Annotated in this window: 60 protein-coding genes and 1 other RNA gene (1 of these 61 only partly in view); 41 read left to right on the top strand and 20 right to left on the bottom strand. The window is 38.5% G+C overall.

Translation table 11 applies throughout. The annotated features are described in order from the left end of the window. The 5 genes from aceI to C502_RS0106735 all read left to right on the top strand — a co-directional run. Positions 1-260: the 3' portion of a chlorhexidine efflux PACE transporter AceI gene (aceI, locus tag C502_RS0106755; protein ID WP_018678069.1), read on the top strand. It extends 169 nt beyond the left edge of the window; only the last 260 of its 429 coding nucleotides appear in the window; its start codon lies beyond the left edge, outside the window; it ends in the stop codon at positions 258-260. A gap of 146 nt (positions 261-406) precedes the next feature. After that, complete coding sequence (locus C502_RS0106750) at positions 407-742, top strand: hypothetical protein (protein WP_018678068.1); 336 nt, start codon at positions 407-409, stop codon at positions 740-742. Positions 743-848: 106 nt separating this feature from the next. Further along, complete coding sequence (gene mfd, locus C502_RS0106745; RefSeq protein ID WP_018678067.1) at positions 849-4,310, top strand: transcription-repair coupling factor; 3,462 nt, start codon at positions 849-851, stop codon at positions 4,308-4,310. A 196-nt stretch (positions 4,311-4,506) separates the two neighbouring features. Further along, complete coding sequence (locus C502_RS0106740; RefSeq protein WP_018678066.1) at positions 4,507-4,941, top strand: HIT domain-containing protein; 435 nt, start codon at positions 4,507-4,509, stop codon at positions 4,939-4,941. 51 nt (positions 4,942-4,992) lie between these two features. Further along, positions 4,993-6,429 carry an adenylate/guanylate cyclase domain-containing protein gene (locus tag C502_RS0106735; RefSeq protein ID WP_023274545.1) on the top strand — a complete coding sequence of 479 codons (1,437 nt, stop codon included), beginning with the start codon at positions 4,993-4,995 and terminating at the stop codon, positions 6,427-6,429. A gap of 32 nt (positions 6,430-6,461) precedes the next feature. Here the strand turns inward: C502_RS0106735 and C502_RS0106730 are convergent, their stop codons facing one another. Beyond that, positions 6,462-6,896: an Rrf2 family transcriptional regulator gene (locus C502_RS0106730; RefSeq protein ID WP_018678064.1), complete on the bottom strand. Its 435-nt coding sequence runs from the start codon at positions 6,894-6,896 to the stop codon at positions 6,462-6,464. A gap of 107 nt (positions 6,897-7,003) precedes the next feature. On the opposite strand from C502_RS0106730, the gene C502_RS0106725 reads away from it, so the two are divergent. After that, a complete protein-coding gene (locus C502_RS0106725) occupies positions 7,004-7,888 on the top strand; it encodes an NAD(P)/FAD-dependent oxidoreductase (RefSeq protein WP_018678063.1) in 885 nt (294 codons plus the stop codon). Between the two features lie 53 nt (positions 7,889-7,941). Here the strand turns inward: C502_RS0106725 and fdx are convergent, their stop codons facing one another. The 8 genes from fdx to C502_RS0106685 all read right to left on the bottom strand — a co-directional run bounded on the left by fdx (position 7,942) and on the right by C502_RS0106685 (position 14,059). Next, on the bottom strand, positions 7,942-8,280 hold the full coding sequence (fdx, locus tag C502_RS0106720; protein ID WP_018678062.1) for an ISC system 2Fe-2S type ferredoxin: 339 nt from the start codon (positions 8,278-8,280) through the stop codon (positions 7,942-7,944). Between the two features lie 17 nt (positions 8,281-8,297). Further along, entirely contained in the window at positions 8,298-10,157 is a 1,860-nt protein-coding gene (gene hscA / locus C502_RS0106715; protein WP_018678061.1) for a Fe-S protein assembly chaperone HscA, read from the bottom strand. Between the two features lie 38 nt (positions 10,158-10,195). Further along, complete coding sequence (gene hscB, locus C502_RS0106710; protein ID WP_018678060.1) at positions 10,196-10,714, bottom strand: Fe-S protein assembly co-chaperone HscB; 519 nt, start codon at positions 10,712-10,714, stop codon at positions 10,196-10,198. An 81-nt stretch (positions 10,715-10,795) separates the two neighbouring features. Beyond that, positions 10,796-11,116 carry an iron-sulfur cluster assembly protein IscA gene (gene iscA, locus C502_RS0106705; RefSeq protein ID WP_018678059.1) on the bottom strand — a complete coding sequence of 107 codons (321 nt, stop codon included), beginning with the start codon at positions 11,114-11,116 and terminating at the stop codon, positions 10,796-10,798. Positions 11,117-11,141: 25 nt separating this feature from the next. Further along, positions 11,142-11,531: a Fe-S cluster assembly scaffold IscU gene (gene iscU / locus C502_RS0106700; RefSeq protein WP_018678058.1), complete on the bottom strand. Its 390-nt coding sequence runs from the start codon at positions 11,529-11,531 to the stop codon at positions 11,142-11,144. A gap of 79 nt (positions 11,532-11,610) precedes the next feature. Beyond that, positions 11,611-12,828: an IscS subfamily cysteine desulfurase gene (locus C502_RS0106695; protein WP_018678057.1), complete on the bottom strand. Its 1,218-nt coding sequence runs from the start codon at positions 12,826-12,828 to the stop codon at positions 11,611-11,613. A gap of 1 nt (position 12,829) precedes the next feature. Then, positions 12,830-13,303: an Rrf2 family transcriptional regulator gene (locus C502_RS0106690; RefSeq protein ID WP_004878735.1), complete on the bottom strand. Its 474-nt coding sequence runs from the start codon at positions 13,301-13,303 to the stop codon at positions 12,830-12,832. 108 nt (positions 13,304-13,411) lie between these two features. Further along, positions 13,412-14,059 carry a hypothetical protein gene (locus tag C502_RS0106685; protein ID WP_018678056.1) on the bottom strand — a complete coding sequence of 216 codons (648 nt, stop codon included), beginning with the start codon at positions 14,057-14,059 and terminating at the stop codon, positions 13,412-13,414. A gap of 209 nt (positions 14,060-14,268) precedes the next feature. Here C502_RS0106685 and C502_RS0106680 point away from each other — a divergent pair, with 209 nt between their 5' ends. From C502_RS0106680 to C502_RS0106670, 3 genes are all read left to right on the top strand, one after another. Continuing rightward, on the top strand, positions 14,269-14,724 hold the full coding sequence (locus C502_RS0106680; protein WP_018678055.1) for a phasin family protein: 456 nt from the start codon (positions 14,269-14,271) through the stop codon (positions 14,722-14,724). 167 nt (positions 14,725-14,891) lie between these two features. Next, the gene (locus C502_RS0106675) at positions 14,892-15,164 is read left to right on the top strand and encodes an HU family DNA-binding protein (RefSeq protein ID WP_004661469.1); all 273 of its coding nucleotides are present in this window, start codon (positions 14,892-14,894) and stop codon (positions 15,162-15,164) included. A gap of 139 nt (positions 15,165-15,303) precedes the next feature. Continuing rightward, positions 15,304-17,175 (top strand): SurA N-terminal domain-containing protein, encoded by a 1,872-nt coding sequence (locus C502_RS0106670; RefSeq protein ID WP_018678054.1) that lies wholly within the window; start codon positions 15,304-15,306, stop codon positions 17,173-17,175. Between the two features lie 71 nt (positions 17,176-17,246). On the opposite strand, the gene C502_RS0106665 is transcribed toward C502_RS0106670, so the two are convergent. Then, entirely contained in the window at positions 17,247-18,110 is an 864-nt protein-coding gene (locus tag C502_RS0106665) for a YbgF trimerization domain-containing protein (RefSeq protein WP_018678053.1), read from the bottom strand. Between the two features lie 317 nt (positions 18,111-18,427). Between C502_RS0106665 and ffs the strand changes: the two genes are divergently transcribed. Continuing rightward, an RNA gene (gene ffs / locus C502_RS18790) (signal recognition particle sRNA small type) lies at positions 18,428-18,524 on the top strand. Between the two features lie 10 nt (positions 18,525-18,534). Here ffs and C502_RS0106660 read toward each other — a convergent pair. From C502_RS0106660 to C502_RS0106645, 4 genes are all read right to left on the bottom strand, one after another. Beyond that, on the bottom strand, positions 18,535-19,014 hold the full coding sequence (locus tag C502_RS0106660; protein WP_018678052.1) for a regulatory protein RecX: 480 nt from the start codon (positions 19,012-19,014) through the stop codon (positions 18,535-18,537). 42 nt (positions 19,015-19,056) lie between these two features. Beyond that, positions 19,057-20,103, bottom strand: a complete 1,047-nt coding sequence (gene recA, locus C502_RS0106655) for a recombinase RecA (protein ID WP_018678051.1) — start codon at positions 20,101-20,103, stop codon at positions 19,057-19,059. A gap of 160 nt (positions 20,104-20,263) precedes the next feature. Continuing rightward, positions 20,264-20,692: an RNA-binding S4 domain-containing protein gene (locus C502_RS0106650; protein WP_018678050.1), complete on the bottom strand. Its 429-nt coding sequence runs from the start codon at positions 20,690-20,692 to the stop codon at positions 20,264-20,266. After that, positions 20,676-21,380, bottom strand: a complete 705-nt coding sequence (locus tag C502_RS0106645) for an HAD-IA family hydrolase (RefSeq protein WP_018678049.1) — start codon at positions 21,378-21,380, stop codon at positions 20,676-20,678. The genes C502_RS0106650 and C502_RS0106645 overlap by 17 nt, the downstream gene beginning before the upstream one ends. 11 nt (positions 21,381-21,391) lie before the next feature. Between C502_RS0106645 and C502_RS0106640 the strand changes: the two genes are divergently transcribed. Together C502_RS0106640 and C502_RS0106635 are read left to right on the top strand one after the other, a co-directional pair. Next, complete coding sequence (locus tag C502_RS0106640) at positions 21,392-22,249, top strand: 3'(2'),5'-bisphosphate nucleotidase CysQ family protein (RefSeq protein WP_018678048.1); 858 nt, start codon at positions 21,392-21,394, stop codon at positions 22,247-22,249. 51 nt (positions 22,250-22,300) lie between these two features. Continuing rightward, a complete protein-coding gene (locus tag C502_RS0106635; protein WP_018678047.1) occupies positions 22,301-23,032 on the top strand; it encodes a histidine phosphatase family protein in 732 nt (243 codons plus the stop codon). A 126-nt stretch (positions 23,033-23,158) separates the two neighbouring features. Here C502_RS0106635 and rpsT read toward each other — a convergent pair whose 3' ends face one another. Further along, the gene (gene rpsT / locus C502_RS0106630) at positions 23,159-23,425 is read right to left on the bottom strand and encodes a 30S ribosomal protein S20 (protein WP_018678046.1); all 267 of its coding nucleotides are present in this window, start codon (positions 23,423-23,425) and stop codon (positions 23,159-23,161) included. 213 nt (positions 23,426-23,638) lie between these two features. On the opposite strand from rpsT, the gene C502_RS0106625 reads away from it, so the two are divergent. The 4 genes from C502_RS0106625 to C502_RS0106610 all read left to right on the top strand — a co-directional run bounded on the left by C502_RS0106625 (position 23,639) and on the right by C502_RS0106610 (position 26,096). Continuing rightward, positions 23,639-24,304, top strand: a complete 666-nt coding sequence (locus C502_RS0106625; RefSeq protein ID WP_018678045.1) for an NAD(P)H-binding protein — start codon at positions 23,639-23,641, stop codon at positions 24,302-24,304. 12 nt (positions 24,305-24,316) lie between these two features. Then, entirely contained in the window at positions 24,317-24,829 is a 513-nt protein-coding gene (gene rraA / locus C502_RS0106620) for a ribonuclease E activity regulator RraA (protein WP_018678044.1), read from the top strand. Between the two features lie 11 nt (positions 24,830-24,840). Beyond that, complete coding sequence (locus C502_RS0106615) at positions 24,841-25,626, top strand: glutathione S-transferase N-terminal domain-containing protein (RefSeq protein ID WP_018678043.1); 786 nt, start codon at positions 24,841-24,843, stop codon at positions 25,624-25,626. 116 nt (positions 25,627-25,742) lie between these two features. Next, on the top strand, positions 25,743-26,096 hold the full coding sequence (locus tag C502_RS0106610; RefSeq protein ID WP_018678042.1) for a hypothetical protein: 354 nt from the start codon (positions 25,743-25,745) through the stop codon (positions 26,094-26,096). Between the two features lie 582 nt (positions 26,097-26,678). On the opposite strand, the gene C502_RS0106600 is transcribed toward C502_RS0106610, so the two are convergent. Beyond that, positions 26,679-28,205: an acetyl-CoA C-acetyltransferase gene (locus C502_RS0106600; RefSeq protein ID WP_018678040.1), complete on the bottom strand. Its 1,527-nt coding sequence runs from the start codon at positions 28,203-28,205 to the stop codon at positions 26,679-26,681. A 225-nt stretch (positions 28,206-28,430) separates the two neighbouring features. Between C502_RS0106600 and C502_RS0106595 the strand changes: the two genes are divergently transcribed. The 3 genes from C502_RS0106595 (at position 28,431) to C502_RS0106585 (ending at position 32,278) form a co-directional block, all read left to right on the top strand. Then, positions 28,431-29,822, top strand: a complete 1,392-nt coding sequence (locus tag C502_RS0106595; protein ID WP_018678039.1) for a 3-oxoacyl-ACP reductase — start codon at positions 28,431-28,433, stop codon at positions 29,820-29,822. Positions 29,823-29,888: 66 nt separating this feature from the next. Continuing rightward, positions 29,889-30,743 (top strand): MaoC family dehydratase, encoded by an 855-nt coding sequence (locus tag C502_RS0106590; RefSeq protein WP_018678038.1) that lies wholly within the window; start codon positions 29,889-29,891, stop codon positions 30,741-30,743. 281 nt (positions 30,744-31,024) lie between these two features. After that, the gene (locus tag C502_RS0106585; RefSeq protein ID WP_018678037.1) at positions 31,025-32,278 is read left to right on the top strand and encodes a serine hydrolase domain-containing protein; all 1,254 of its coding nucleotides are present in this window, start codon (positions 31,025-31,027) and stop codon (positions 32,276-32,278) included. A 140-nt stretch (positions 32,279-32,418) separates the two neighbouring features. On the opposite strand, the gene C502_RS0106580 is transcribed toward C502_RS0106585, so the two are convergent. Then, positions 32,419-33,009 (bottom strand): TetR family transcriptional regulator, encoded by a 591-nt coding sequence (locus tag C502_RS0106580; protein WP_018678036.1) that lies wholly within the window; start codon positions 33,007-33,009, stop codon positions 32,419-32,421. 125 nt (positions 33,010-33,134) lie between these two features. Between C502_RS0106580 and C502_RS0106575 the strand changes: the two genes are divergently transcribed. Then, entirely contained in the window at positions 33,135-34,625 is a 1,491-nt protein-coding gene (locus C502_RS0106575) for an MFS transporter (protein ID WP_018678035.1), read from the top strand. 205 nt (positions 34,626-34,830) lie between these two features. Continuing rightward, positions 34,831-35,208: a hypothetical protein gene (locus tag C502_RS0106570; RefSeq protein WP_018678034.1), complete on the top strand. Its 378-nt coding sequence runs from the start codon at positions 34,831-34,833 to the stop codon at positions 35,206-35,208. Positions 35,209-35,288: 80 nt separating this feature from the next. Here the strand turns inward: C502_RS0106570 and C502_RS0106565 are convergent, their stop codons facing one another. Beyond that, positions 35,289-35,882, bottom strand: a complete 594-nt coding sequence (locus tag C502_RS0106565; protein WP_018678033.1) for a Maf family protein — start codon at positions 35,880-35,882, stop codon at positions 35,289-35,291. Continuing rightward, positions 35,882-36,265, bottom strand: coding sequence for a DUF2237 family protein (locus C502_RS0106560; protein ID WP_004878785.1), 384 nt, complete (start codon positions 36,263-36,265; stop codon positions 35,882-35,884). The genes C502_RS0106565 and C502_RS0106560 overlap by 1 nt, the downstream gene beginning before the upstream one ends. 139 nt (positions 36,266-36,404) lie before the next feature. Between C502_RS0106560 and C502_RS0106550 the strand changes: the two genes are divergently transcribed. Together C502_RS0106550 and C502_RS0106545 are read left to right on the top strand one after the other, a co-directional pair. Continuing rightward, entirely contained in the window at positions 36,405-37,592 is a 1,188-nt protein-coding gene (locus C502_RS0106550) for a phosphoglycerate kinase (RefSeq protein ID WP_018678031.1), read from the top strand. 151 nt (positions 37,593-37,743) lie between these two features. Next, entirely contained in the window at positions 37,744-37,986 is a 243-nt protein-coding gene (locus C502_RS0106545; RefSeq protein WP_018678030.1) for a hypothetical protein, read from the top strand. A gap of 47 nt (positions 37,987-38,033) precedes the next feature. On the opposite strand, the gene C502_RS0106540 is transcribed toward C502_RS0106545, so the two are convergent. After that, a complete protein-coding gene (locus tag C502_RS0106540; RefSeq protein WP_018678029.1) occupies positions 38,034-38,417 on the bottom strand; it encodes a hypothetical protein in 384 nt (127 codons plus the stop codon). A 195-nt stretch (positions 38,418-38,612) separates the two neighbouring features. Here C502_RS0106540 and C502_RS0106535 point away from each other — a divergent pair, with 195 nt between their 5' ends. The 18 genes from C502_RS0106535 to ahpF form a co-directional block, all read left to right on the top strand. Further along, positions 38,613-39,191 carry a nitroreductase family protein gene (locus C502_RS0106535; RefSeq protein WP_018678028.1) on the top strand — a complete coding sequence of 193 codons (579 nt, stop codon included), beginning with the start codon at positions 38,613-38,615 and terminating at the stop codon, positions 39,189-39,191. Positions 39,192-39,241: 50 nt separating this feature from the next. Beyond that, positions 39,242-40,315 carry an NAD(P)H-dependent glycerol-3-phosphate dehydrogenase gene (locus C502_RS0106530; RefSeq protein WP_018678027.1) on the top strand — a complete coding sequence of 358 codons (1,074 nt, stop codon included), beginning with the start codon at positions 39,242-39,244 and terminating at the stop codon, positions 40,313-40,315. A 57-nt stretch (positions 40,316-40,372) separates the two neighbouring features. Further along, positions 40,373-40,828 carry a phosphohistidine phosphatase SixA gene (sixA, locus tag C502_RS0106525; RefSeq protein WP_018678026.1) on the top strand — a complete coding sequence of 152 codons (456 nt, stop codon included), beginning with the start codon at positions 40,373-40,375 and terminating at the stop codon, positions 40,826-40,828. A 38-nt stretch (positions 40,829-40,866) separates the two neighbouring features. After that, positions 40,867-42,006 (top strand): type II secretion system protein GspL, encoded by a 1,140-nt coding sequence (gene gspL, locus C502_RS0106520; RefSeq protein ID WP_023274548.1) that lies wholly within the window; start codon positions 40,867-40,869, stop codon positions 42,004-42,006. Next, entirely contained in the window at positions 42,006-42,485 is a 480-nt protein-coding gene (gspM, locus tag C502_RS0106515; protein ID WP_018678024.1) for a type II secretion system protein GspM, read from the top strand. The genes gspL and gspM overlap by 1 nt, the downstream gene beginning before the upstream one ends. A gap of 327 nt (positions 42,486-42,812) precedes the next feature. Beyond that, complete coding sequence (locus C502_RS0106510) at positions 42,813-43,820, top strand: quinone-dependent dihydroorotate dehydrogenase (RefSeq protein ID WP_023274549.1); 1,008 nt, start codon at positions 42,813-42,815, stop codon at positions 43,818-43,820. A 1-nt stretch (position 43,821) separates the two neighbouring features. Continuing rightward, positions 43,822-44,415, top strand: a complete 594-nt coding sequence (locus C502_RS0106505) for a CvpA family protein (protein ID WP_018678022.1) — start codon at positions 43,822-43,824, stop codon at positions 44,413-44,415. Between the two features lie 40 nt (positions 44,416-44,455). Further along, positions 44,456-45,994: an amidophosphoribosyltransferase gene (gene purF, locus C502_RS0106500; protein WP_018678021.1), complete on the top strand. Its 1,539-nt coding sequence runs from the start codon at positions 44,456-44,458 to the stop codon at positions 45,992-45,994. 94 nt (positions 45,995-46,088) lie between these two features. Then, entirely contained in the window at positions 46,089-47,978 is a 1,890-nt protein-coding gene (locus C502_RS0106495) for a M48 family metalloprotease (RefSeq protein WP_026315761.1), read from the top strand. A 119-nt stretch (positions 47,979-48,097) separates the two neighbouring features. Beyond that, positions 48,098-48,898 (top strand): undecaprenyl-diphosphate phosphatase, encoded by an 801-nt coding sequence (locus C502_RS0106490; protein WP_018678019.1) that lies wholly within the window; start codon positions 48,098-48,100, stop codon positions 48,896-48,898. A 105-nt stretch (positions 48,899-49,003) separates the two neighbouring features. Beyond that, positions 49,004-49,810, top strand: coding sequence for a PaaX family transcriptional regulator C-terminal domain-containing protein (locus C502_RS0106485; RefSeq protein ID WP_023274550.1), 807 nt, complete (start codon positions 49,004-49,006; stop codon positions 49,808-49,810). A gap of 92 nt (positions 49,811-49,902) precedes the next feature. Beyond that, entirely contained in the window at positions 49,903-50,886 is a 984-nt protein-coding gene (locus C502_RS0106480; RefSeq protein ID WP_026315760.1) for a fatty acid desaturase family protein, read from the top strand. Positions 50,887-50,948: 62 nt separating this feature from the next. Further along, on the top strand, positions 50,949-51,371 hold the full coding sequence (locus C502_RS0106475) for a PaaI family thioesterase (RefSeq protein ID WP_018678016.1): 423 nt from the start codon (positions 50,949-50,951) through the stop codon (positions 51,369-51,371). Between the two features lie 144 nt (positions 51,372-51,515). Beyond that, a complete protein-coding gene (locus tag C502_RS0106470; protein ID WP_018678015.1) occupies positions 51,516-52,508 on the top strand; it encodes a putative solute-binding protein in 993 nt (330 codons plus the stop codon). Between the two features lie 175 nt (positions 52,509-52,683). Next, positions 52,684-53,460, top strand: a complete 777-nt coding sequence (locus tag C502_RS0106465; RefSeq protein ID WP_018678014.1) for a hypothetical protein — start codon at positions 52,684-52,686, stop codon at positions 53,458-53,460. Between the two features lie 12 nt (positions 53,461-53,472). Then, positions 53,473-54,597, top strand: a complete 1,125-nt coding sequence (locus C502_RS0106460) for a toxic anion resistance protein (RefSeq protein WP_018678013.1) — start codon at positions 53,473-53,475, stop codon at positions 54,595-54,597. A 27-nt stretch (positions 54,598-54,624) separates the two neighbouring features. Then, complete coding sequence (locus tag C502_RS0106455; protein ID WP_018678012.1) at positions 54,625-55,539, top strand: hypothetical protein; 915 nt, start codon at positions 54,625-54,627, stop codon at positions 55,537-55,539. A 130-nt stretch (positions 55,540-55,669) separates the two neighbouring features. Next, the coding region (gene ahpF / locus C502_RS0106450; protein ID WP_018678011.1) for an alkyl hydroperoxide reductase subunit F at positions 55,670-57,165 on the top strand (1,496 nt) is incomplete at its 3' end.

Genomic DNA, 57,165 nt, shown 5'->3' with positions numbered 1-57,165 from the left:
ATTACTTTGAAAAAGTGGAACATAAATATAAGTGGGAAAGAACGATCCCAGTTCGAATTCTACATGCGGTTGGATTTGAAGGCGGTTTGATGCTCGCAACGATTCCAATTATCGCTTATATGATGAAGATGAGTTTTATAGATGCATTGATTTTAGATTTTGGTTTGACGATGTGTATCTTGGTTTATACATTTATCTTCCAATGGTGTTATGACTTAGTAGAAGAACGTTTCTTTCCTGATGCAAAATTTGCATCTTAAAGTTTGGTTGTGGGAAACATTCTTTTGAATTTTCAAGAGAATGTTTCTTTTTAAGTTTTAAATAGCCTAAGCGTTATTGAAAAAATGATAGTTTTAAATATGGGATCTTATTCGGTAGACTGAATAAATTTAATAGGGAGATAAATATGTTGAACGTAAGTGAAGCAAATGAATGGCTTGCAAATTTCGATCAGGTAGAACTTTTTAAGATCGAATATGATGATTTAAATGCTTGTTATAACTTAACTTTAGTATTCTCTAAAGATTTGATGAATACAAGCTCACAAAAATTGAATGTGATTTTTTACTATGTGTCTAGTCTAAACTTAAATGATAGTTTTCAAAGTAATTTTCAACAATTTATGTCATTAGTGATAGAAAAGGATAGTAACAGATGGGAAAATGTGAACTACGAGGTTCGACAAATTGAGGATGATAACCTGATGTTTAAATGTAAATCTTTTTCTGCCTTTTTGATGTAGCTCAAGATTTTCAAACAGCTTAATATTTTAATTGAGAAAATTTAAATCCGTAAAAAACTCCATGCTAAACTAAGCGCATTGTCTTTTCGATTACATGATTTTCTCTATGTTTCAACAAGAAATTTCTCAATTAAACTTAAAACAATTCAAAGCAGGCGAAAAACGCTGGATTGGTTCCTTACTTGGATCGTCAGCAGCATTATTATTCAAAGAAATTGCCGCGCAAAGTCCAAACCTATACATGATTGTTGCGAGAAATAATCAGCATCTTGCTCAGCTCGAAAGTGAACTCGAATTTTACGGGATAAAACCAACGATTTTTCCTGATTGGGAAATCTTGCCTTACGATCGTTTATCTCCGCATCAAGATATTGTGTCGGAACGTTTGGCGATTTTATCGAATATGCCACAAAAGGGTATTCTGCTGGTTTCTGCAAGTACTTTGGCCCAACGTGTTGCACCGTATTCATGGGTGGTGGGTGAACACTTTGATATTAAAGTTGGACAACGACTTAATTTGGAAGTGCAGAAAAAACAATTGGTTCAGGCAGGTTATCGTTTGGTTGATACTGTTTATGATCATGGGGAGTTTGCTGTTCGTGGTAGCATCATGGACATTTATGCATCTGGACAAGATCAACCCATTCGAATTGACTTATTTGATGACGAAATTGAAAGTTTAAAATTCTTTGATCCTGAAACACAAAGAACTACAGAATCTTTAAAAAACTTCACCGTTTTACCTGCAAAAGAATTTCCACTGAAAGAAGGGCGCTCCACGTTTAGAGATCGCTATGCCGAGAGCTTTCCAACTGCGAATCCTAAGAAAAATCCAATTTATCAAGATGTACTTGAAGGAATCGCAACGCCAGGATTAGAGTTCTATTTACCTTTATTCTTTGAGAAAAAGGTCATGGAAGCGCAAAGTATGCTTATGACGTACTTACCAAAGCATTGCGTTGTCATTACAAATAATGAAGTCGAAGACGAATTAATCAATTTCTGGAAAGAAGTGGTGCGTCGTTATGAAGATCGTCGTCATAACATCGACCAACCAATTCTGCCACCTGAAGATCTTTTTTTAATGCCGAATCATGTGTTACAGGCATTAAATCAATTTCCAAGAATTTTGGCTTCTGCGGAAGTATTTGATGAAAAAGCTGGGGTTCTGAATCTTTCAGCAGAACAACCGCCTAAGCTTGCAGTTGATCCTAAAAAAGAACAGCCATTTGAAGCAGTTAAACATTATATCGACCAAGTTAAACATCCTGTGTTATTGGTCGCGGAAAGTGCAGGTCGGCGTGAGACTTTAAAAGATGCATTGCGTTCAGTTCTAGGTGAAATCACAACAGTTGAAAGTTTTGTCCAATTCCAAAAAGAGAAGTTGCAGGTTGCGATTACCAATGCACCTTTAGATCGAGGTTTGTTGCTGACCAATCAATTATCAGTGATTTCTGAAAATCAGCTCTACGAACATCGTGTGATGCAGCGTCGCCGTAAGCGTCAGCAGGAAGTTTCTGAAGAATTTCTTGTTCGGAGCTTAACCGAACTGAGTATTGGTGCGCCTGTGGTACATATTGATCATGGGGTTGGGCGTTATGCTGGATTAATTACCTTAGAAATTGATCAACAGGATCACGAGTTTTTACAGCTCGATTATGCTGATGGTGCAAAAGTTTATGTGCCTGTCACCAATTTACATCTGATTAGTCGTTATAGTGGTGGCGATCCTGACCTGGCACCTTTGCATAAATTAGGTACAGATACATGGAGTAAAGCCAAGCGTAAAGCCTTAGAACAAATCCATGATGTGGCGGCTGAGTTATTACATATTCAGGCACGCCGTCAATCGAAGCCAGGTTTTGCTTTTGAGCTAGATCATATGGGTTATATGCAATTTTCCAGTGGTTTTGCCTATGAAGAAACCTTAGACCAAGCCAATGCGATTGATGCGACTTTACACGATATGCAACTGGCTAAACCGATGGATCGTTTGGTCTGTGGTGATGTTGGTTTTGGTAAAACTGAAGTGGCAATGCGAGCAGCCTTTGTTGCAGTACAAAATAACAAACAAGTGGCTGTATTAGTGCCGACGACTTTATTGGCACAACAGCATTATGAATCCTTTAAAGATCGTTTTGCTGATACGGCGGTGCGTATTGAAGTACTGTCTCGTTTTGGCAGTAATAAAACGCATCTGAAAACGATTGAAGACTTAGCCGAAGGTAAAGTCGATATCGTGGTGGGAACGCATAAAATTCTGCAAGAAAACATTCAATTCAAAAATCTAGGTTTGATGATTGTCGATGAAGAGCATCGTTTTGGTGTTCGTGACAAAGAGCGTATCAAAGCGCTTCGTGCCGATGTGGATATGCTGACACTCACAGCAACACCTATTCCACGTACCTTGAATATGGCATTTTCAGGAATGCGTGATCTTTCAATTATTGCTACACCACCAGCACGTCGCTTAGCAGTCAAAACTTTTGTTCAAGAACATACAGATGATTCAATCAAAGAAGCGATTTTGCGTGAGTTGTTACGTGGTGGTCAGGTCTACTTATTACATAATGAAGTTGAGACCATTGAACGAGCAGCAGAAACGATTCGCACGTTAGTTCCTGAGGCACGTGTTGCAGTTGCACATGGACAAATGCGCGAACGTGAACTTGAGCAGGTCATGCAGCAGTTCTATCACAAAGAATATAATGTACTTGTTTGTTCAACCATTATTGAAACGGGTATTGATGTACCGAATGCCAATACCATTATCATTGAAAGAGCCGATAAGTTGGGCTTGGCGCAATTACATCAATTACGTGGTCGCGTCGGTCGTTCACATCACCAAGCGTATGCTTATTTACTTGTTCCATCACTTAAACACCTCAAAGGTGATGCTGAAAAACGTTTAGATGCGATTCAGCGTGCCTCGACGTTAGGTGCAGGTTTTATGTTGGCGACTGAAGACTTGGAAATTCGTGGTGCAGGTGAATTACTGGGTGAACAGCAAAGTGGTTCAATGCAGGCGATTGGTTATAGCTTGTATATGGAAATGCTCGAGAAAGCGACCAAAGCCATTCAAAAAGGCAAAACACCAAACTTTGATGCACCTTTGTCATTGACTGCTGAAATCAATCTACATATGCCAGCCTTGATTCCAGATGACTATTTAGGTGATGTGCATCAGCGTTTGTTGTTCTATAAGCGCATTAGTAATACGGATACACAAGAGAAACTCGACAACATCCGTATGGAGTTGATTGATCGCTTTGGTATTCCACCACAGTCGGTCAAACAATTGTTTAGTGTGCATCAATTGCGTTTGAGAGCAGAACAACTCGGGATTACCAAAATTGATGTGAACAGTAATGGTGGCTATATCGAGTTTTCACCAGATACTCCTGTACAAGCGATCAGCATTATTCAGTTAATGCAAAAAAATCCAACCTATTATCGTATGGAAGGAGGACAGCGCTTGAAGGTCACAGTGCAATTGGCTGAGTATGATAAGCGAATTCAGTTTATTGTTGATTTGTTAAATAAATTGCTAAATGAGCTGTATAGTTAGTTGAAAAGTATATTTTTTGCTGACGAATTGAACAGCTTTGATTCCCTTTAAGCAAAGAATTTGCTTTTTGTCAGATGTCGATCTAATAAATGAGGAAAATCATTGTTATTTGTAATCAAACAGGCGACTAATAATATTCACATCAAAACTGATGTGATAGTATGGATCATCATTATTCTGCATCATTTATAAAGATATGTTTAGTTTGCATCCACAACTTGCTCAAGATACATTTTTTGTAGGCGACTTTCCGCTTTCAACATGTCGTTTAATGAATGATATGCAATTTCCATGGTTGATTCTTATACCACGTGTACCAGGAATCACCGAGTTATATGAGCTTAGCCAAGCTGATCAGGAACAGTTCTTACGTGAATCAAGCTGGTTATCGAGCCAATTGGCGCGCGTATTCCGTGCAGACAAAATGAATGTTGCAGCACTCGGTAACGTTGTACCACAACTGCATTTTCATCATGTTGTACGCTATCAAAATGATGTTGCATGGCCTAAACCAGTTTGGGGAACGCCAGCCGTACCTTATAGCAATGATGTACTTGCACATATGCGTCAGACATTAATGCTTGCATTACGTGGTCAAGGCGATATGCCGTTTGACTGGCGTATGGACTGATTTAGAAAATAGAATAAAAAACAGTCTTCTATAACAAGGAGGGAGGATAGGGTGCCACTAGACAGGTTAATAGATAAAGAGCCTAGACAGTTCGCTTATTTTCATCGGTTGATGGGATATTCGATATTGTCACTTATTTTGGTAATTTATACATTTACCGCTTCCAGTGCTAACTATCAACTTTATATCCTCCCTTTCTTGTTGTTTCATTTTCTTATTTGCCCAAAACTAGAAAAATGGCTGCAGTACAAATTTGATAAGAATACTGAAAAAAATGTACTTTTTGGATGTGAAGCCATTATTGTTGCGATTGTTTTGGCGGGTTTACATTTAAGTTTAGTTCCTACATTTACCATTTTATTTGCTTTGCTGTATGTCGGTTTAAATAATAAAATTACTTTACCTGCATCATGTTTAATTGGGTTAATAGGTATTCTTTCTTTTTACTTCTGTACTTTTTTTATCTTTGGTGCAGAGGAATATTTTGAACCGACCAATCCAGAACTAACAGTTGTTAGCCTATTTGGTTTAATGATGTTTATTGTAATTGGTAATTACTATCAACATCGTAGAATCAATATTTTAGGACAACAACGTCAGCACTATCACAATCAAATGACACGTTATATTGCCTTTGCAAATCAGCTCAGTCGTTATGCACCATTACAGTTATGGCAATCGATTATGCGAGGTGAAGCTGAAGCGAAGATTGAATATAAACGCAAAAAATTAACCATCTTTTTCTCTGATATTCAAGGTTTTACCGAACTTTCTGAAAGCCTCATTCCTGATGATTTAGCTTTTTTACTGAATGATTATTTGAGTCATATGACTGAAATTGCCAAGCAGTATGAAGCGACTGTTGATAAGTTTATGGGGGATGCAATCCTTATTTTCTTTGGTGATCCTAATTCTCAAGGTGTTGAACAAGATGCAAAGTCTTGCATGGAAATGGCAATTGCAATGCGTCAACAAATGAAATTGTTACGTGAGCGTTGGAAAAAAATGGGCTATCCAGCGTTACATATACGCATGGGGATTAGTACAGGTTATTGTCACGTAGGAAACTATGGGGCTTCACATCGTATGGCATATACGATTGTAGGACGTGATGTAAACCTAGCTGCTCGTTTGCAATCTGCAGCTGAAGTTGATGAAATTTTGATTGCTGATGACACACATCAACTGATTAAGAATGAGTTTTTATGTGTACCTAAAGTGCCAATTTATTTAAAAGGTATTCAAGGTCCAGTTAAAACTTGGCAGGTGATGGAGAAATTTACAGGTAAGAAATCAGATACGCAAAAATGGTTTGATTTCGATTATAAGGGCTTCCATTTGGTCTTAAATCTGGAAGAAGTGCAGAACTATGAGTATCCAGAATTGGTAGAAATCTTGGAAAATATGGTTCAGCGGATCAAGACCCAGCAAAAAATTACCAATGCACAGGGTATCCCAAAACTGACTTTGGATGATGAAGTCAGATAATCAAAGCAAGCATATATTCTGTACGTTGATCGTTAATGTGCATGAATCTCATATAAATGATCAAATTCAAGTGCTAAAGAGGCCAGTGTTGTTGTCTTAAGCTGTTGTGTCAGAATCTTTTGCGCGTCTTGTATTGCATGATCTAAAGCTGCATTCACTACACGCTCCACCAAACATTCTGGATTTTCTCTTTCATTGCCAATAGCGAAAATAGTCGGTTCACCCACAGCTTGATAAATATCCCACAACGTAATTTTTTCTAAATCTCCTGTTAACTGCCAACCGCCACCTGCGCCTTTCTCTGAGTGTACAAAACCTGCCTTTTTTAGACCTGACATGGTTCGTCTGACCACGACTGGATTAGTGGAAAGCATCTGTGCGATTTCATCAGAGGTAAAAGTCTTATTTTGTCTTGCCATGTGAAGTAGTACATGAAGCATTCGAGATAGTTTACTGTCTGTACGCATTGAATCCACAAACAAAAAAGGAATTAAATTAAATGTAACATCAAAAGTTGCAAATTAAAATAAAAAGTATTAATGTAACTTTTAAAGTTACATTTTGGATTAAAATTATGCAGTACGATGTTGCCATTATTGGTGGAAGTTATGCTGGTCTGTCAGCAGCGATGCCCTTGGCAAGAGCGCGTAGAAAAGTGGCGGTGATTGATGCTGGGCAAAGACGGAATCGCTTTGCAGTGCATTCACATGGATTTTTAACACAGGATGGCAGTAAAGCCAGTGAAATTGTAGAGATTGCCAAGCAGCAGCTTTTAGCTTACCAGACTGTCGATTGGGAGAATGGTCGGGTGAAGCGTGTAGAAAAAGTTGAGGGTGGCTTTGCAATCTGTATTGATGCAACTCGGTCTATCACAGCAAAACGATTGATCATTGCTGCTGGAATCACTGATCAGCTTCCTGAAATTTTGGGTTTAGCTGAGCGTTGGGGCAAAAGCATTTTTCATTGTCCTTATTGTCATGGTTATGAGCTGAATCAAGGCAAGATCGGGATTATTGCCAGTTCTGAGCACGCGGCGCATATGGCAATGATGTTACCTGATTGGGGTGATACCACGCTGTTCTTGAATGATTATCCAGTGGAAGAGGAGTTACTTGATCAATTAGCCACTCGAGGTGTTCGTGTAGAAAAACGATTAATTCAGGAAATTATTGGACACAGTAATGTGTTACTCGCAGATGGTTCTGTTATTCAGTTGGATGGTATTTTTGTCACTAGCAAATGTATACTGGCTCAGGATTGGATTTTCAAGCTCGGTTGTGAAATTGAAAAAAATTCAATGGGGCAAGCAATAAAAACTAATGCAATGAAGGAAACATCGGTGACAGGTGTCTTTGCTTGTGGTGATGTTGCGCGTTTAGGTGGTTCAGTGCCACTCGCAGTTGGTGATGGTATGATGGCAGGCGTTGCCGCACATCGCTCTTTAATTTTTAACACATAATAAAAAAGCTAGAGTGAAACTCTAGCTTTTTTTGTCTCGGAAAATCATGTGACTTAGTGGTTTTCCGAAGCATGGTTGATGGTGTATTTAGGAATTTCGATTTCTAAATCTTCATCAATAATTGCAACTTGGCAAGACAGGCGAGAGTCAGGCTCTAACCCCCATGCGCGGTCAAGCAAGTCTGCTTCTACATCATTCATTTCTTCAAGGCTGTCAAAACCTTTACGCACAACCACATGGCAGGTCGTACATGCCGCTGACATATCGCAAGCATGTTCAATTTTAATACCTTGTTTTAATAAACTTTGGCATAAATTGGCATTTTGTTCGACTTCAAATTCTGCACCTTCTGGGCAAATTTGTGCATGAGGAAGAACTTTAATACGTGGCATATTGATCACCTATACCTTTAGTTTGAGTTTGACCAATCTTCAAGTTTCGTACCTTTTAAGGCATGGTCAATATGTCGATTCATACGAAGTGCCGCAAAGGCATCGCTGTGAATTTTAAGTTGTTGAACAGCATTTTCAATCGCTTCAAGCTCATCGGTTTTAAGGCGAGCTTTTAACGCTTCAGCAGCAAGAATCAAGTCACGTGCCTGTTGCTGAGAAAGTAAGTCAGTATCTGCTTTTAACGCTTGCTCTAATGCTTCTAACTCACGTTGTGCTTCAACTTTGGTCTCTTGCAAATGGCGAAGTTGTTTATCTTCCTCAGCATATTTGAAACCATCAACAAGTAAACGCTCAGTATCCGCTGCCGATAAACCATATGATGGTTTGATATCAATCTGTGCTTGTACACCCGAAGTCGTTTCTTTTGCTGCTACGGTGAGTAGGCCATCTGCATCGACTTGAAAGGTGACTTCAATACGTGCTTGACCTGCAGTCATTGGAGGGATGCCATGTAATACAAAGCGACCCAATGAGCGACAATGCTCAACCAAATCACGCTCACCTTGTACCACATGAATCAACATGGCAGTTTGACCATCTTGATATGTGGTAAATTCTTGGCGACGTGCGACTGGAATTGCAGTATTGCGTGAAATCAAGCGTTCAACTAAGCCACCCATGGTTTCTAGACCAAGAGACAGTGGGGTAACATCAAGCAGTAAAGAACCATCTTGGCTATTGCCGATTAACTGATTCGCAGTAATTGATGCACCAATTGCAACCACTTCGTCTGGATTGATCGTACAGAGTGGTTCACGTTCAAATAATTCGCGCACTGCTTTTTTAACTGCATAAGAGCGAGTCGAACCACCGACTAGAACGACATGTTCAATTTCATCGAGGTTAAGTTTGGCATCACGTAATACACGCTTGCAGACACTCATGGTTTTATCGAGTGCAACTTGAATAATTGATTCAAATGTTGGACGGTCTAAAGTGAGACGATCATCCAATAACTTTAATTCAGCAGTGTCATGGTCAGTTAAATATTCTTTGGCTTGACGTGCAGCGACAACAAATACGGCATATTCTTCATCGCTTAAAGTGTCGATATTGAGCTGTTTTTTCGCCCATTTCACGATTAAACGATCAAGGTCATCACCACCAAGCGCAGTATGTCCACCTGTTGCGAGAACTTCAAATACGCCTTGTGAAAAACGTAAGATTGATACGTCAAACGTCCCACCACCTAGGTCATAAATCACATAGTTACGATCTGTGCTGAGGTTGGTTTCTTGATCTAGTCCATAAGCAACGGCTGCGGCAGTTGGTTCATTTAATAGACGTAGAACATTTAAGCCTGCAAGTTGCGCTGCATCACGTGTCGCTTGACGCTGTGCTTCATCAAAATAAGCAGGAACAGTAATCACTGCACCATTTACAGGGTTATTTAGACTAGCTTCTGCACGATCTTTCAATTGTTTTAAGATTTCAGCCGAAATTTCAACAGGTGTTTTACGACCAGCAGCAGTTTCAAATGCTGGCATTTCATTTTCTGCGCCAACAAGTGTGTAGGGGTGTTGAAACTTGATATCTGCTTGTGAGCGACCCATAAAGCGTTTCACTGAAACGACAGTATTTTTAGGGTCAGTCAGCATAAAGGGTTTGGCTTCATAACCAAACGTCGTTAAATCTTTGGTGTAATGAACAATAGACGGAAGTAAAACACGATCTTTGTCATCTTGTAGAACTTTCGGTTTTCCCGATAGCACTGTCGCCACTAAAGAGTGGGTTGTCCCTAAGTCAATGCCAATCGCAATACGGTGCTGATGTGGAGCAGTAGATTGACCAGGTTCAGCAATTTGCAAAAGTGTCATGCGTGAGATATCCCTTGAAAATAATTGGTAACAGCGGATTAAAAATCATCGTCTAGGTCGAAGCTATCTTCTTCATCCAACATACGATCTTCAGCTTTATCAATATCATTCATGACACGTTGGAAAAAGCGTAGCTTACGAACGGTATCACGTGCTTCAGCCCAGTCTTCATCTGCGTAATCGATTTTGAATTCGCGGACTAAGCTATCAATCCATTGCTGAATTTCAACTTTTAATGTGTGAAGCTGTTCTGTCGAAGTAGCTTCGTCAAGTTGTTCACGCATTTCGAGTGCAGATTGCAAGAACTCAAAATCACTAATCGATTGATCAAGATGATGGTCTTGTTTTTTGAGGGCAAGCAGGTAAGCAGCACGACTATCAACTTGTGATAATACTTTATAAGCTTGATTGATTTCGCTTGACTTGATCAAAGCTTGATCTTTGTCACTGGCTTTATCTGGGTGATATTGCTGTTGCAAACTTAAAAACTGTTTTTTTAAAGTCGCTAAATCTATATCGAGTGCTTCGGGTAGTTGGAACAACTCAAAATGATTCATGGGAGATGAATTCCGCTATTGATAAATATGTGAAAACAGTGCGGAACACACTGTTTTGACAAGAAAAAAGGGTGGTTGTCGTTAAACGGTAAATGATTCACCGCAACCACATTCACCTTTTTGATTTGGATTGTTAAACTCAAAGCCTTCATTGAGACCATTTTTAACATAATCCATCTCTAAACCAGCGAGATAAACTAAGCTTTTAGGGTCAACGAAGACTTTAACGCCGAGTTGTTCAAATACTTGGTCATGCGTGTCGATATCATCAACAAACTCAAGTACATAAGCCAATCCAGAACAACCCGAAGTTTTCACACCAATACGAATGCCTTCACCCTTACCTCGATTTTGCAGGTAATTGCTGATGTGAGTCGCAGCATTTTCAGTTAAATGGATCATGAAAACTCCAATAATTTTTCAGTAATCACACAGCTTTCGCTTTTTTACCACGATAGTCTTCAATCGCAGCTTTAATTGCATCTTCAGCCAATACAGAACAGTGTACTTTTACTGGTGGAAGTGCAAGCTCGGTTGCAATATCAATGTTTTTGATTGATTGAGCTTCATCAAGTGTCTTGCCTTTTAACCATTCGGTGACAAGCGAACTTGATGCAATTGCAGAACCACAACCGTAAGTTTTGAAGCGAGCTTCTTCAATTACGCCATTGTCGTCAACTTGGATCTGTAAACGCATTACGTCGCCACAAGCTGGTGCACCGACCATACCTGTACCTACGTTTTCTGCATTTTTGTCTAAAATACCAACATTACGAGGGTTTTCGTAATGATCGATTACTTTTTCACTATAAGCCATGTCGCTTCTCCAAAACTCGGGGTCAGCCTAATATTAATATGAGGGTTAAAACACGTTTTTCAATTGAGCATTCAATGAATTAGTGTTCAGCCCATTCAACTGTTGAAAGGTCGATACCTTCTTTATACATATCCCAAAGCGGAGAAAGCTCACGTAATTTCTCAACAGCAGCTTTGGTAATCGTTAACACGTGGTCAATATCTGCTTCAGTCGTGTATTTACCAAAACTGAAACGGATAGAGCTGTGTGCCAACTCATCAGATAAACCTAAAGCACGTAATACATATGAAGGCTCTAAAGTTGCAGATGTACATGCTGAACCACTTGATACTGCAAGATCTTTTAACGCCATCATCAATGACTCACCTTCAACGAAGTTAAAGCTGACATTAAGATAGTTTGCAACGTTTTCAGTTGGGTGGCCATTCAAGAACACTTGCTCAAGGTCTTGGAAGCCATTCCAAAGTTTGTCACGTAGGTGGCGAAGACGCTCTTGTTCTGCTTGCATGGTTTTACCAGCAATTTCAAAAGCTTCACCCATACCTACAATTTGATGAGTTGCTAAAGTGCCAGAACGCATACCGCGCTCATGACCACCACCATGCATTTGTGCTTTTAAGCGAACACGTGGGCTACGACGAACGAAAAGTGCACCGATGCCTTTAGGGCCATAAATTTTGTGACCAGAGAAACTCATCAAATCAACTTTCATGGTTGAAAGATCAATTTCAACTTTACCTGCGGCTTGAGCAGCATCAACATGCAAGAATGTTTTATTTGCACGTGTTAATTCACCAATTGCTGCCACGTCAGTGACTGTACCAATTTCGTTGTTCACCATCATGAGTGAAACAAGGATTGTATCTGGACGTAAAGCAGCTTGAACCATTTTAGGTGTAATTAAACCTGTACGTGGTTCTGGTTCTAAATAAGTAATCTCAAAACCTTGTTCTTCAAGTTCACGACAAGTATCTAACACTGCTTTGTGTTCGATTTTACTGGTAATGATGTGTTTGCCTCTTGAACCGTAGAACTGAGCAATACCTTTAAGTGCTAAGTTGTCAGATTCAGTTGCACCAGAAGTCCAAACGATCTCACGTGGATCTGCTTTAACTAAGTTTGCAACTTGCTCACGTGCATATTCAGCTTTTTCTTCGGCTTGCCAACCATAAGCATGTGAACGTGACGCAGGATTACCAAAAGTTCCTTCGAACGTTAAACATTCCATCATGCGTTCTGCAACTTCAGGCAGTACAGGGGTGGTTGCTGCGTAATCAAGATAAATCGGACGTTTCATGTCAAATACCTGTAACCGATAGAAGAGCTGAATCTAAACTTACTGAGTTTTGACGGAGTGCAACAGTTTGAACATTGTCACGAGCAATCAAGTCTGCAAGAGAGATTTTTGCGAGATAATCGGCAATATGGTGGGAGAGTTCTTGCCATAAGTCATGCGTTAAGCACATCGCACCATTTTGGCAGTTGCCTTTATGGTCACAACGTGTTGCATCAACAGTTTCATTTACAGCTTCGATAATTTCTAGCACAGTAATTTCAGTTGCATTACGTGCAAGATGATATCCACCATTTGCACCACGAACACTTGAAACTAACCCATGTCGCTTAAGTTTTGCGAATAACTGTTCTAAATAGGCGACTGAGATGGACTGGCGTGCTGCTATTTCCGCAAGCGTGATCGTTTGTTCAGTTGGCTGCAAAGCTAAATCAAGTAGAGCAGTCACTGCGTAACGACCGCGAGTTGTAAGACGCATGATTCGGTACACATGGTTAGACTAGATGTCTAAATTTTATGAATTCCGACTAAAATAGTCAAGTTTTTTAATTGGCATTATGGGGTCGAAACGTGAAATATATCGGAATTATTGTATCCACATATTATAAACAAAAAATCCTATAAAAATAAAGCTGAATACAACAAAACTGATGTTAATCCAACGTTGGCGTTTTTGCAGGCGATGAATGCGGTTCTGATATTGTTTGACTTCAACCAATAACGTATTAATTTCAGAACGTTGCTGATCAATTTTATCAAGTAAAGGTGCAATTCGTTGCTGTGAAGCAATTGCTTCAGCATCGCTATCAAAAGCATTAAACCATTGTTTCCAATTGGCAAGTATATTGGTGAGTGTGAGATGAGGGATTAAGTCCATTAATTCCTCTTGCAGGGTTGCATCACCTAAAATACGCATATTGTAGATGCTACGTTGATTGTTAAATACGAAAATTTTGATGAGATCAATGAGTGTGCTGTTTATTTCCAAATCGACTTTACGATCTAGAGCCTTCATATCAAACAAAATCCCTTTTTTAGTAAATTGAACATAAAAGTCAAAAAAAGGAATATAACTGTTAATGCGAATGGTAACTTTTTGGTCGATCAATTTTTTTGCTTGCAAGCGCAAAGTTGCATCATGCGTAAGAATGAATGAGAAAAAAGTTTCTAAAACAATAATGACAATGTTTAGCAACAAATGTGGGTGTTTATGTCTTTGTTGCGTATCACTCATAGCTCTGTTTATCCTTACTAATCACACTATAAACTCATAAAGTTTGTAAATTTGAGCATCCATACTCAATTGTTAAAAATAATTTACATGACTTTATTGCTTTGTAGAACAGTTTTTTAAAACGATCAAGTCCTAACTTTGATATTATAAAAACATTTTTATGGTTAAATACGACATACTGTTTGTAAAGTGCTTGGGAGCAATGATCAATGGATAACTCAAATATAGAAAATCCTAGTGAGGAATGTGAGGTAAAAAATAAATTAAAATCAAAGAGTTCGAAGAAATCTGCACTTGATTTCAAAAAGTATACACAACAGATTTGGCTGGCTGGTTTAGGGGCTTTTTCTCGTGCTGAAGAAGAAGGAAATAAATTATTTGACTCTTTAGTCAAAGTGGGGGAAGAACTAGAATCTAAGACAGTAGACTTTGCTGACAATACTGTAGTTAAAGTTACAGAGAAAGCAAAAGAATCTGTTACTGATACTAAAGATAAAGTTGAAAAAATTTTAGATAGTGGTGTGAATCATTCTTTAAATCGCATTGGTTTGGTTACGCCGAAAGACCTCCAGCATATTGAACAACTTTTGGTTCAATTACACATCAAAGTAGATGCTTTAATTGAAGAAAATAACCAGTTAAAGACGAAATTGAATAAAAAGTAAAAAAATTATAGGCACTCGTCCGTTTATGTCGTATTTCAGTATTTATTTTTACTAAAAAGCCTTTCTAGTATTGCGTTCTCCCCTAAAGCATTGCTATAAAGGCGGCATGGCCTTTTAAACTATAGCCTTGGATCTTAACAAACGATATTAAGAGGATATTTTTTATCATGAATAAATCAGAATTAATTGATGCGATTGCTGAAAAAGGGGGAGTATCTAAGTCGGATGCTGGTAAGGCACTCGATGCAACAATTGCGTCAATCACTGAAGCACTTAAAAGCGGTGATACGGTTACTTTAGTTGGTTTTGGTACATTTAGCGTTAAAGAACGTGCTGCACGTACTGGTCGTAATCCTAAAACAGGTGAAGAGCTCCAAATTAAAGCAAGCAAAGTACCTAGTTTTAAACCAGGTAAGGGTTTAAAAGATTCAGTTGCGTAATCTTTTTAAATCAAAAAACGCACCATTTTGGGTGCGTTTTTTATTTATTGAATGAAATAGCTAATTTGATCTTTATTCTGCATTCATTCGCTTTGGTTTTTCAGTTAAAATTGCCCCGAAATAAAATATTGGAATTCTCATGGAATCTTTTCGTACCCTCATTAAGGGTTGGTTGGGTAAAGTCCTGCTCGTTTTGTTTTTGACTCCTTTAGCGCTTGTCGGTATTGAAGGATATTTTAGTGGTAGCAATAAAGCAGACGTTGCGAAATCAGTTAACGGGCAAGATATTTCTAATAAAGAATTAGAAAGTGCAACCAAAAATTATAAAGATCAATATTTATCTTTGGTGAAAGGTGATGAGTCCCTTTTAAATCAGCCTGTGATTCAGCAAAAAGCATTAGATGCACTAATTGCACGCTCTCTTTTGCAACAACAGGCTAAAAAATTAGGTATTTCTTTAAGTGATACTCAAATTGAGCAAATGTTGGCGCAACAACCAAGCTTTCAGGAAAATGGTAAGTTTTCTCAAAAGTTATATGAAAACTACTTGCGCTCACAAGGAATGACTAATCAGGCTTTAATTGCGAGCTTACGTCAAGACCATGCTTTGAAAATGATTTCATCGACCTTGTTGGATTACGCATTGGTAAGTCAGTCTGATTTACATCAACTTGCAAATTTGCAAACTGAACAACGGACCTTGCATTTAGCAAGTATTAAGTTAGATGATTATAAAAAAGGTCTAACAGCATCAACTCAAGAGATTGCAGACTACTACAGCAAGCATAAAAATGAATTTAAGCAAGTTGCGAGTGTTGATGTTGATTATGTGGTTCTAAGTCCAGCGTTATTACCTCAAACCAATTTAAGCATTACTGAGGCTGATTTACAGCTAGCTTATAAAGCATTTGCTGAAAAGCAGCAGAAAGATGCAAAACCAGAAGTTAAGCATATTTTGATTACCACTGATTCGCGTGATGCAGCAGCTGCGAAGAAACTTGCGGATGATGTGTATGCGAAGATTCAGGCGGGCATGACATTTGCTCAGGCTGCTATTCAATTTTCTGAAGATCCAGGCTCAAAAGCACAAGGTGGTTTGGTTGATGCTTATGCACCTGGTATTTTTTCAGCAGATTTTGATAATGCAGTGAAAGCATTGAAAAGTGGTCAAATTTCTAAACCTGTAAAAACTCAATATGGTTATCATATTATTGAGACAACTGCACCCGTTGCGAGTGTTCCATCATTTGATGCTGAAAAATCGCGTTTAACAGCAGAAGTTCAAAAAACAAAGTTGGCTAATTTATTTAGTGACACGGTAAATAGTCTAAATGAAATGGTTGTAGGAAATGATTCCTTAGATGCAGTTGCTCAAGAAGTAAAGGGTGCTCGTGTTGAATCTGTTAATGGTGTGACCTTAACAACTCAGAACCCTTATTTAGGTGATTTGAGTGTTAAAGCGAAATTGTTTAATGATGATGTGAAAAATGGTGATCGTAACGCATCCTCTAATATCCAATTAGCAAGTGGTGATACGGTTTGGATTAAAGTTCGTAATTACCATGCAGCAGGGGTTAAACCTTTAGATCAAGCGACTGCTGAAGTAAAAATTAAAGTTATCGAAGCAAAGGCTTATAAAGCAGCTCAAGCAAAAATTGCAAAAATTTTAGCTGATTTTAAAACACAGCCAGCTGCACAAGTTGTTGCAAAATCACAAGTTACTTTTGAAGATGCAGGCACATTTGCTCGTTCGCAAGGTTTAAGACGTGCGATTGAACGTGCTGCGTTTAGTATTCCTGCGCCAACGAAAGAGGGCATGTGGTCAGCTACGACAGCAAAACTACCAAATGAGTTGGTTATTGTAGCGGTTTCTAATGTGAACACCAGTGCTGCAAATGAATTACTAGCAGATCAAATGGCGGAGTTAACAAAGTTGTATCAACAATTCCGTGGTCAACAACTCCTAGAAGACTATACTGATTATTTAAAATCACAGGCAAAGATCAAATAAGTTTGGTCTAAGCTTGAACATAAAAAAGCCAGTTCTTATGAACTGGCTTTTTTATAGGTTTATACATTCGATTATTTTTTCTGAATGAATTTTGCTTCTTCAGATTGTGGATATTGATTAAGTAATTTGGCTTTATATTGATTGGTCAGTGCTGTATTTTTATCGACTTCCTTAGAGATGCTATACAGTTGATACATCGCACGAGATGCCTTGGCTGAGCTAGGGTAGCGTGTAACGACAATATTATAATTTTGTTTAGCGGCCTTATAGTCGACAGGTTCGGCCGCTAAGTAAAATTCAGCTAACCAAAAATAAGCATTTCCAACATAAATCCCATTCGGGTGATTTTTAATAAAATTTTGCATCGGTTGGATGGCTTTTTTAGCACCACCTTGTTTGTAAGCATCAAGTGCAACGGTATACGCTGCTTTTTCTAGCTCGATTTGGCTATTGGTATTGCTCGTTGTGGCATTGTTTGGTTTTGGTTGTACAACTGGTGCTTGGGTTGTTGAATCTTGTTTAGCTGGTGCGGTAGAGGGTGTTGCAGGGAGTGTTGTTGAAGGTGTTGTTGTTTCTGCTTTGGGTGCTTCAGTTGTCGTTGTATTCTCTGTTTCTGTGTTTTCTTCTGGTGGATCAATTTTCTGAGAAAGCAATTCTAAGCGTTGATCTAAGTCGGTATACCGATTTGCTAGTTCTTTTTTCAATTGTTCAATCGAATTATCATGTTCCTCGAGTTGACCACGTAATTTGCGTACTTCTTCTTCGAGTTTTTGGTTTTTTTGAATAAGATCCCAATTTAAGTTTGAGCCAGCAGTGGAGAGGTTGGTTGTGTCTACAATCGGTTGACTTAATGCACGGGATTCAATTGGAACATTTGCATATAAATGTGCGCTAGTGAGTAGGGCAGTAAAAAGTACAGAATACTTTTTTAGCATAAAAATTCATCCATAAAGTTGAAAAACCGTGAGCGAACAAGTCCTCATTTTTACTTGTAGCACACTAGATCTATGTTTTTGATTTAGTCATTAAAGCAGTAACTCATTTAAATGCAATAAGCATTTACAATCTTCAAGCATTTTTAAATAGAATTTATTTTTATTGTGCATGGTTTGTACAAATTTAGGTTTTAAAAGTCGAAAATGATATTTTTTGCTGCTGAATTAATCAATTGAATCAAAAAACTAATTAAAAACAGAGACAAGTCTTGCAACAACAATAAAAATCTCTATACTTGGTCGGGCAATGGTAGCCCTGCTGGTAGCTTCGCAATTGTACTCTACGAACCCCGCCAGGACCGGAAGGTAGCAACGGTAGTAGAACTATGATGTGCCGAGGTCATGCTAGTGGGGCTGCCACCATTCATTCTTCGCTCGTTCGAGCAATTGTTTTCATGATCACATCCATATCAAAGCCTCGATATTGTAAAAATCGAATTTGTCTTGCTTTAATTTTTGGATCATGTGTGACTTCTTCTCCAAATTTTTTGACTTTGAGTTGATATGCTTGTTCAAGCCAATCGACGTCTTGAAGTTCTTCTGTAATAAGTTCGGCATCTAATTGTTTTGCTTTCAGTACTTGTTTAATACGCTGTAAACCTTTTCCTTTTCTGATTTGGCTTGCTAAGGTTAGCTCAGCTACACGTTGATCGCTTTGATAATTTTGTTGTGCTAATTCTTCAACAAGATGAGAAACTTCATCGGGATTGATCGCGTATAGATTTAACTTTGCAATCAATTCGGCTTGAGAATAATCACGACGTGTGAGTAGGGCGAAGGCATATGAACGTAATCTGGAGCCTGTCAGTGTTTTTGGTTTTTCTATTTTTTCAGAATGAAACATAATATCCTCATGAAAGAAAAACGCCCCGAAGGGCGTTTCAGTTTAGCTTTCTAAAAAATCTGGTTCTTTTTCATCTTCAGTTTGTGCAGCTTCATTCTTATTTTTGGTGAGGAGTTGCTCGCGAATGACTTTTTCAATTTCTTGAGCCATTACAGGATTCTCTTCAAAATGACGAATCACATTGTTTTTACCTTGCCCAATTTTATTGCCTTGATATGAATACCAAGCACCCGCTTTTTGCACGATCTCTTGTTGAACTGCTAAATCAACCAACTCACCTAATTGGTTTGTACCTTTGCCGTACATGATTTGGAACACAGCTTCTTTGAAAGGTGGTGCCATTTTATTTTTCACCACTTTGACGCGAGTTTCGTTACCTGTAATCTCATCGCCTTCTTTCACTGCACCAATGCGGCGAATATCTAAGCGAACAGATGCATAGAATTTAAGAGCATTACCACCTGTCGTAGTTTCTGGGCTACCAAACATTACACCAATCTTCATACGGATTTGGTTAATGAAGATCACCATGCAGTTTGAGCGTTTTGCATTACCAGTAATTTTACGTAATGCTTGGCTCATTAAACGTGCCTGTAAGCCCATGTGTGAGTCACCCATTTCACCTTCAATCTCGGCTTTAGGGGTGAGTGCAGCAACAGAGTCGACAACGATCAGATCAATTGCGCCTGAGCGAACCAGCATATCTGCGATTTCGAGTGCTTGTTCGCCGTGGTCGGGCTGAGAAACCAGTAGGTTATCAATATCTACACCCAACTTACGTGCGTATTCTGGGTCTAATGCATGCTCGGCATCAATAAAGGCACATGTACCCCCATTTTTCTGACATTGTGCAATTGCTTGTAATGTCATAGTGGTTTTACCTGATGATTCAGGGCCGTAAATTTCGACGATACGACCTTTAGGTAATCCACCAATTCCTAATGCGATATCAAGCGTTAAAGAACCTGTAGAGACAGCTTCAACGGCTAGTACCGTGTTGTCACCCAGACGCATGACTGTATTTTTACCAAATTGCTTTTCAATCTGACCTAACGCAGCTTGTAGCGCTTTACTTTTATTATCATCCATCTCAAAACCTCAAAACTTTATCTTCTTAACGACTAACCCAAGTGGATGTACTGAATCTCAACTTGTTGGGACTTAGGTATAGTGGCAGATTCTAGTTGTTTATTCTACATCTGATCTGTGTTTGTACGACACAAGATGACGCACCCAAAATGAGAAAATTTTATTCATCATGGTAAGACCACGACTGTACATTTTCCTGTTTAAAACGATTGATATCACGACGATCTTTTTTACTTGGTCGATGATCTGGTCGGGCTAGATTATGCAATTTTCGCTGTGATGCATGCAACTCTCTGCGTTCAATACTTTCTGTGGTTTCTTCATAGAGTAATTGGGCTGCGGGCGCACCACCACGTATCGTAGAGAGTGCTTTCACAACCACAGTTTTTTTCTCAAAACCCTGCTGAATAGTGAGTTCCATACCAATACGGACGTCTCTAGAAACTTTAACACGATCATTATTGTGATGGACTTTACCACCTTCAATTGCAGCTTTGGCAATCGAGCGTGTTTTAAAAAAACGTGCAACCCAAAGCCATTTGTCAATCCGCATGGCATCCATGCTGTCTGGTTCATGCTGTTTTGGCATCGGTGACCTGTATGTTGTTTTCAATATAATCTAAGAGATCATTGAGATGATCAAGTGCAGGGTAAGGCAGCTCTGTCGGTGTTCTGGCTGGCTTGGCACTAGAGGGTTGTAAAATGCTAAAGAGTTGGGTAATACCAAAATCTTCTGCACCCTGAAGCACCGCAACCGTATCATCAATAAATATCGCTTGTGCTGGGTCGAAGGGATGCATTTCTTGTAATTTTTGCCAAAAAGCGACTTCTTCTTTGGCATGCCCTAATTCTTCACTGCTGATCATGAGTTCAAAGTAGGAACTGAGTTCTACATTTTCAAGCTTGAGTTGTAAGCCTGCACGATCAGCATTGGTCAGTAACCAACAGCGATAGCCTTGTGCTTTCAGCTGCTTTAGGAGTTGAAAGCAACCGCTACGGGCACAAATTTTTTCACGATGCTCATGTTGTAATTGTAAAACATCAACACCAACTTTAGCTGTCCAATACGCCGAAGAATACCAAGATAGTGTATGCTTATGTTGTTTGTAAAATTGGAATAGTGTCTGTTGGCTTTGCTCTAAACTGCATTGATGTGTTTGCGCATGTCGTTCAGGCAAACAATGATTCCAAATGAAATCATCAAAGGCTAAATCAAGTAAAGTACCATCCATGTCAAACATGGCGATAGGCTGCTGCTGTAAATCTGAATATGACATAAGGCTGATCTATGTTTATTAAAACGTGTGCCCCACAAGATTCCTTTATTTCGAAACTTGTACCAATTATGGCGCAGGCAACTCAAATATTATTGGAAGAATATCAAAATTATTGTGCAGGTGGTGAGTTTAATATTCAGGAAAAAAGTGATGATTCACCTGTGACTCAAGCGGATTTAAAGGTAAATCGCTTTTTGTTAAAGCATTTGGCTGAATTTACACCTGAGTTGCCTGTGTTGTCTGAGGAGGGTGATTATTCAGCTCGGCAAGCGTGGCAGTGTTGTTGGATGCTTGATCCTTTAGATGGAACGAAAGAATTTATTCATGAGCGTGATGAGTTTACGATTAATTTAAGTTTGATCGAAGGTAATGAGACGACCTTTGCAATTATTTCTGTGCCATGTGAGCAGGTCATGTACATTGGTTATCAGTCACAATTACCTTATAAATATAGTTTTAGCCGTCAAGAGTGGTTTCAATATCAAGTCGAAGAACATGATTTGGCAACACCACTTCAAATTGGTTTGAGTCATAACAGTAAAAATCCGAAGTATAAAAATTTTATTGAGCCGATTTTGCAACATCGGACTGTGGCACGACGTGAGGCGGGCAGTGCTTATAAATTTTGTATGATGCTAGAAGGTGAAATTGATATTTATCCACGATTTCATCCAACCTCAGAGTGGGATACTAGTTCAGGGCAGGCATTGTTAGAAAGTATCGGTGGTGGTTTGATGACTTTAGATGGGAAATCATTTCAATACAATCAGCGTGAAACGGTATTGAATGGTGGTTTTATTGCTTTTAGAGATCAGTATTGCAAAAAAATTGCTTATGAGGCCTTGGCGCATTCAGGCATTTTAGATTGAGTCTTGTCGTCTGCATGGTATAGTGAGCTAAATTTAAGCTTGTATGTGAATATGGCCCTGCATTTATTGCCCAAAAGCATGTTTGAAGCAATTGATTTACTCCCAGACGCTTCAACACCTGTCACTTTGTTTACTCGTCACTCTTTGCGTGAGTTGGTGAATGGGCAGGGTTTCGCTGGTTATGACTTGCAATTAACGGAGCAAGGACGAGATTTGGCTTATGCGTGGGGGCAGTATTTAATCAATAATACCGACCGAGCGATTCAGCATTGTATTTCAAGCCCGATTCAGCGTTGTGTAGATACTGCTGCATTAATGATTCAGGGTGCAGATGGGATTCACGAGGCAATAAATACGCATACGATCGAAATTGTTGAACAGCGATTATTGGTAGAGCCTGGAAGCTTTGTATTAGATATTCAGCAGGCTGCACCTTATTTTCGCCAGCAGGGTGCATTAGGGTTTATTAATAGTTTTGTGAATAATGCTTTGCCAGGGATGAAACATCCTATAACAGGTGTATTTGATGTATTGGAATTACTCTATCACACACACCCGACTCAGCATCAAGGTTTAAGTTTGGCGGTGAGTCATGACACAATACTTGCTGCGATTGTGGCGGTGATTTCAGGTCAAAATCAAATAGAGAAGTCGGATTGGCCTGAGATGATGGAAGGTTTATTTGTGTGGTTTGAAGGGGAAGATTTTAGTAATAGTAAGTTAAAGTGGATTTGGCGTGGTCAAAAACAAGAGCTTGTTATTAAGGATTTTCAAAACAAATAATATTCTGTTTGATCAGTGTGATTTGATTGAATGTGATTTAAAAGATAAATAATAACGAACATGTGAACTGGAAAATTCAAGACCATAAAAAAGCCCGAAAATTCGGGCTTTTTTATATACATCAAATTAGTTAGCTAATGCTTTAATTTGAGTATTTAAGCGGCTCTTGTGACGAGCAGCTTTGTTTTTGTGAATGATGCCTTTATCAGCCATACGGTCGATTACAGGTACAGCTGTTTTATAAGCTTCTGAAGCAACAGCATAATCACCAGCAGCGATCGCATTTACAGTACGTTTGATATAAGTACGAACCATAGAACGTAAGCTTGCGTTGTGTTTACGCGCTTTAACGTTTTGACGAGCACGTTTTTTAGCTTGAGCAGAGTTTGCCACTCGTGCACTCCTTAAAAATAAGTTGGTCTGGGCGGGCGCTGAAGTTAAAACCAAAAATATTGGTAACATTCACCAGCCCGTAAACAAGTGCCATATTTTGAGGAAAGTAAGCCCCGAAGTCAAGCCTTGTGACACTTTTAAGTACATTTAACAGGTGATAATCTTATAAGAAAACGTTACATTAAGCCTAATCATAAGTTGGAATAAATAAAAATGAGAATAGGCGATAAAAAGGCAATTGTTATTGGTGCTACAGGACTAGTAGGTGAAGCACTTGTAGATAAATTACAACAGTCTAATGACTTTAATTTGATTACTGTTGTTGTAAGAAAAAATTCTGATAAATTAAAATCTTATAGTAAGGTTTCGCAACTTGTTCTAGAAGATTTTTTATTGTTGAATGATGAAGATGTCAGTGCTCATACACATGCATTTAGTTGCTTAGGTAGTACGATCAAACAAGCGGGATCGAAAGACGCATTTTATGCAATTGACTATGAAATTAATGCTCATTTTGCTGATCTAATTCAGGATAAAAATATTCATTTATTGGTTGTTAGTGCATTGGGAGCGAATGCTAATTCACCAGTTTTCTATAATAAGGTTAAAGGTGAACTGGAAAATTACTTAAAAAGCTTGTCAATTTACAAGCTCTCTATCTTCCAGCCTTCACTGTTAATTGGTAAACGAAGCGAAGTGCGTGTATTAGAGGATATGGCACAAACGGTATTTAAATTTGTTGAAAAAACATGGACTAAACCGTTTAAATATAAGCCTGTAACCGCAGAGCAATTGGCGCATACTATGCTAAGTGCGGCTCAGACTCAGACAGCAGCATTCAAGCTGTACGATAATTTGATGATACAACAAACCCAATAATGGAGACTTTCAGTGACAACGATTCCTTTTGTAACTTGTGATTTGTTAGATGATAATCCTGAGAAAGACTTACAAGTGGTAACACCATCTTTAGATGGTAAGTTTTTTAAAAGTTATGGCGCACGTAAAACTTTTGGTGGGCAAGTTGTCACAGTAAAGTGTTTTGAAGACAACTCTCGCGTTAAAGAACTTTTGGCAACGGATGGTACAGGTAAAGTATTGGTTGTCGATGGCGGTGCATCTATGCGTTGTGCTTTGATGGGGGATTTAATTGCTGAGTCCGCAGTGAATCACCATTGGAATGGCGTTGTGATTTATGGTTGTGTACGTGATGTGGATGCAATTGCAGAACTTGATTTAGGTGTACATGCATTGGCAGCAATTCCACAAAAAAGTAATCGTAAAGGCATAGGTGAAGTGGATATTACACTGTATTTTGGTGGTGTGACGATCAATTCTGGCGATTATATCTATGCGGATAATAATGGCATTGTGATCGCGAAAGAAAAACTAGTTGACTGCTAAAGGATAGCGATATGCTCAAAATGGCGAACCATCAATTCAAGGTTTTACAATCTGTTGTTGCCACACTAATTGAAGGCGGAAGAGGTGTGATGGGAACACCACAACCAAACCAGCCAGTGAAAGCGCTAAAGCTTTATGAGTTTGAAGGTTCACCATTTTGTCGTCGTGTTCGTGAAGTTGTTACGTTATTAAATTTAGATGTGGAAATTTATCCATGTCCGAAAGGTGGTCAAAAATACCGCCAAATCGTTAAAGAAAAAGGTGGTAAAAGACAGTTTCCATTTTTGATTGATGAAAATACAGGTGATCAACTCTATGAGTCACAAGAGATCATTCATCATTTATTCAAACACTATGGGAAAACTGGGAAAACGCCGAAAAAATTTAGCCATTATCCAAAACTTCCTTATGTTTCGGCTTTGGCATCGGTTGCCAATGCAGCTCGTGGCGTGTCGATTAATAAAAAAATTATAGATCGAGCAGCACCAGCACAATTGCTCGAATTGTGGAGTTTTGAGGCAAGCCCCTATACACGTTTGGTTCGTGAAGTTCTCACTGAGCTAGAAATTCCATATATTTTGCATAATGTTGCTAAAGAACGTTGGCAAGATATGGGGCCAGCAATCTTGCGTTTAAAACCTGGTCAATATATTCCATTACCGAATGGAAAGCGCGAAAAGGTTGTTGAAGTGATGGGACGAGATATTCAAGTGCCATATTTGATTGATCCAAACACAGGTGTGAAGATGTTTGAGTCAGCGAAGATTGTCGATTACTTGAAAAAGCAGTATGGTTAATGAATTACAGAAAAGCATCTTTTAGAAGATGCTTTTTTTATCAGCGTCGTAGCTGGTTGCTTCTCTGATGTATTTAGCTGTTTAATACAATCGAAATATAGTGATGTGATTTATAAATGTTAAGCCAACTGACTAATCTATTTAAAAGCACCAAAGAGACGCCTGAGCAGTTATTTTTAAAAGAACATGCTTTATCATTTGATGTAGAGAAAGGCGCGATTCTGCATGGTGTGGTGCTGAATGAGTTGGGCTTTCGTTTGGAATATTTTTCCAATCGAAAATTAGACCGATTTGATGATTTAGAAAAGCTATTTAGGATTGCACCACAAATTAATGAAAAGATTGATTTGGAATTGCACTCACAACGTTTTGTTGAGCGCTTAGGAAATACAGAAGAAAATCTAAAAGAGTTAAAGCAAATAATTAAAGTTTTAAATGACTATTATGTGAAGTTTAAACGGGCGAGATAGCCTAAGTAATGAGATGATCTTTAAAGTGTAACATCCAAACAATAAAACTCATGAACCAAAGACAAACAGCGAAAAATATAATAATAGATAAATGTCTTTCTTCACCTGCTAAAAAGTGAAGTAGTACAAAACATAGTCCTAAAAATAGGAAGATGTTTATAATAAACAACCACATATTTTAATATCCATGGGTGATTTGGTAGTGTACTTTACTGGTTAGTATATAAGGTAAACAAATACAGGAAGAAAGAAAATAGATAAAATTAAAGTTGAATACATAGCTCATCGTAAAAAATGAAACACTACAAAGGATGCTATTCAATACTCTTCTATAACCCTGTAGGCTTTCAACGGGATATTTGTTTAAAGCCTTTTTAAAAGATAATTCCGCAAGATAAAACCCAAAGAAAAATAATAGAACCAATAAAATTGGATGCCAGACACTTATATAAAAAAGTTGGTCAAATAGAAATGATTGCATGTGCTTTATATTTTTATAGATATTTGTTTATTTAATCATATTTATAATAAAAAAGGGAATAAATCAAAAGATTTAATCCCCTTTTTTGATCAAGCTAACGATTATTTTTCAATAATCGCCGTTACACCTTGACCACCCGCAGCACAGATCGAAACTAAGATACGACCTGAACCTTTTTGGTTTAAGATTTTCGCAGCAGTCGCGATGATACGACCACCAGTCGCAGCGAATGGGTGACCCGCAGCTAAAGAAGAACCTTTAACGTTTAATTTGCTACGATCAATTGAACCTAAAGGTGCATCTAAGCCTAAACGCTCTTTACAGAATTTCTCATCTTCCCAAGCTTTCAAGGTAGAAAGTACTTGTGATGCAAATGCTTCATGGATTTCATAGTAGTCGAAATCTTGAAGGGTGAGACCAGCACGCTCAAGCATACGTGGAACTGCATAAGCAGGCGCCATCAATAAGCCTTCTTTCTTACCAACGAAATCAACCGCAGCAGTTTCAGAGAAAGTTAAGTAAGCAAGAACTTCATGACCGTTTGCTTTAGCCCATTCTTCAGAAGCTAAAAGTACACATGATGCACCATCAGTAAGTGGCGTAGAGTTACCCGCTGTCATTGTTGCAGCTTCGCCTTTACCAAATACTGGTTTTAATTTTGCTAATTTCTCAGCAGTAGAGTCAGCACGTAAGTTGTTGTCACGGCTTAAACCTAAGAATGGCGTGATTAAGTCATCGAAGAAACCTTCTTCGTATGCTTTTGCCATTTTTTGATGAGAAGCAGCAGCTAATTCATCTTGAGCTTCACGAGCAATGTTCCATTCTAAAGCGGTAATTGCAGCATGATCACCCATTGCAAGACCTGTACGTGGCTCACCATTCTTAGGTGCATCCATAAGATCTTTAACATTGATTTTTGCTAAAGCTTTTAGGCGGTCTTTACCTGTTTTAGCAATGTTAAGCTCAAGTAAAGCTTTACGTAAACCATCACCAAAAGCGATTGGCGCATCAGAAGTTGTATCCACGCCACCTGCGATACCCACTTCGATTTGACCTAAAGCAATCTTGTTTGCAACAAGGAATGCAGCTTGTAAACCAGTACCACATGCTTGTTGAAGATCAAACGCTGGTGTTTCTGGTGCAAGTTGAGTATTCAACACACATTCACGTGTCATGTTGAAATCACGGCTGTGTTTTAATACTGCACCAGCAACGACTTCACCTAAACGTTGACCTTGGAGGTTGAAACGCTCAACCAAACCGTTTAACGAAGCTGTAAACATGTCAATGTTAGAAGCTGTAAAATAAGCGCCGTTAGAGCGAGCGAAAGGAATACGGTTACCGCCGATAATGGCAACACGGCGAACAGTGTTTTGGCTCATGGTTTTATCCTGTTGAACAGAAGGTTTGGTTGTTTTTGATGGTGCTGCTTTTGTAGATGTAGAAGAAGCAGTTGTTTTCGTACTACGACCTGTAGAACGAGGACGAGTCGTTTTAGTTGTCGTACTTGCTGCTTTAGAACTTGTGTCAGCACTTTTACCAGTAGTAGAAGTTGCTTTTGATGTATTTGACACAGTTTCTTGAGCAGAATTCTCGACTGCTGGATTTTCTTGAGTTGTTTTGCTCATAAGGCTTTTCCAAGCATAATTGCGATATTCTTGGTGTAAACAATATCATATTTCCAATACTGCTGTATTGACTAGAATGACGCTTTAGACCACATTCAGGTCAAGACATCCAGACATGAACTCAAGTATGATTTGCTGTGAGTCAATCAAACATTAATTTCATGTTATATCCCGAACATGATTCAGGTGTTTGTAAAAAATTCATTTGTATGAGAGATAATAATCATGACCGATCAATACCAAGCATTTACACAATCACCTTTGGGTAAATTTGTTGTAAAAAATTTAGGTTTACCATCGCCAGTTAGCTTAGATCGTTTTGAAAATGCCCAACCTGTTGTAAATGGTGCAGTATTGCTTGGCGCAGCACCTTCAAGCACAATTTCTGCTTCTATTGCTCAAATTCTTAGCAATATCCATGCAGATAGTTATGTCGGCAATAATGTTGAATTACAACAAACAGCTGCAAAAGTAGGTTTAAATCTTCGCCCTTTAAATGCGGATGATAAAGAGTCTAAATTTAAAGCAGTTGTATTTGATGCTTCTGGTATCCAAGATTCTGAACAATTAAAAGCGTTGTATAACTTTTTTAATCCAATCGCTCGCCAAATTTCAAGTTCAGGTCGTGTGATTGTAATTGGTACAACACCTGAAACGGCTAAGACTGTAAAACAAGCAATTGCACAACGTGCGCTTGAAGGTTTTGTGAAGTCTGCTGGTAAAGAATTCAAAAAAGGTATTACTGCTCAAGTGGTTTATGTAGACCAAGGTGCTGAAGCAAACTTAGAATCAACGCTACGTTTCTTAATTTCACCACGTTCAGCTTATGTTTCTGGTCAAGTGATCCGTATTTCTAAAGCAGAAACAGTGAAATTAGATTGGGCGAAGCCACTTGCAGGTAAAACTGCATTAGTGACTGGTGCTAGCCGTGGTATTGGTGAAGCGATTGCGAATGTACTTGCTCGTGATGGCGCGCATGTGATTTGTTTAGATGTTCCACAACAACAAGCTGATCTTGAGCGTGTTGCAGGTTCAATTGGTGGTTCAGTATTGGCGATTGACATTACTGCTGCTGATGCAGGCGAGAAAATCAAAACTGCTGCTGCAAAACAAGGTGGTTTAGATGCGATTGTTCACAATGCAGGGATTACTCGTGACAAAACTTTGGCGAATATGAAGCCTGAGCTTTGGGATCTAGTCATCAATATTAACTTGTCTTCAATTGAACGTGTTAACGATTACTTACTTTCTAATGATGGTTTAAATGCAAATGGTCGTATCGTTTGTGTATCATCAATCAGTGGTATTGCGGGTAATTTAGGTCAAACCAACTATGCAGTGTCTAAAGCAGGTGTAATTGGTTTGGTTAAATTTACTGCACCAACATTGAAGAATGGTATTACCATCAATGCGGTTGCACCTGGTTTCATTGAAACGCAAATGACTGCTGCGATTCCATTTGCGATTCGTGAAGCGGGTCGTCGTATGAACTCAATGAATCAAGGTGGTTTACCTGTAGATGTGGCTGAAGCAATTGCTTGGTATGCTTCTACTGGTTCAACAGGCGTGACAGGCAACGTTGTTCGTGTATGCGGTCAAAGCTTGTTGGGCGCTTAAGCGTTAAAAGTTTTGAAGAGGGGTGCTTGTGCATCCCTTTTTTATAAAAATATAGAAAGGTTCAATATGAATACACGCCATTTTAGTCAATTACCAAAACCTTATTTAGCTTATCCAAAGGTCATTCAAGGTTTAATTTTTAAAAAGCCAAAAGGCGAAAAAGTATTACCACAAGTTGAATATGTGGTAGATACATTGAAGATTGATGCAAAACATTTAGAAAGCTATAACGAAGTTTGTGGTTCTAAAAATGATGGTTTTGTTCCGGCAATTTATCTAGCTGTGTTGTCTCAAAGCTTGCAAATGCACATGATGACGAGCGAAGCATTTCCATTCGCAATTTTAGGTTTGGTACATATTCGTAACCAAATCAAACAAACACGTAAAATCGCTGTAAATGAGCAAATTACGTTGTCATGTAAATTTGGCGAACTTCAGCCACATGATAAAGGCTTACAATTCGATTTCATTACAACTGCCAAAGTGGGCGGTGAAGTGGTGATGGAAAGTTTAACGACTTATTTATCACGTCAAAAAACTGAGAAAAAAGCTTCTGAAAAATCGAAAGACTCTAAAGAGCCTGCATATCAGCCAAAAGCAGAATGGAATATTTCTGAGAATACTGGTCGCCGCTACGCATTGATTTCAGGTGATTTTAACTTGATTCATATTCATGCAGTCACAGCTAAAGCATTTGGTTTTAAACAAGCGATTGCACATGGGATGTGGAGTAAGGCAAAAGCTTTGGCGAGTATTGAGTTACCAACTGCTTATGAAGCAGATGTTTGGTTTAAATTGCCGATGTATTTACCATCAACTGTTGAGTTTTTAACAGCTGCTGAATCAAAACAAACTGACTTCTTGATTCGTAACGTTAAATCTAAAAAGCCGCATGTTGCGGGAACAGTGAAAGCACTTTAATACTGAATCGTATGATTGAGTCAGTAATGCTGATCAGTTAAGCGTAATTTCATTATTACTGATTAATAAATCTCCCCTAACCCCTCTTTGAAAAAGAGGGGAACACCATTGAATTCAACACTGTATTGAATTTTGAAATACTCCCTCCTTTGAAAAAGGTGAGAAGCATTGCTTCACAAGGGGAATTAAAAATACTTAACTGATTGGCATTCTGGTTGAGTCAGCCCTTTTATCCGTAAAAGAGTTATTTAAAGAATATAAATATCATAAGGATATGTGCATTGATTAAAGAGATTTTATTTGCCGATACGCATAACTATCATGGCAATGTTGATGAGCGTTTTATTGACTTAGCAACCCAATTCAGTCGTTTGCAAGATGCACGAAGCCATCAAGGCGGTGCGGCATTGGTGGTTTATTTCAAAGGTCAGAAAGTTGTCGATATTTTTACAGGTAAGAAATCTCAAGAAGAAGATTGGCAATCTGATACTTTGGCAATGTGTTATTCGACAGGTAAAGGAATTTTAGCAACGCTTGCACATATTTTAGTGAGTGAAGGCTTACTTGATTATGATCAGCCAATTGCACATTATTGGCCTGAGTTTGCCCAAAATGGTAAAGCGAATATGACATTGCGTCATGTTTTATCGCATCAGAGTGGTTTATTCGATATTCGTAATACGATTGAGTCAGCAACAGAAATGTTGGATTGGTCGCATATGTTAGAGGTAATGGCAGCTGCTACACCACGTTTTGCAGCAGGACAAAGTTTTGCTTATCAACCGCTGACTTATGGTTGGCTCGTGGGTGGGGTGATTGAAAAAGCAGCGAAACAGCCTTTAAGTTGGTTAATGCAACGTTATCTAGTGCAACCACTTGAGTTGAATGGTGCATATTTTGGTACACCAACTTCTGAATTGCAGCGGGTAGCACGGTTACTTGAAAAACCTAAAAAACCATCTGCACCAAAGCCACAAGTTAAAAAAACAGATCAACCACGTGCAGCCTCTTTGTCAGAAAAATTCTTAGAACTTTCAGGACAAAGCCCTCAAGATTTCCAAGATGCGATGATTCCAAAAGGCATGCGTAATTTTAGTTTTTATAGTGATGCTGGTTTACAAGCTGTGATTCCTGCCGCTAATGGCGTGTTTACTGCTGATAGTCTTGCCAAAGTATATGCCATGCTTGCCAATCAAGGGCAGTGGAATGGTCAACAATTGATTCGTCCAGAAGTGTTTAAGCAGTTAAGCACTGTACAATCTAAAGCACGTGATCGAGTGATGCCAATTCCAATGCATTGGCGTTTGGGTTATCACCGTATTTTGACGATGGGCAAACGTGCGCCACATGGTTTTGGTCATGTTGGTTTTAATGGTTCTGGAGCGTGGTGTGATCCAGATCGTGAACTGAGTTTTGCTTATACGCATAATTTTAATATGACCTCTGCAACAGGTGATTATCGTTTGTGGGGTTTAAGCCAAGAAACCTTGCGTTGTGCAGATGCAATTTTAAATGGGCGGAAAGGCTGGTTTTAATTTGATCTGGTGTAATGAGGCTGCCTATAATAAATAACAGCCTCACATTTATTTTAAATTTATTAACTTTCTTAAAAATGCAGTAATTGTTTAGAAAAAAATCAGCTTCGAGATTTATACTAAATCTATATTTTATTTATCTAAATTTTGTTTTTAAATAGCTCTGCCTGAATAATCGCGTCAGTATGTCTTTTAAAATCTACCTCATTTAAACCATTCAATCCCAGTTTATAAATACCTTCTAGCCCACAGACAAAGGCAATCAACCGCCATGCAATATCATAGCTGTCTGTATCGAAATGGAATTCACCATGATTTTGTCCCTCATCTATTATGCGAACAATAGAACGATGCCAATCTTGCATGGCAATATTATAGGCAAATTTAATTTCTTGATCCTGATCAATTAAAACTTCGGCTTCATTCCAGAGTCGTAAATAGGGTTGAATTTGTTCAATATTTTCACATCCAAGTAGAAGTGAGAGGCGTTGTAAATAATTTGTAGTATGAACTTGGTTTTCAATCTCATCAAGTTGCTGCATAAGCTTAATAAATGCTTCTGCTTTTAAATGCGAGTTAGAAGTAAAATGATGATGGACTTGCCCAGTTGATGTTTGTGCTTCGGTGGCAATACGGCGAACGGTCATCGCAGAAAAACCTTCGTGCAAGGCAACCTGCATGGCTGCTTGTAGAATCATTTCACGACGTTGTTCTTTATTTAAATAAGCCATACATTCAGTGCCTTAGGCAGTAGTCACAAACACGAACAAAATAACGCATATTTTAAAATTGGACAAGTGTTCAATTTTGATTATAATAACACCAACTTGAACGCATGTCCAATTTAGAGGAATTTATGTCTAGCAAGTGGTTAATTCTTGCAATCGTTGTATTGATCTACCTCCCTGTATCAATTGATGCAACCGTCCTCCATGTCGCAACACCGACTTTAAGTGAGTCACTTTCATTATCGGCAAATGAATTGCTGTGGATTATTGATATTTATTCTTTGGTCATGGCAGGTCTTATTTTGCCGATGGGGGCATTGGGAGATCGTATTGGCTTTAAAAAGCTCATGGTGATTGGTGGAATTCTGTTTGGCCTAGCATCATTGGCGGCCGCATTTTCTTCTACTGCATATGCACTGATTGGTTCACGTGCTTTATTGGCGGTTGGTGCAGCCATGATTTTACCTGCGACTTTATCTGCGGTTCGTAATACTTTTCTTGATGAAAAACAACGTAATTTTGCTCTAGGCATTTGGGCTACAGTTGGCGGCGGTGGTGCAGCATTTGGCCCATTATTGGGTGGTTTTCTTTTGGAGCATTTTCATTGGGGTTCAGTCTTCTTGATTAATGTTCCGATTATGCTTGCTGTCATTATTTTTACTATATTTGTCATTCCGAAACAGGCAGGGCAACCGAAGCAGAATCTTAACTTGTTACAGGCTATTGTATTGGTGGTTGCCATTCTAAGTATGATCTATGCGATCAAGACTGTGATGCACGGCTTTAGTATCTGGTCAGTTTTGATCTTTGCAGTGGGTTTTAGTTTATTGATTGGCTTTATTCGTACACAGCTCACATCAACCTCTCCAATGATTGATATTCAATTATTCAAACATCCTGTGATTGCGACAGGTGTAGTGATGGCGATTGTATCAATGATGGCTTTGGTTGGCTTTGAATTGCTGATTTCTCAGGAACTGCAATTTGTTTATCAGCTTTCACCGTTGGCAGCAGGGGCGTTTATTTTACCATTTATGATTGCGATCAGTTTAGGAGGCCCAGTCGCTAGTATGCTGGTCAACCGTTTCGGTCTGCGTTCAGTTGCATCTCTTGGTATGTTGATGAGTGCTTTAAGTTTATGGGGCTTGGCAAATACTGACTTTATGCAGGCGCAGATGCAAGCATGGGGCTGGATGATTGTTTTGGGTCTGAGTGTTGAAATTGCATTATTGGCTTCAACCTCTGCAATTATGTCTTCAGTGCCACCAAGTAAGGCGACAGCAGCAGGGGCAATTGAAGGGATGGCTTATGAACTGGGGGCGGGTCTGGGAATTGCCTTTTTCGGTTTGATGTTGTCATGGTTTTATGCAAACTCGATTGTGGTGCCAACCGATGTGCCACATAATATCATTGAACAGGTAAGCAGTTCGATTGGTGAGGCGGTTCAAGCTGCCAAGCAATTACAGCCAGTGATTGCTGAGCATGTGATTGAAGCTGCAAAACAGGCTTTTAGCCAATCGCATCGTTCAGTGCTGAATGTAGCAGCTCTATTATTCTTGGTATTGGCAATTTTTATTTGGTTTGCTTTGCCGAAGAGAGTTTTTTCAGCAGAAGAATAGTTGGTTTACCCTTATCCAAATTAGGTTTGGGTAAGGGTCTGCTAAAATAAAAAAATAAGGTGTTAGTACTAAAATTTGATAGCGTTAGAGCAAAATCCAATATTAATAATTTGTTATGCTGTAATAAAGGTTCATAAATCTAGTTTTCAGTGCTAATAATGAAATGATATACTAATTTTTCATATATTTTGCAATAACTTATAAAATGAAAAAGATTGCGCTATTTCTTACATTAATCGCTTTGATGGGATCAACCTCAACACAGGCTTATGAAGCAGAGCCAACAAAAAAAGATATGAAGGAATTCTATGCTTTATTAAAAATTATTTACAGCGATATGCCTGCATTAATGAATGGATTTGAAGTTTTAATAGATAATGATTTTGATCTGAATAAAATTAAAGATAAAAAAACCGTTTGTGATGCGGTACAGGCAGCGGAAAGGATTACTTATATAGCTAATCAATCTAAAGTTCATCCATATTTTCAGAAATCAATCGAACAATTAAAAGAAACAATGCCTGAAGAGAATGCAAAGGTTATTAAACAAGGCCTTCAGGATAGTGGCTATACGTGTTTATAGTGAAAAAAAGGGATCAGAGCTGTATCTAACTTAATTGATCTGAAAAAATACCTTGTCTCAATAAGCTTAGATAAGGTTTTCTAAGGAACCTTAAGCTCGAAAGCACGTAAGATATTGCATAACTGAATCATTGGTAAACCAATCAACGTAGTTTGATCATCACCAACCATTTTTTCAAATAAGCTAATCCCCAAGCTTTCACATTTAAAACTACCCGCACAATGCAAGGGCTGATCTATTTCAATATAACGCTCAATTTCAGCCAGCGTCAGTTGACGAAATTTCACTTGGTAATGCTCAACCAGTGTGGCTTCAAAGCCAGACTGTAAATGTTGAACACTGAGCGCCGTACTAAAAAACACCGTTTTCCCTGAGTTTGCCTGTAATTGTTGAATGGCATTTTCAACACTCAAAGGCTTACCAATAAAGTCATAAGGCGCATGTTCACGCCAAGCGACTTGATCAGAACCAATCACAATCGCATTTGGATGTTGTTGTGCAATAACTTGTGCTTTCTGAAAAGCAAGGCGCTTGGCTAAATCATCTGCATGCAATTCACCCATTGCAGATTCATCAATATCGGGTGAAATGCAATCATAATCGAGCCTTAAACGATTCATTAAGTCTTTACGGGTTTGGCTGCTCGACGCCAAAATCAATTCAAACTGATTCACTAGACCGCATATTCCACAAGGATATTAAGCGGCACATAATGCAAAACCGCATTATGGCATGCATTCAACTTGATAGGTGGGGCATGACCTGCTTCGTATGCTTCAACCCAACGTGTGACACAGATACACCAAAAATCACCTGGTTTTAATCCAGGGAAACCCACTTCTGGTAAAGGCGTAATTAAATCATTGCCTACTTTTTGTGAGAAATTTAAGAAATCTGAAGTCATTTGCGCGCACATGGTGTGCTGACCTAAGTCCGTGACCGCCGTATGGCAAAAACCATTACGGAAATAGCCCGTGATCGGGTCATAGCAGCAACTAGATAAAGGTTCGCCAAGAACGTTTAAACGATTAATTTTAGGATCAGGATGAATAGACATAATAATACAAAGATTTAATGACGATGATTATCATAATCAAAAGTGAGCGTTTAGACAGCTTTTCTGCAAAAAAACTCACCTTTATTTCAGAGAATCATTTAAAATTGTGGCGTTTTTAAAATCAACTAGAGAGCCATCCATGAATTTTCAGCGCATGACTGACCTTGATTTAGCAGGTAAACGTGTTCTTATTCGTGAAGACTTAAACGTTCCTGTAAAAAATGGGAAAATTACCAGCGATGCACGTTTACGTGCTGCATTGCCAACCATTAAAGCGGCTTTAGAAAAAGGTGCTGCGGTGATGGTATTTTCTCATCTTGGTCGTCCTGTAGAGGGTGAGCCAAAACCAGAACAATCACTTGCACCTGTCGCTGCTTATTTAAGTAATGCTTTGGGTCAGGATGTTAAATTATTCACTGATTATTTAGATGGCGTTGAAGTTGAAGCGGGTCAAGTGGTATTACTTGAAAATGTACGTTTCAACCACGGCGAAAAGAAAAATAAAGAAGAACTTGCACAAAAATATGCAGCGCTTTGCGATGTATTCGTGATGGATGCATTTGGTACTGCACACCGTGCAGAAGCGTCAACAGAAGGTGTAGCGCGTTTTGCTCAAGTTGCTGCTGCGGGTCCATTATTGGCTGCTGAATTAGATGCACTTGGTCGTGCAATGCAAACACCTGAAAAACCAATGGTGGCAATTGTTGCTGGTTCTAAAGTATCAACTAAACTTGATGTATTAAATTCACTCTCTACGCTTTGTGATCAATTGATCGTTGGTGGGGGTATTGCCAATACATTCTTAGCTGCTGCTGGTTTTAATGTTGGTAAATCACTTTACGAAGCTGATTTGATTGAGACTGCAAAACAAATTGCTGCAAAAGTAAGTGTTCCATTACCGACTGATGTTGTGGTTGCTGATGCAAGCCAAATTAACTTTGAAGACTTCTTAGGTTCTTTGGCAAATGCACAAGCCATTGTGAAAAAAGTTGCAGATGTGACTGACACCGACATGATTTTAGATGTTGGTCCAGAAACAGCACAAGCTTTTGCTGAAATCTTAAAAACATCAAAAACGATTCTTTGGAATGGTCCAGTAGGCGTATTTGAAGTTGATCAGTTCGGTGAAGGGACGAAGGCACTTTCATTGGCGATTGCTGAATCTGCTGGTTTCTCAATTGCAGGTGGTGGTGACACACTCGCTGCGATTGATAAATATGAAGTTGCTGATCAAATTGGTTATATCTCAACAGGTGGTGGCGCATTCTTGGAGTTTGTAGAAGGCAAAACTTTACCAGCGGTTGCGGTATTGCTTGAGCGTGCTTAAGTTGAATTTAATCTTCTAATTTTCAAGAAGATTACTAAAAAGAGTCGATATCAATCGGCTCTTTTTACTTTTGTAAAATATTTCGTCATAAAAATGTCACATAATTGAAATATGCTTGTCACAACTTAAACAGTACCTGTGGAAAGCCGTGATGAAATTGAAATTAACCCTTGCCGCTTTAATTATTGCTCCGATGATGCTAACTGCATGTGGAAAGAAAGAGGAAGCGAAAAATGTTGAACAGCAAGAACAAGTAGCTTCAGATGTATCAGCACCGACTACTCCAGAGCAACAAGCTGCGATTGCTGCAATTGATAAACCAGAATTACAAGAGACGAAAACTGCTGAAGTGGTAAGTCCTGCTTCAGAAGTAGCTGCGAGCGAAGCTCACTAAGCTGCAATAACTGAAAAAGCCGATATTGAATATCGGCTTTTTTGTGTTTATGAATTGGCTTTACAATAAAAAGTCAAGGTTGTTTGATAGTCATCATCTTTGGCTAGAGATGCATTTTTACCCGTAATTGTTCCAATGACACCAGCAGCAGCCTCAACCAACTTTCCAGTTTGTTCATCGACTACACCTTTTAAAACTCCTTGATATGCCGTTTTTTCATCAACCACGACTGGTGATGTATTTCGGGTGCAGGTTTTTTGTGCCGCACTAATCGCATTGTTTTTTGCAATCAGATTGGTTTTACCAACCCCGGTCACTTCATATTGATTGTTTTCTTTTTGAATGGCGAGGGTATTGGTTGGTGTTGATGCACATGCAGTAAGTCCAAGTGCCAAGCCACCTAATAAACTCATGATGAACGTTTTTTTCATTGCTTGTTCTCAAGTCGTGATCTAATTGTATTATTTGAACATATAATTTTTGATTGCCTTTGCAGCTTATGTACAGTTTATAGTGAGACTCTGTTAAATTTCTCAAATTACTAATTAAGCAGGGATTAAACGTGGTAGAAATCAGTTAGATTATGCTAATCTAAACAAATCCTTGTGTTAGTTAGATTCATGTCAATGACGGACTCAAATATAGAGACAATTCATCAAAATATCCATCAACGTCAATCTATTGGGCAATTAATTGAGCCAGCACCGAATACACAACAACTCGAAAAAGCGGTACAAGCAGCATTAACTGCACCTGATCATCATCGTTTAAAACCCACTCGATTTGTGATCATTACACCTGAGCAACGTGCAGCATTTGGTGAGCATTTGGCAAAAGCTTTAGCTGACTTAGGTGAAAGTGATCCTATACAATTAGAAAGAGCCAAACATCATCCATTTCGCGCGCCACTTTTGGTTTTAGCACTTACGACAATTCAGGATCATCCGAAAGTCCCGCATTTTGAACAAATTTTAAGTACGGGTGCAGCCATTCAGAACTTTTTATTGTCTTTGCAAGCACAAGGTTTTGCAAGTATGTGGCGTTCTGGAGCCGTGGTAGAATCAAATTGGCTTAAACAACAATTGGGCTTAAAAGAGCAAGATTTAATTTCAGGTATTATTTATATTGGAACAGCAGCGAAAGCGATTGCTCCTCGTGCAGAAATAGATCCCCAAGAATTTGTAAAAGTGTGGCAAGTAATTTAATAATCTTATTTGTGAATGATTAAAGAAAGAAATTGGTTTCAGGATAAAAAATGACAGCGTTAAAATTTAGTGATTTAGTTGAGCCTGTGGCAGTAGATCAAAAAACAGCATTAAGAATTACGGTATTGGGCGGTGGTAGTTTTGGTACAGCAATGGCAAATCTAGCTGTGCGTAATGGCTGCGATACCATGATTTGGATTCGTGATGCGGCTGTAGCAGAAGAAATTAACCAAACTCATATCAACAAACGTTATTTGCCTGATTATCCATTAGAGCCTGCTTTACGTGCTGTTGCTGATCTAGAGTTAGCTGTGCGTGATCGAGATATTATTCTGGTCGCAATTCCTAGTCATTCATTTCGTGATGTTTTAAAACAAATTGCGCCGTTTATTACGGCTCAAGCGGTAGTTTCTTTGACCAAAGGCATTGAAGCAAAAACCTTTAGTTTTATGAGCGAAATTATTCGAGATGAACTACCAGAAGTCCCTTATGGTGTTTTATCAGGGCCTAATTTAGCAAAAGAAATTATGGCAGGCATGCCATCAGGAACAGTCATTGCAAGTGAATCGGAATTGGTTCGCTACGCGGTACAACATGCATTACATAGTGCATTGTTCCGTGTTTTTGGTAGTGATGATGTACACGGTGTGGAACTTGGTGGTGCATTAAAAAATATCTATGCGGTTGCCATGGGAATGGGCGCAGCTTATAACATTGGTGAAAATACCAAGAGTATGATTTTGACCCGTGCTTTGGCTGAAATGAGTCGTTTCGCTGTAAAGCAGGGTGCGAATCCTTTAACTTTCTTAGGGCTTTCTGGTGTAGGTGATTTATTTGCAACCTGTAATAGTCCATTAAGTCGTAACTATCAAATTGGTTTTGCACTCGGTTCAGGTAAAACACTTGATCAAGCAACCAAAGAATTAGGTCAAACAGCTGAAGGGATTAATACCATTGTTCAAGTGCGTGCCAAAGCACAAGAACTTGATGTGTATATGCCAATTACCAATGCTTTATATGAAGTCATTTTTGAAAATGCGCCACCAATGACGATTGCTTTATCATTGATGAAAAATGGTCATCGTAGTGATGTAGAATTTGTTTTACCGCACCATGAAGTCTAATCAAAAAACTGTCATCAATCATGGTTAAGATATAGGTATAAAAAATAAGGTCATTTTATGCAATTAACTTTAGTTCGTCACGGTGAAGCATCTCCAGCAATCAACGGCAATGATACACAACGTCCATTAACAGTGCGTGGGCATCAGCAAGCAGAGCAAACAGGGCATTTTTTAAAAGATGTCATTCAGCCTGAAATTTTTATTGTCAGCCCATTATTACGTGCCCAAGAAACTTTGGCACATATTAAGGCTCATTTTCATGGTATTCCTGTTTTAATTTGCGATAAAATTAAGCCTGATGATGATGCCAAAGATGCAATTGAGTGGTTATCAAAACTACCCTATGAATCTATTGCTGTGGTATGTCATATGAATGTTGTGGCACATATTGCAGAACAATTGACCCATGAGCGTTTTAATCCATTTGCATTAGCAGAAGTACGTATTTATGATCAAGCTGTGATTGCCAATGGCTTATCGACACAAAAGAATCATTTTACACCAACATTATAATTTATATATCCGCGATAGGATAAGGGTACTGAACACCGATGCTGTATATATGGATGCCCGAAACCAATGGAACATGGTATTGGTCGGCTGGGGAAAATTGGTTGCAGGCACACAGCCTTGAACAATTGATTCAAGACTTACAAGCGCATAATGGGAAAGAAGCTGTGGTGTATTTCCCAAGCCGAAATGCGCAAGTGCTACAACAGCCTATGACAAAGGCACATTACAAGCAATTGGGGCAAGAAGGGGTTAAATATCTCTTAGAAGAATATGTCACTTTGCCGATTGATCACATGAAAGTCGTTCATCATTTTCAAAATGATCAGCTCAATGTGATGGGCGTTGCTCAATCTACAATTGAAACATGGCAGCATGCGCTGAGTCTTTTGCCCATCCAAATTGCAGCATTTCTACCTGATTTCTTAATCTTGCCGACACCTGAAAAAAATCAGGTTGTTATTGTAAATCTCTATGATCATTTATTGATAAGAGAATCGGAATGGTCAGGTAACTCAGTCGATGATTTAGGTCTGTTCCTTGAGTTCCAAACACCTGAAACCCAGTATAAGTTGGCAAATCTCAATTCAAGCGAATTGGGGAGTGTTCTAGCGGCATCAAGCCAAGATCAATATGCTGAGTTTAGTTATCAATTTCAGCCATTGCTCAAAGCGAAACAACATCCTTTTAATGTTTTACCCAAATCAAAGAATGCAGAAGTTCAATGGTCAGGCTATTGGAAGGCTTCAGCATTGGTTTTATTCGCAGTGATTTTGGTTCAATTAGGTTATGATGCCTTACGTTGGTCTAAACTCAAAAAAGTTGCAGATCAGACCGCAGTTCAGGCTGTGGATCAATATAAATATTGGTTTGGTGAAAGTAGTCGTGTCACGGAACAAAATATTAAAAGTCAGTTTGAAAGCCAACTACGCATGAGTCAGCTTGGTGATACACAGGCACTTTCTCTGTTAAGCAGGGTTGGGCCGATTTTGATGCAAAAACAGATTATTGCACAGCAAGTCAACTATGATGCTTCGACTTTGGCAATGTCTTTAAAAGCAAGATCTGCGGATGATTTACAAGGATTAACTCAACAACTAAACCAACAAGGTTTCCAAGCTGAATTGGGCAATGTCCAAGCAGATTCAGTTGGTGCGATTGGGGTGGTAAAAGTAAAATAATGAAAACATTAACAAGTCTACAAAATAGTTTCGATCAGAAAATTGAAGCGCTAAATCAATATTTGCAGGGTTTGTCCGTACGTGAACGCGTGATGGTGATTTTTACGACGATCTTTTTGGTTGTTGTGATCATTGGCTTTGCCTTATGGAAAATGCATGCCTTGGCAGATCAACAGCAAAAACGTTTAAATGAATTGAAAGATTTAACGGTTTGGATGCAAAGTAATGCTGCAACGATGAAACCTGCCAATGATCTTGAACTATCGGCAGCAGATAAAATTCAACGTACAGCACAACAACAAGGTTTGGCAGTTTCTTCACAGCAAAATGGCGATCAAATACAACTTGTTGCTGAACACCAAAATTATGCTGTGCTTGCAAACTTTTTAATGCAACTATCGCAGATGGGATTAAGCATCCAAAAAATGGACATGGTCTCAAGCAATAACCAAATCAAGTTAACCGCAACCGTTCAATGATGAAGGAGTGTACAATTCCTTTAGAGAAATTTATCGTCAGTAAATTGGATATTTTTTAAATTTTATTTTGCACAGATTATACCTACGAATAGCTCTATTTCTTACCTTTGTGCACATAAGTTACCAGATTTCACATGTGCTGAACTGCTCAAATTGTGAAGCAATTAAATATGAAAAGTTACTAGTATTTGATTATAAAGCAACATGAACTTAAATAATCGTTTAATCATGAAGCACTCTGCAAAATAAGCCTATGTCAAGCATGGTGTTTTGTTGAGCCTATGCCTATAATACGGCTACTTGAAAAATCAGTAGACTGTGATTGGTATGTTATATTCATTGGCTCGCCCTTTGTTGTTTACTTTAGCACCAGAGCGTGCACATGAACTCACACTTTCTATGCTCGATAAAGCGCATAATTTTGGATTAATGCATCAAAAAACTGCACATAAACCCGTAACTTGTATGGGAATTGAGTTTCCAAACCCTGTTGGCCTTGCGGCTGGCTTAGATAAAAATGGCGCGCATATTGATGCTTTAGCGGCTTTAGGTTTTGGCTTTATTGAAATTGGTACCATTACACCACGTCCACAAGCAGGTAATCCTCAACCGCGTTTATTCCGTATTCCTAAAGCGAAAGCCATTATTAATCGTATGGGATTTAACAATGACGGTGTTGATCAACTTATTGAAAATGTTAAAGCTGCTCAGTTTAAAGGCATTTTAGGGATTAATATCGGTAAAAATGCAGATACTGCGGTTGAAGATGCTGTTTCTGATTATTTAATTTGCCTAGAAAAAGTCTATAACTACGCCTCTTATATCACTGTTAATATTTCTTCACCTAATACCAAAAATTTACGTAGTTTACAAAGTGGTGATGCACTTACAGAGCTATTACAAACTTTGAAACAACGTCAACTAGAACTTGCTAAAGAAAATAATCATTATGTTCCTTTAGTTCTTAAAGTTGCACCAGATTTAACACCAGAAGATATTACATTCATTGCTAAACAATTATTAAAATTTAAAATTGATGGCTTGATTGTTACCAACACAACATTGGGGCGGGAAGGTGTTGAAAACCTACCGAATGGCAATGAAGCGGGCGGTTTATCAGGTGCTCCAGTTTTTGAAAAAAGTACTGAGTGTTTACGTCAGTTTGCCGATGTTTTAGATGGTCAGATTCCTTTAATTGGTGTCGGCGGAATTTTATCTGGCAATCAAGCCGTGGTAAAACAGGAAGCGGGTGCAAGTTTGGTTCAAATTTATAGCGGACTTATTTATACAGGTCCAACACTTATAAAAGACTGTGTTAATGCGATGACAGTGTGAAATGAACACACTTGATATCATCATCCTGGTCATCTTGCTCATTGGAGGGCTGAACGGTTTGCGTCAAGGATTTATAAAAGCCTTTGCGAACTTGATCGGGTGGATATTCGCATTGGTCATCGGGGCAAAATACGCGGTCATATGGGCACCTGCTATGAGCAGTTTGAGCCAAGATCCTGTTGTGCAAAAAATTGCAGCTTTTGCTTTCATCGTATTAGTAATTGTGATTTGTACTTGGATTATCACAGCTCTACTAAATGGGCTCTTGAAAAGTTTAAAATTGGGTCCATTAAATCGTTTAGCAGGTGGTGCATTTGGTTCGTTAAAAGGTTTGTTAATTGTCTTGATTGCAATGCAGGGCGTTGGCCCTTGGGTGAATAGTTCACCACATTGGAAACAGTCAAAGTTTGTACAAATTTTATTGCCTTACGCACCTTTAGCAACTGAATTATCCAAAGATGCCGCAAATGAAGCTATCCATCAAATGACATCTGAAGGTGCGTTATTACATCGCCCTTCAACTGAAATGAATGAATCAGAACGTGCTTCAGTAGATCAACGTTCTGATCATTCAACGAAAAATCCTTTTTATTGATTGGGGTTAAACCCCGTTCCTAGCTTGTCGCGAGGTTGCTATGTGTGGAGTTGTTGGGATTGCCGGTAAATCGCCAGTAAACCAAATGTTATTTGATGCCTTGACGATGTTGCAACATCGAGGACAAGATGCAGCAGGGATCGTAACTTGCCATCAAGGGCGTTTATTCCTCCGCAAAGATAATGGTATGGTGCGAGATGTATTCCATACCCGTCACATGCGTGCTTTGCTTGGTAACTATGGTATTGGGCATGTTCGTTACCCAACAGCAGGTTCATCAAGTAGTGCAGAAGCTCAACCGTTTTATGTGAACTCTCCCTACGGTATTACGCTTGCGCATAATGGTAACTTAACCAATGCCGCAGAAATTCATGACGACCTGTTCACAACAGATTTACGTCATATGAATACAGATTCTGACTCTGAAGTTCTGCTCAATGTCTTTGCACATGAATTACAGAAAATCGGTACTTTGAATCCAACGCCAGAAGATATTTTTCATACGGTATCTCGTGTTCATGAACGTTGTAAGGGTGCGTATGGCGTTGTTGCCATGATTACAGGTCATGGTTTGGTTGGTTTCCGTGATCCAAATGGGATTCGTCCTTTAGTTTATGGTTCTAGAGAAACTGAGCAAGGGGTTGAATATATTATTGCGTCTGAGTCTGTTGCAATTACAGCACTTGGATTCAAAGTTGAGCGTGATATTGCACCAGGTGAAGCAGTTTTTATTAACTCTAATGGTGAATTATTTACGAAACAATGTGCAGTAAATCCTGAATATCGTCCATGTATTTTTGAATATGTGTACTTTGCTCGCCCAGATGCAACAATTGATGGTATTTCAGTTTATAAAGCCCGTTTAAAAATGGGTGAGAAACTTGCCTATAAGATTTTAAGAGAATGGGGTGAGGAACACGATATTGATGTCGTTATCCCAATTCCAGATACCAGTCGTACGTCTGCTTTAGAGTTAGCAAATATTTTAGGTGTGAAATTCCGTGAAGGTTTTATGAAAAACCGTTATATCGGTCGTACCTTTATTATGCCAGGTCAGCAGCAACGAGAAAAATCAGTTCGCCAAAAACTAAATCCTGTAGAGCTTGAGTTTAAAGGTAAAAACGTTTTATTGGTTGATGATTCGATTGTACGTGGCACAACGTGTAACGAAATCATTCAAATGGCACGTGATTCAGGTGCGAAAAAAGTGTTTTTTGCTTCTGCTGCACCTATGGTGAAATATCCAAACGTATATGGTATTGATATGCCAGCAAAATCTGAGTTAATCGCCTCAGATCGTACGGTTGAAGAAATTCGTGACATTATTGGTGCAGATCGTTTAGTTTTCCAAGATTTAGAAGATTTAAAGAACGCAGTTCGCACCAGTAAAGTGCCTGATTTAAGAGAGTTTGATTGCTCTGTATTTGATGGTGTCTACGTTGCTGGTGGGATTGATAGTGACTATCTCAAAAAGCTTGAACAAAAACGAAATGACTCAGCAAAAAAGAAAGCAGATGGTTATATTGATGTAAACATTGATGCTTCTTCTGTTGATTTAACAGGTATTAAAGAAGAGTAATCATTTTAATCGTTAGAAAAGCGGGAAATTCCCGCTTTTTTATTTTATGATACGAAAGTTGCTAATATAAACAATGTAATCAGGGAAATTTACATTGAAAGAAATGAGCCATTACTTAATTGAAAATAAGAATATTGCATGGTCAGTAAGCTTTTGTTTGCTTGCAATGTTGTTGACTGTTTTTATTCTCAATCTGATTTTGGGGCTAGTTGTACATTTTTTTGATTATACTCAACCAATTTGGTGGCATGTTCTTAGTCCATATTTCATTCTTTTATTGATTTTAGTTTTAGTGTGGTCTGTTGGTGCGGAACTCTATGTTTTACGTGAAGGTGGACATTCACTGGCGAAACAGTTAAAAGCACGACGTCTAGTTTTTGATGAAAGCACGCCCGAAGAAAGTACTGCATTAAAAGTAGTGGAGCGGGTTGCCCAAAGTTTTTCGATAGATACGCCTGCTGTTTATGTACTTCCCGATGAGGTAGGTGTCAATGCTTTAACAGCTGGTTTTAAATCTCAAGATATTGTCATTATTTTAACGTGGGGCGCTTTACAGAATTTGGATGAATTAGAACTTTATGGTTTACTAAGCTATGAATTTAATCAAATTTTATCAGGTGAAGCTGTAGAAAATACTAAATTAAAAATTTTGTACAGTGGTTTAACAACTTTTAGTCAATGGGGCAGTAAGCTAGCACAAGCTGGATATAATCCTTACGCCACTTCTTATCGAAACAAATTTGAAACCATTTTCGTCGCGATTGGCGGTGTTATTTGGCTGATTGGAAGCCTAGGTATTTTAATCACGCGTTTGATTAAATATTTGACTTTGAGTGGGCGGACTTTTCGTAATGATTTAAAAACCATGCGTTTAATGAATAATAATGCCAATACTCAGACTTTATTACGTATTTATGTACATCATTCAGGTTCACAAATTCATAGTGCTTATTCAGAATCCATTTCACATATGTGTTTTGCAAATTCACTCAGCCCACAAAGCTGGATGAATATTCATCCGAGTATTAAAGATCGAATTTATGAGCTGAATCCAACCTTATTACAAGATTTACAATTAGAAAATCTGAGGAAATTGCGTAATCGGCCTTTATTCAGTTTATTTCGTTCTTTAGAAGAGGAAATGACAGATATGACCCTACCATGGAGTTCACCAGAGCCTTTACCATTGCTGCGCTTATCGCCAATTAGTTTTGCCTTAAATGATGCGATTAAACCTTTAAATTCTGTGATGCGGAAAAATAAAAAGCGTCCTGAGTTAATACAACGTGCAATGCAGACTGCGACAGGTTCCAGAGAAGTGATGGTTGCAATTTTGATGATTCGCCAATATCGTGAATTTATTCCGCAAGATGCACCAGTCAGCCATGCAATTGTCGACTCATTATTGAATTTGGATGGTCGAATTCATGTACAGATTTTTCATGATGCATGTAAAAATATTGGGCATATGCCAACGAGCATTGCACGTCAATTCTTGACCAAATTAGCATCTATTATTCAAGAGGATGGAGAGGTTGGCTTACTCGATGCACTGCTTTTGGAGCGGGTAAAGCGTGAGTTAAATCTTATGCCTGCGCACTTGCCAACCTCATTTGAAGATGTGAAAGCACAAATTGTACATTTAATAGATGCTTTATTACATGTTCAGCAAATCAATAGCCCAAATCAACTTGAGGTGCGAGAGCGTATTTTTCAGCAAATTTTAGCGCCTGAAGAAATGCAAATCTATGCCGATATTTCTGATGAACCACTTGATTTAGCAGAAATTTTAAATGATGTTTCTGGATTATTATTGCGTGACCGTCTCAATATTTTAGCGATTGCAGAGCGATGTTTATGGAGTGATCGAATTATTACCCAAGATGAATTGGATGTCTTGGAGTTGCTATATTGGCGTTTAGGCTTTGATACACGTGAAGTCGTTGAACAAATGCAAAAGAAAAATAGTTTGATGATTATTTAATTATAAATCTAGAGTGATCTAAGCTAAAACGTTACGTGACAATCACATAAAATCGCTTAATTTCAAGGTAAGCTTGCCATTTATTTTATTCTTGAATTACGTATTTTTTTGAGTAAGTTATGCAACATATTGAAATTTTAAAAGCTTTATTTTTAGGGTTTATTGAGGGTCTCACTGAGTTTTTACCTATTTCAAGTACAGGTCATTTAATTCTATTTGGTCATATGATTGACTTCCACTCTGATGATGGTCGCGTGTTTGAGGTAGTGATTCAGCTTGGTGCAATTTTGGCTGTCTGTTGGTTATACCGACAAAAAATTTTTGATCTAGTTAAAGGTTTTTTTAGTGGTGATTCAGAAGCACGACATTTTGCTTTCAGTGTTTTAATTGCATTTTTTCCTGCTGTAATAATTGGGATATTTGCAGTCGATTTCATTAAAAGTGTGCTATTCAGCCCACTTGTGGTCGCAATCGCACTGATTGTTGGTGGTCTGATTATTTTCTGGGTTGAATCCAAGAATTTTGATCATAAAACAACTGAAGCGACAAAAATTACGTATAAGCAAGCTTTTTTAGTCGGTTGTGCACAATGCGTCGCGATGATCCCTGGAACTTCAAGATCAGGTGCAACCATTGTTGGCGGAATGTTTACAGGTTTATCACGTAAAGCAGCAACAGAATTCTCTTTCTTCCTTGCGATGCCGACGATGTTAGGGGCTGCAACCTTTGACTTGATTCGAAATGCTGATGTGCTAACACAAGACAATATGTTGAATATAGGAGTTGGTTTTGTGGCTGCTTTCTTTTCTGCGTTATTAGTGGTCAGTGCTTTAGTTAAATTTGTTGAACGTCATACCTTACGTGTATTTGCTTGGTATCGGATTGTATTGGGCATTATTCTATTATTTGTTTTTCTATAAAAATTAAATCTCCCTTTTAGAAAAATTACTAAAAGGGAGCGATTCTAAGTTAAAATCCTTTTCCTTTATTTTCCTTTTGATGTTTAGAACTGGTTCGATAGCAAGATGACAATAGCTAAAATGAATGCCCGAGATTTAATTGTTGACTTACTTTTAGGATTGCAGGGTCGAGAGATCTCGATTAAACAAATTATTATCGCAGCGAAGCTTTTTGAAATTAGTGAAAATAGTATTCGTGTCGCTGTAACTCGATTATCTAGTGATGGTGTGATTGAGGCGATAGAACGAGGCGTGTATCAATTCACGGCTAAATCACATGAGTGGGCTGATGTGATGCTGAATCGTAAAAATGGAATTAAGCAAACTAAACAATGGGAACAGCAATACTTAGCGGTTTTTACAGGGGAGTTAGGGCGTGTTGATCGTACAGCTTTAAACCGCAGAGAAAGAGCATTAAAACATTTTGGGTTCAAAGAGTTGGAGCAAGGGATTTATATTCGTCCTGACAATTTAGCAATTTCATTTAATGATATCTTTTTAGCATTACAAGCTTCTGGTTTAGAGCAAAGTGCTAAAATTTGCCAAATCAGCCATTTTGATGAAACAACTTTAGCGAATATTCCTGAACTGTGGTCAACTCAAACATTAAACCAAAACTATAAGAAATATAGTCAAATGATCCAAAAGTGGTTGGAAACAGTTGAACAATTGACTTTAGATCATGCAGCAAAAGAATCTTTATTGCTTGGTCGTCAAACGATTTCTTTATTGATGAATGATCCGTTGTTGCCTGAAGACTTTGTTGATGTACAGTTACGAGAACAATTTGCTCTGAGTGTTCAACAATTGGACCAGACAGGCCTAGAGTTATGGCAAAGGTTTTATGACGTAAATTTAACTCAATATTACTAAAAATCTATTTTTAATCTATTGACAGAAATATTACTTAATTTAAAATAAAAATTATATTTATGTATTTTATAAGAATAGTCATGGGTAAGAATATGAATACACGTACAGCAATCAGTGATTTATTCACACGTGAAGAAATCACTGAGTTGACAGCAAAGTCAGATTTACATGGAATGTGGGCTGTTTTTTCAACTTGGGCGGTGATTGGTGGAACTTTCGCTGCTGTTGCAGGCTTTTGGGAATATTTACCGAATTGGGGTAAATTATTGTTGTGTATCGCGGCTTTAGTCATTTTGGCAGGTCGTCAGCTGGCATTGGCTATTATCATGCATGATGCTTCACACCAAAGTTTATTTAAAACCAAATGGCTCAATGATATTGCAACGGATTGGCTCTGTGCCCGCCCGATTTGGAATGATTTAAAGAAATATCGTGCGCATCACTTACGTCATCATAGTAAGACTTCTACTGTGGATGATCCTGATTTGTCGCTTGTTGAAGGTTTTCCAACCTCAAAAAAATCGTTGATGCGTAAATTCTTTCGTGATGTCTCAGGGGTAACAGGCTTAAAATTTGCACTTGGACGTGTGCTAATGGATGTCGAGAAAATGGAATGGACGGTGTCAAATGACCGTCGTTGGATTTCTCAAGAGGGGCGTCATTGGACAGATTATCCCAAAACATTTTTAAAAAATAGTGGTGGTGCAATAGCAACCAATGCTGCTTTATTTTCAGTGTTATGGGCAGCAGGTCATCCTAAATTGTATGCCCTGTGGGTACTGGCATATGTCACACCTTTTCCATTGTTATTACGTGTTCGTTCTATGGCTGAACATGCTGGAATGGAGACCAGTAATAGTGCTTTAACTAATACTCGTACTACAAAAGCAGGCTATCTTGCCCGTGCTTTGGTTGCGCCTATCCATGTGAATTTCCATAAAGAACATCACTTAATGGCAACAGTTCCATATTTTAAGTTACCTAAAATGCACCAGATGTTATTAGAGCGTGGACATGTTCCTGAGCCTCCTAGTTATTGGCAAGTCTTAAATGAACTTTCAGATCAAGCTGATTAAATGTTTGTTTATAGTTTTAGGCATAATTTAAAAATAATCTAAGTCATTTGGGATGTATTGTTATGGCGCTTAGTAAGCATGAAATTACTCATTTTTTGGCACAGGAATTTCCTCAAGCACTCGAAAAAACAACTATCGAAGAGATTAGTCCTAAAGGGGCACGGTTACTTTATAAAATCGATCAGAACGATTTACGTCCAGGTCAAACTGTATCAGGCCCAACCTTGATGTTGGTGGCTGATTTCGCGCTTTATGTTGCGATTATGGGACATTTAGGTCTAATTGCTATGGCTGTTACAACTAATATGACTATTAATTTTTTTCGTAAACCTAATGGAAATCAAGATATTAAAGCTGAGTGTAAATTAATCAAAGTTGGTAAAACATTAGTTACAGGTGAAGTGTGGCTATATTCTTTGGATGATGAAGAACCAGTTGCGCATGTGATTGGAACATATGCGCTTCCACCACGATTAGCTCAGTAATTATTTGGCTAAATTAGAATTGTTTAAAACGATCGTGTTTATATAGCAATTGACTGGAAATTCATAAAAAAAATAAACCTTGTCATAGGATAATGATCATTGATCGGGTGTGATAAAGAAATCAATCTTATCGAGCAAGAATAAATGATAATTAAAAATACTTTAATTGGGTTAGCATTATTTGGATGTGCTATATCAACTCAAGCTAAACAGACCGTTTGTGTTTTTGATCCAGTCGGCAAATCGGGTGATGCATTTGCATTAGCAAAGGATTATGCACTTGAAGCTAAAAAGTGGGGTGCAGATATTGATTTACGTGCTTATGTTGATGAGCGAGTCGCAGCAGAAGATTTGAAAGTTGGACAATGTGATGGTGCGATTATTAGTGGTTTGCGTGGTCGTCAATTCAATAAATATGTAGGATCGTTGGATGCAATTGGTGCATTAACAGACTTAAAAACAGCAATACTTGCCTATCAATTGCTATCTAAACCACAAGCAGCAAAAAGTATGCTTAATGGTCCTTATGAAATTGCTGGTTTAGGAACGATTGGTCCTGCTTACCTCTTTGTAGCTGATCGTAGTATTAATACTTTAGCCAAAGCTGCTGGAAAGAAGATTGGAGTATTCGCATATGATGAAGCTCAACCTAAACTTGTTGCTCAAGTTGGTGCTCAAGCGGTTTCTGTCGATGTCACCAATGCTGGTGCAAAATTTAATAACCATCAAATTGATATTGTCCCAGCACCGATTGTTGCTTATAAACCCTTTGAACTCTATAAAGGTTTAGGGGATAAAGGCGGGATCGTAAAATTTCCATTAACACAAATTTCAGCAAATTTTATTATTCGAAAGGATAAGTTTCCTGAAGGATTTGGGCAAAAGTCTCGTGAATGGGTAGCTGGTCAACTTGGTCGTACATTTAATATAATCGCAAAATATGAAAAAGAAATTCCAGAAAAATATTGGATGAATATACCCCCTGAAGAGCAGCTTAATTATATGAAAATGATGCGCGAAGCTCGTATTTCTTTAACCAAAGCGGGTATTTATGATCCTAAAATGATGAACTTTCTGAAAAAAGTGCGTTGTAAGCAAAACCCAAATAGTTTTGAATGCGCCCTTAATGATGAATAAAGCATAGTTTACAATTATGAAAAACCTCTTTATTCATTGTAATTAAGAGGTTTTTTTATTAATTCTCAGATGTTAACTTTTAAAAATCATAACAACATTTAAGTATGCGAAAGAGTAAGAACATGCTAAAACTAAATCTGTTCAAATTTATTTGTTCTTACTATTTTCGATTGATATGACGCTACCACTAGACTTAACACCTTTATCGCAAATTGAGTCAAATCAAGAACATATTTTAGCGATTAAACGTAATGATTTACTGCCTTTGCTCAACGATACACATCGTTTGAATAGCTATGCTGATCATTTAGTACAAGCACAGTGTGTTTTGCTAAAGGGTGTCGATCCAAAGCTGAATCAGCAACTAAGTGACGTGATTACTCAGATTATTCAGCAATTATCCGCTTCAAAAAAGTACCTAGGCGGTCGCCGTTTTAATGCTTTGCAAAAATGGTTAGGTATTGATGTTGAATACGATGCGGGACAAATCAAGTATGTCAAAGATTTAGACCATTTAATCAGTGAAGCAAATCATTTAAGCCAAAGATTGCAAATCGAAATTCAGAAATCACAATCACGCTTACAGCAAGTATTGGGTTTAAGAACGCAAATGGCTGCTTATATTCAGGCAGCTGATGAATTTTTAGCTGAATATCCCCAATTTAGTAAGCAACCAGCACTTGATCATTTTGTAGAACGCCTTTCGAAAAAAATAAATACTTTGCAGACCTTACAGACCAGTAATGATATTGCGATGAAACAGATGCAGTTGTCACAAAATTTATCTTTTAGTCTTCTTGATCGTTTTAAAGAAGCACAGCAGGTATTGATTCCTGCATGGCAATATCATTTAGAACAAAGTCGTGAGTCACAGTCGATGGCTAGACTAGATCGACTAGATAAAAGCCGAGAAGAATTAATTCAAAATTTGAAAAAATCATTACAGAAATAAGAGGGAAAGAAGATGTCAGATTCAGAACTTAGCAAGCGTTCAAATGAGCTTGAACTCAAGCCAGAGCAACGCTTTGAGCAACTAAATTTAAAAGAATTAGGTTTGCAGCCTCAAGACGTTGCTGAAGTCATGGACGCACACCAAGAACTTGCAGAAATAAGTACCACTGCGGTAGCTGAATACGGTAAAAATATTGCCAATAAGACTTCAACCTATACCGATGAATTGTTGAATCTTGTTCAAAATAAAGATTTGGATGCGACAGGGCAAAAACTCAATGAGGTAGTACAAGTTGCTCAGCAATTGAATACCTCTAGTATTCTTAATAAATCCAAAAACTCAGGTTTCTTGGGTGGATTACTGAGCAAATTTAAGGGTGCAAAACAAAGTTTCGATCAACATTTTAATACCACCAAAGAACAAATTGATGTCTTGGTCAAAGAGATTGAAAGCTCACAGTCAGGTCTTAAAGCACGTGTGGGGACATTAGATAAAATGTTCGATGCGGTACAGGATGAGTATAAACAGCTTGGTGTTTATATTGCTGCAGGGCAATTAAAACAGCAGGATATTCAGCAACAGATCTCAATGCTCACATCACAAGAGCAGGATCAACAAACGACGCAACAGATTTATGATCTTAATCATTTGGCGAATAATCTTGAGAAAAGAGTCAGTGATTTTCAGGTTTTACAACAATCTGCGATGCAAACCTTACCGATGATTCGGATTATCCAATCGAATAATTTAATGTTGGTAGATAAGTTCTATGCCATTAAGAACATTACACTACCAGCATGGAAAAATCAGATTAGTTTGGCAATCTCGTTGCAAGAGCAAAAAAATAGTGTGCAACTTGCCAAAGCAATTGATGACACCACCAATGAATTATTGCGCCGCAATGCTGAATTGTTGCATCAGAATTCGGTTGACACTGCTAAAGCCAATCAACGTTCAGTGATTGATGTGGAAACACTTGAACATGTGCAAAATACCCTCATTAAAACAGTAAATGATGTGATTCAAATTCAGAAAGAAGGGATGCAAAAACGTGCGGAAGCCACCACGCGCTTACGTGCTTTGCAAGAGAATTTGAATCATTTAGTACTTGAGCATAGCCAACCACCTAAATCTTGATATTGCTAATTTTTGAAGGAAAGATCATTGTCACCCATAGACGATTTTAGTGTACAACCGATTGACCAACGTTTAGATGTTTTAAAAAAGCGTCAGCGGCATCTCATGATTTGGTTTATTTTGACCTGTACCTTGGTTGTTGTCACAGTTGCATCATTGGTTTGGCAAAAAGAATTTGTCTATCGTTTCTTTGATCTTTCCACGCATGTTCAGGCATTAGATTTGCCTTATCATGTTCAAGAGTTGGTGCCATTTAAACAGCCAGTCGATTATTTTTTTAATTTACTGTCATGGTTTGGTTGGTTGTTTCTAAAAATTTTGGTTTCGTTTATTGGGGCATTTTTACTGCTCAGTTGGATGAAGAAATTTAAGTTTTTTCAGCAACGTTTTCAGGCATGGTCACAACGAATTTTGGCTTGGGTGATTGCTTTTATTCTGCTTTGGTCGGGTCTGAGCTACATTCAATACGATTGGAAAGATGAAACCAAGCAGGCGTATCAACAATGGATGAGCTATCAAAATAATATTGTTGAAAGTCAAATTGCTCAAGATTTACAGCAGGCTAATATTTCATCGACGGAAAAAGCCTATGTGTTGGCACAAGTGGCTTTATTGCATCAACCTGTCGATCGTAAAACTGCCAATGTCTATGTGAATCAATTGATTGTCGCTGAGAAGAATAACCCGATTCAGTTTAAACAATATGATTTTAAGTCTGAACAGTTATGGGTCATGCAGCAACAGCTCTACGGTAAAAGTATCACCTCAATTACACAACCTTTAGATATCCGTGCGCAACAAGCTGAGCGTATTTCTCAGATTGTGAAGCTAATTTTATGGGGATTGATTGTATTGGCTGTCGCTTTAAGTACGGTTTTATATGTGCTTGCCAAAAACTTTAAAAATCGTCGTGTTCGAATTACCCAAAAATTGGATGCCTGATAAATTCGGGTTCGGTTTATCCGATTATTTTCATAAAAACATACTGTTTTACCTATTTATATATTTTGCGTACTATAGCTTCATTGAATGAATTTAGCTGATTTAAACTGCTTAGAATTTGGAGAAATACATGTTAGATCAAAATATTAAAACGCAATTAAAAGCTTATTTAGAACGTTTAGAAAGTCCAATCGAGTTGGTCGCTGCTTTAGATGACTCGGACAAAGCCGCAAAGATCAAAGAACTTGTGACTGAAATTGCAGAACTTTCTGATCAAGTCACGGCACGTTTTGATGGTTCAAATACTCGCCGTCCTAGTTTCGGTGTAGCCAAAGCAGGCGAACAACCACGTGTGTTCTTTGCTGGTTTACCGATGGGACATGAGTTCACTTCTTTGATCTTGGCTTTATTACAAGTGTCAGGTTATGCGCCTAAAGTGTCTGATGATGTGTTAAATCAAATCAAAGGCTTAAACTTGAACTCAAATTTTGACGTGTTTGTCTCATTGAGCTGCCATAACTGTCCAGATGTGGTTCAAGCCTTAAACTTGATTGCCATCTACAATCCAAATGCAACTGCAACCATGATTGATGGCGGTTTCTTCCAAGATGAAGTTGAAGAACGTAAAATCTTGGCTGTGCCAATGCTGTTCCAAGACAACGAACATATTGGACAAGGTCGTATGACTTTGGAAGAAATTGTTGCTAAGTTAGATACCAACTCAGCTGAGAAAGATGCCACAGCACTCAATGCCAAAGATGCTTTTGATGTATTGGTGATCGGTGGTGGCCCTGCAGGTGGTACAGCGGCGATCTACGCAGCACGTAAAGGCATCAAAACAGGTATCGTTGCTGAACGCTTTGGTGGTCAGGTCATGGATACCATGGACATTGAGAACTTCACCACAGTTCAAAAAACCGTAGGTCCAAAGTTTGCTCAAGATATGGAAGCGCATGTACGTGAATATGGCGTGGACATTATGAACTTGCAACGCGTGAGTAAAATCACAGGTGCAGATCAAACTGCCAATGGTCTGGTTGAAGTTGAATTGGAAAATGGGGCTAAGCTTGAATCGAAAACCATTATTCTTTCAACAGGTGCACGTTGGAGAGAAATGAATGTACCGGGTGAAGCTGAATACCGTACCCGTGGTGTAGCGTACTGCCCACACTGTGATGGCCCACTCTTCAAAGGCAAGCGTGTTGCGGTGATTGGTGGGGGTAACTCAGGTGTAGAAGCAGCAATTGACCTTGCAGGAATTGTAGAGCATGTGACGTTAGTTGAGTTTGATACCAAGCTTCGTGCAGATCAAGTGTTGCAAGACAAGTTAAATAGCTTGCCAAATACCACTGTGATTTTGAATGCACTCAGTACAGAAGTGGTGGGTGATGGTGCTCAAGTAACGGCGTTGAAATATAAAGATCGTGCCACTGATGTTGAACATACGGTAGAACTTGCCGGAATCTTTGTACAAATCGGTTTATTACCGAACACCGATTTCTTGAAAAACAGTGCCGTTGAACTCAGCAATCGTGGTGAGATTGTGATTAATGATCGTAACGAAACCAATGTCAAAGGTGTATTTGCCGCAGGTGACTGTACCACCGTGCCGTACAAGCAAATCAT

The organism is Acinetobacter tjernbergiae DSM 14971 = CIP 107465, from assembly GCF_000374425.1.
In the GTDB taxonomy this organism is placed as follows: domain Bacteria; phylum Pseudomonadota; class Gammaproteobacteria; order Pseudomonadales; family Moraxellaceae; genus Acinetobacter; species Acinetobacter tjernbergiae.
Note: the sequence above shows the minus strand (reverse complement) of the source record. Positions and strands in the feature narration are given on the sequence as shown.

What these genes read in the sequence shown, in the direction of transcription:
- C502_RS0106680 (WP_018678055.1), top strand. Translation starts at nt 14,269, where the DNA reads ATGGATAACTCAAATATAGAAAATCCTAGTGAGGAATGTGAGGTAAAA.
- C502_RS0106670 (WP_018678054.1), top strand. Translation starts at nt 15,304, where the DNA reads ATGGAATCTTTTCGTACCCTCATTAAGGGTTGGTTGGGTAAAGTCCTG.
- C502_RS0106675 (WP_004661469.1), top strand. Translation starts at nt 14,892, where the DNA reads ATGAATAAATCAGAATTAATTGATGCGATTGCTGAAAAAGGGGGAGTA.
- hscA (WP_018678061.1), bottom strand. Translation starts at nt 10,157, where the DNA reads ATGACACTTTTGCAAATTGCTGAACCTGGTCAATCTACTGCTCCACAT.
- C502_RS0106485 (WP_023274550.1), top strand. Translation starts at nt 49,004, where the DNA reads ATGACAATAGCTAAAATGAATGCCCGAGATTTAATTGTTGACTTACTT.
- C502_RS0106560 (WP_004878785.1), bottom strand. Translation starts at nt 36,265, where the DNA reads ATGTCTATTCATCCTGATCCTAAAATTAATCGTTTAAACGTTCTTGGC.
- iscU (WP_018678058.1), bottom strand. Translation starts at nt 11,531, where the DNA reads ATGGCTTATAGTGAAAAAGTAATCGATCATTACGAAAACCCTCGTAAT.
- C502_RS0106740 (WP_018678066.1), top strand. Translation starts at nt 4,507, where the DNA reads ATGTTTAGTTTGCATCCACAACTTGCTCAAGATACATTTTTTGTAGGC.
- mfd (WP_018678067.1), top strand. Translation starts at nt 849, where the DNA reads ATGTTTCAACAAGAAATTTCTCAATTAAACTTAAAACAATTCAAAGCA.
- hscB (WP_018678060.1), bottom strand. Translation starts at nt 10,714, where the DNA reads ATGAATCATTTTGAGTTGTTCCAACTACCCGAAGCACTCGATATAGAT.
- C502_RS0106625 (WP_018678045.1), top strand. Translation starts at nt 23,639, where the DNA reads ATGAGAATAGGCGATAAAAAGGCAATTGTTATTGGTGCTACAGGACTA.
- C502_RS0106610 (WP_018678042.1), top strand. Translation starts at nt 25,743, where the DNA reads ATGTTAAGCCAACTGACTAATCTATTTAAAAGCACCAAAGAGACGCCT.
- C502_RS0106665 (WP_018678053.1), bottom strand. Translation starts at nt 18,110, where the DNA reads ATGCTAAAAAAGTATTCTGTACTTTTTACTGCCCTACTCACTAGCGCA.
- C502_RS0106580 (WP_018678036.1), bottom strand. Translation starts at nt 33,009, where the DNA reads ATGGCTTATTTAAATAAAGAACAACGTCGTGAAATGATTCTACAAGCA.
- C502_RS0106475 (WP_018678016.1), top strand. Translation starts at nt 50,949, where the DNA reads ATGGCGCTTAGTAAGCATGAAATTACTCATTTTTTGGCACAGGAATTT.
- C502_RS0106545 (WP_018678030.1), top strand. Translation starts at nt 37,744, where the DNA reads ATGAAATTGAAATTAACCCTTGCCGCTTTAATTATTGCTCCGATGATG.
- iscA (WP_018678059.1), bottom strand. Translation starts at nt 11,116, where the DNA reads ATGATCCATTTAACTGAAAATGCTGCGACTCACATCAGCAATTACCTG.
- C502_RS0106595 (WP_018678039.1), top strand. Translation starts at nt 28,431, where the DNA reads ATGACCGATCAATACCAAGCATTTACACAATCACCTTTGGGTAAATTT.
- C502_RS0106600 (WP_018678040.1), bottom strand. Translation starts at nt 28,205, where the DNA reads ATGAGCAAAACAACTCAAGAAAATCCAGCAGTCGAGAATTCTGCTCAA.
- C502_RS0106730 (WP_018678064.1), bottom strand. Translation starts at nt 6,896, where the DNA reads ATGCGTACAGACAGTAAACTATCTCGAATGCTTCATGTACTACTTCAC.
- C502_RS0106635 (WP_018678047.1), top strand. Translation starts at nt 22,301, where the DNA reads ATGGCCCTGCATTTATTGCCCAAAAGCATGTTTGAAGCAATTGATTTA.
- C502_RS0106645 (WP_018678049.1), bottom strand. Translation starts at nt 21,380, where the DNA reads ATGTCATATTCAGATTTACAGCAGCAGCCTATCGCCATGTTTGACATG.
- sixA (WP_018678026.1), top strand. Translation starts at nt 40,373, where the DNA reads ATGCAATTAACTTTAGTTCGTCACGGTGAAGCATCTCCAGCAATCAAC.
- C502_RS0106535 (WP_018678028.1), top strand. Translation starts at nt 38,613, where the DNA reads ATGACGGACTCAAATATAGAGACAATTCATCAAAATATCCATCAACGT.
- C502_RS0106725 (WP_018678063.1), top strand. Translation starts at nt 7,004, where the DNA reads ATGCAGTACGATGTTGCCATTATTGGTGGAAGTTATGCTGGTCTGTCA.
- C502_RS0106530 (WP_018678027.1), top strand. Translation starts at nt 39,242, where the DNA reads ATGACAGCGTTAAAATTTAGTGATTTAGTTGAGCCTGTGGCAGTAGAT.
- gspM (WP_018678024.1), top strand. Translation starts at nt 42,006, where the DNA reads ATGAAAACATTAACAAGTCTACAAAATAGTTTCGATCAGAAAATTGAA.
- C502_RS0106460 (WP_018678013.1), top strand. Translation starts at nt 53,473, where the DNA reads ATGTCAGATTCAGAACTTAGCAAGCGTTCAAATGAGCTTGAACTCAAG.
- C502_RS0106490 (WP_018678019.1), top strand. Translation starts at nt 48,098, where the DNA reads ATGCAACATATTGAAATTTTAAAAGCTTTATTTTTAGGGTTTATTGAG.
- C502_RS0106590 (WP_018678038.1), top strand. Translation starts at nt 29,889, where the DNA reads ATGAATACACGCCATTTTAGTCAATTACCAAAACCTTATTTAGCTTAT.
- C502_RS0106510 (WP_023274549.1), top strand. Translation starts at nt 42,813, where the DNA reads ATGTTATATTCATTGGCTCGCCCTTTGTTGTTTACTTTAGCACCAGAG.
- C502_RS0106695 (WP_018678057.1), bottom strand. Translation starts at nt 12,828, where the DNA reads ATGAAACGTCCGATTTATCTTGATTACGCAGCAACCACCCCTGTACTG.
- fdx (WP_018678062.1), bottom strand. Translation starts at nt 8,280, where the DNA reads ATGCCACGTATTAAAGTTCTTCCTCATGCACAAATTTGCCCAGAAGGT.
- purF (WP_018678021.1), top strand. Translation starts at nt 44,456, where the DNA reads ATGTGTGGAGTTGTTGGGATTGCCGGTAAATCGCCAGTAAACCAAATG.
- C502_RS0106570 (WP_018678034.1), top strand. Translation starts at nt 34,831, where the DNA reads ATGAAAAAGATTGCGCTATTTCTTACATTAATCGCTTTGATGGGATCA.
- C502_RS0106650 (WP_018678050.1), bottom strand. Translation starts at nt 20,692, where the DNA reads ATGCCAAAACAGCATGAACCAGACAGCATGGATGCCATGCGGATTGAC.
- C502_RS0106465 (WP_018678014.1), top strand. Translation starts at nt 52,684, where the DNA reads ATGACGCTACCACTAGACTTAACACCTTTATCGCAAATTGAGTCAAAT.
- gspL (WP_023274548.1), top strand. Translation starts at nt 40,867, where the DNA reads ATGCTGTATATATGGATGCCCGAAACCAATGGAACATGGTATTGGTCG.
- C502_RS0106540 (WP_018678029.1), bottom strand. Translation starts at nt 38,417, where the DNA reads ATGAAAAAAACGTTCATCATGAGTTTATTAGGTGGCTTGGCACTTGGA.
- C502_RS0106470 (WP_018678015.1), top strand. Translation starts at nt 51,516, where the DNA reads ATGATAATTAAAAATACTTTAATTGGGTTAGCATTATTTGGATGTGCT.
- C502_RS0106550 (WP_018678031.1), top strand. Translation starts at nt 36,405, where the DNA reads ATGAATTTTCAGCGCATGACTGACCTTGATTTAGCAGGTAAACGTGTT.
- C502_RS0106685 (WP_018678056.1), bottom strand. Translation starts at nt 14,059, where the DNA reads ATGAGTGATACGCAACAAAGACATAAACACCCACATTTGTTGCTAAAC.
- C502_RS0106615 (WP_018678043.1), top strand. Translation starts at nt 24,841, where the DNA reads ATGCTCAAAATGGCGAACCATCAATTCAAGGTTTTACAATCTGTTGTT.
- C502_RS0106505 (WP_018678022.1), top strand. Translation starts at nt 43,822, where the DNA reads ATGAACACACTTGATATCATCATCCTGGTCATCTTGCTCATTGGAGGG.
- C502_RS0106750 (WP_018678068.1), top strand. Translation starts at nt 407, where the DNA reads ATGTTGAACGTAAGTGAAGCAAATGAATGGCTTGCAAATTTCGATCAG.
- C502_RS0106640 (WP_018678048.1), top strand. Translation starts at nt 21,392, where the DNA reads ATGTTTATTAAAACGTGTGCCCCACAAGATTCCTTTATTTCGAAACTT.
- C502_RS0106690 (WP_004878735.1), bottom strand. Translation starts at nt 13,303, where the DNA reads ATGCGTCTTACAACTCGCGGTCGTTACGCAGTGACTGCTCTACTTGAT.
- C502_RS0106480 (WP_026315760.1), top strand. Translation starts at nt 49,903, where the DNA reads ATGAATACACGTACAGCAATCAGTGATTTATTCACACGTGAAGAAATC.
- C502_RS0106575 (WP_018678035.1), top strand. Translation starts at nt 33,135, where the DNA reads ATGTCTAGCAAGTGGTTAATTCTTGCAATCGTTGTATTGATCTACCTC.
- recA (WP_018678051.1), bottom strand. Translation starts at nt 20,103, where the DNA reads ATGGATGATAATAAAAGTAAAGCGCTACAAGCTGCGTTAGGTCAGATT.
- C502_RS0106660 (WP_018678052.1), bottom strand. Translation starts at nt 19,014, where the DNA reads ATGTTTCATTCTGAAAAAATAGAAAAACCAAAAACACTGACAGGCTCC.